This window comes from Collinsella aerofaciens (assembly GCF_039758965.1).
Lineage (GTDB): Bacteria > Actinomycetota > Coriobacteriia > Coriobacteriales > Coriobacteriaceae > Collinsella > Collinsella aerofaciens_BR.
Window position 1 is genome coordinate 1 of the sequence record NZ_JBDMSL010000013.1, and the last position, 57,345, is coordinate 57,345.

The 57,345-nt window shown below is 60.4% G+C and carries 48 protein-coding genes (1 of these 48 only partly in view); 27 read left to right on the forward strand and 21 right to left on the reverse strand.

Features of this window, described 5'->3' with window-relative positions:
* Positions 1 to 208: 208 nt before the first annotated feature.
* Together pdxT and pdxS are read right to left on the reverse strand one after the other, a co-directional pair.
* Entirely contained in the window at positions 209 to 796 is a 588-nt protein-coding gene (gene pdxT / locus ABHU32_RS05430; protein ID WP_346979306.1) for a pyridoxal 5'-phosphate synthase glutaminase subunit PdxT, read from the reverse strand.
* Between the two features lie 20 nt (positions 797 to 816).
* The gene (gene pdxS, locus ABHU32_RS05435; RefSeq protein ID WP_195362033.1) at positions 817 to 1,707 is read right to left on the reverse strand and encodes a pyridoxal 5'-phosphate synthase lyase subunit PdxS; all 891 of its coding nucleotides are present in this window, start codon (positions 1,705 to 1,707) and stop codon (positions 817 to 819) included.
* Between the two features lie 145 nt (positions 1,708 to 1,852).
* Between pdxS and pdxR the strand changes: the two genes are divergently transcribed.
* Positions 1,853 to 3,268, forward strand: a complete 1,416-nt coding sequence (gene pdxR, locus ABHU32_RS05440) for a MocR-like pyridoxine biosynthesis transcription factor PdxR (protein WP_346979307.1) — start codon at positions 1,853 to 1,855, stop codon at positions 3,266 to 3,268.
* Between the two features lie 72 nt (positions 3,269 to 3,340).
* Here pdxR and ABHU32_RS05445 read toward each other — a convergent pair whose 3' ends face one another.
* Positions 3,341 to 3,901 (reverse strand): ferritin family protein, encoded by a 561-nt coding sequence (locus ABHU32_RS05445; protein WP_022094328.1) that lies wholly within the window; start codon positions 3,899 to 3,901, stop codon positions 3,341 to 3,343.
* 256 nt (positions 3,902 to 4,157) lie between these two features.
* On the opposite strand from ABHU32_RS05445, the gene ABHU32_RS05450 reads away from it, so the two are divergent.
* The 6 genes from ABHU32_RS05450 to ABHU32_RS05475 all read left to right on the forward strand — a co-directional run bounded on the left by ABHU32_RS05450 (position 4,158) and on the right by ABHU32_RS05475 (position 9,924).
* Entirely contained in the window at positions 4,158 to 5,378 is a 1,221-nt protein-coding gene (locus ABHU32_RS05450) for an iron-containing alcohol dehydrogenase (RefSeq protein ID WP_346979309.1), read from the forward strand.
* A gap of 9 nt (positions 5,379 to 5,387) precedes the next feature.
* The gene (locus ABHU32_RS05455) at positions 5,388 to 6,767 is read left to right on the forward strand and encodes an aldehyde dehydrogenase (protein ID WP_346979310.1); all 1,380 of its coding nucleotides are present in this window, start codon (positions 5,388 to 5,390) and stop codon (positions 6,765 to 6,767) included.
* Between the two features lie 122 nt (positions 6,768 to 6,889).
* Complete coding sequence (locus tag ABHU32_RS05460) at positions 6,890 to 7,216, forward strand: HIRAN domain-containing protein (RefSeq protein WP_035137041.1); 327 nt, start codon at positions 6,890 to 6,892, stop codon at positions 7,214 to 7,216.
* Between the two features lie 18 nt (positions 7,217 to 7,234).
* A complete protein-coding gene (locus tag ABHU32_RS05465; protein WP_035137042.1) occupies positions 7,235 to 7,414 on the forward strand; it encodes a hypothetical protein in 180 nt (59 codons plus the stop codon).
* A 66-nt stretch (positions 7,415 to 7,480) separates the two neighbouring features.
* On the forward strand, positions 7,481 to 8,026 hold the full coding sequence (locus ABHU32_RS05470; protein WP_346979312.1) for a metallophosphoesterase: 546 nt from the start codon (positions 7,481 to 7,483) through the stop codon (positions 8,024 to 8,026).
* 140 nt (positions 8,027 to 8,166) lie between these two features.
* Positions 8,167 to 9,924, forward strand: coding sequence for a DUF2130 domain-containing protein (locus ABHU32_RS05475; protein WP_346979314.1), 1,758 nt, complete (start codon positions 8,167 to 8,169; stop codon positions 9,922 to 9,924).
* Positions 9,925 to 10,004: 80 nt separating this feature from the next.
* Here the strand turns inward: ABHU32_RS05475 and ABHU32_RS05480 are convergent, their stop codons facing one another.
* The 3 genes from ABHU32_RS05480 to ABHU32_RS05490 form a co-directional block, all read right to left on the reverse strand.
* Positions 10,005 to 12,686 carry a DEAD/DEAH box helicase gene (locus ABHU32_RS05480; protein WP_346979316.1) on the reverse strand — a complete coding sequence of 894 codons (2,682 nt, stop codon included), beginning with the start codon at positions 12,684 to 12,686 and terminating at the stop codon, positions 10,005 to 10,007.
* A 309-nt stretch (positions 12,687 to 12,995) separates the two neighbouring features.
* Positions 12,996 to 13,835: a tRNA (guanine(46)-N(7))-methyltransferase TrmB gene (trmB, locus tag ABHU32_RS05485; RefSeq protein ID WP_346979317.1), complete on the reverse strand. Its 840-nt coding sequence runs from the start codon at positions 13,833 to 13,835 to the stop codon at positions 12,996 to 12,998.
* A 118-nt stretch (positions 13,836 to 13,953) separates the two neighbouring features.
* On the reverse strand, positions 13,954 to 14,874 hold the full coding sequence (locus ABHU32_RS05490; RefSeq protein ID WP_342995616.1) for a class I SAM-dependent methyltransferase: 921 nt from the start codon (positions 14,872 to 14,874) through the stop codon (positions 13,954 to 13,956).
* Positions 14,875 to 15,093: 219 nt separating this feature from the next.
* On the opposite strand from ABHU32_RS05490, the gene ABHU32_RS05495 reads away from it, so the two are divergent.
* From ABHU32_RS05495 to ABHU32_RS05510, 4 genes are all read left to right on the forward strand, one after another.
* Positions 15,094 to 15,816 (forward strand): helix-turn-helix domain-containing protein, encoded by a 723-nt coding sequence (locus ABHU32_RS05495; RefSeq protein WP_346979319.1) that lies wholly within the window; start codon positions 15,094 to 15,096, stop codon positions 15,814 to 15,816.
* Positions 15,813 to 16,712, forward strand: a complete 900-nt coding sequence (locus ABHU32_RS05500; RefSeq protein ID WP_346979320.1) for a DUF4097 family beta strand repeat-containing protein — start codon at positions 15,813 to 15,815, stop codon at positions 16,710 to 16,712. The genes ABHU32_RS05495 and ABHU32_RS05500 overlap by 4 nt, the downstream gene beginning before the upstream one ends.
* A gap of 97 nt (positions 16,713 to 16,809) precedes the next feature.
* Entirely contained in the window at positions 16,810 to 18,714 is a 1,905-nt protein-coding gene (locus tag ABHU32_RS05505; RefSeq protein ID WP_346979321.1) for an elongator complex protein 3, read from the forward strand.
* Positions 18,715 to 19,590 carry a spermidine synthase gene (locus ABHU32_RS05510; RefSeq protein ID WP_346979322.1) on the forward strand — a complete coding sequence of 292 codons (876 nt, stop codon included), beginning with the start codon at positions 18,715 to 18,717 and terminating at the stop codon, positions 19,588 to 19,590.
* Positions 19,591 to 19,690: 100 nt separating this feature from the next.
* Here the strand turns inward: ABHU32_RS05510 and ABHU32_RS05515 are convergent, their stop codons facing one another.
* The 9 genes from ABHU32_RS05515 to ABHU32_RS05555 form a co-directional block, all read right to left on the reverse strand.
* Positions 19,691 to 22,135 (reverse strand): DEAD/DEAH box helicase, encoded by a 2,445-nt coding sequence (locus ABHU32_RS05515; protein WP_346979323.1) that lies wholly within the window; start codon positions 22,133 to 22,135, stop codon positions 19,691 to 19,693.
* A gap of 116 nt (positions 22,136 to 22,251) precedes the next feature.
* Positions 22,252 to 23,556, reverse strand: coding sequence for an ATP-binding protein (locus ABHU32_RS05520; RefSeq protein ID WP_346979324.1), 1,305 nt, complete (start codon positions 23,554 to 23,556; stop codon positions 22,252 to 22,254).
* Positions 23,549 to 25,309 carry a TerB N-terminal domain-containing protein gene (locus ABHU32_RS05525; protein WP_346979325.1) on the reverse strand — a complete coding sequence of 587 codons (1,761 nt, stop codon included), beginning with the start codon at positions 25,307 to 25,309 and terminating at the stop codon, positions 23,549 to 23,551. The genes ABHU32_RS05520 and ABHU32_RS05525 overlap by 8 nt, the downstream gene beginning before the upstream one ends.
* 87 nt (positions 25,310 to 25,396) lie before the next feature.
* On the reverse strand, positions 25,397 to 26,113 hold the full coding sequence (locus tag ABHU32_RS05530) for a DUF554 domain-containing protein (protein WP_346979326.1): 717 nt from the start codon (positions 26,111 to 26,113) through the stop codon (positions 25,397 to 25,399).
* A gap of 118 nt (positions 26,114 to 26,231) precedes the next feature.
* Complete coding sequence (locus ABHU32_RS05535) at positions 26,232 to 27,662, reverse strand: hypothetical protein (RefSeq protein WP_346979327.1); 1,431 nt, start codon at positions 27,660 to 27,662, stop codon at positions 26,232 to 26,234.
* Positions 27,663 to 27,680: 18 nt separating this feature from the next.
* Positions 27,681 to 27,962: a hypothetical protein gene (locus ABHU32_RS05540; RefSeq protein WP_055287144.1), complete on the reverse strand. Its 282-nt coding sequence runs from the start codon at positions 27,960 to 27,962 to the stop codon at positions 27,681 to 27,683.
* Entirely contained in the window at positions 27,946 to 28,545 is a 600-nt protein-coding gene (locus ABHU32_RS05545; RefSeq protein ID WP_346979328.1) for a hypothetical protein, read from the reverse strand. The genes ABHU32_RS05540 and ABHU32_RS05545 overlap by 17 nt, the downstream gene beginning before the upstream one ends.
* An 89-nt stretch (positions 28,546 to 28,634) precedes the next feature.
* Complete coding sequence (locus ABHU32_RS05550) at positions 28,635 to 29,144, reverse strand: cell division protein FtsQ/DivIB (protein WP_118373096.1); 510 nt, start codon at positions 29,142 to 29,144, stop codon at positions 28,635 to 28,637.
* The gene (locus ABHU32_RS05555; RefSeq protein WP_346979329.1) at positions 29,141 to 29,437 is read right to left on the reverse strand and encodes a hypothetical protein; all 297 of its coding nucleotides are present in this window, start codon (positions 29,435 to 29,437) and stop codon (positions 29,141 to 29,143) included. The genes ABHU32_RS05550 and ABHU32_RS05555 overlap by 4 nt, the downstream gene beginning before the upstream one ends.
* Before the next feature lie 346 nt (positions 29,438 to 29,783).
* Here ABHU32_RS05555 and ABHU32_RS05560 point away from each other — a divergent pair, with 346 nt between their 5' ends.
* Genes ABHU32_RS05560 through ABHU32_RS05570 form a run of 3 tightly spaced genes read left to right on the forward strand, consistent with a single transcriptional unit; the run spans position 29,784 to position 33,409 of the window.
* Positions 29,784 to 31,385, forward strand: a complete 1,602-nt coding sequence (locus ABHU32_RS05560) for an FAD-binding oxidoreductase (protein WP_346979330.1) — start codon at positions 29,784 to 29,786, stop codon at positions 31,383 to 31,385.
* A gap of 2 nt (positions 31,386 to 31,387) precedes the next feature.
* Positions 31,388 to 32,203, forward strand: coding sequence for an electron transfer flavoprotein subunit beta/FixA family protein (locus ABHU32_RS05565; RefSeq protein ID WP_346979351.1), 816 nt, complete (start codon positions 31,388 to 31,390; stop codon positions 32,201 to 32,203).
* Positions 32,204 to 33,409, forward strand: coding sequence for an FAD-binding protein (locus ABHU32_RS05570; RefSeq protein WP_346979331.1), 1,206 nt, complete (start codon positions 32,204 to 32,206; stop codon positions 33,407 to 33,409).
* Here the strand turns inward: ABHU32_RS05570 and ABHU32_RS05575 are convergent.
* Positions 33,406 to 34,218 carry an HD domain-containing protein gene (locus tag ABHU32_RS05575; protein WP_346979332.1) on the reverse strand — a complete coding sequence of 271 codons (813 nt, stop codon included), beginning with the start codon at positions 34,216 to 34,218 and terminating at the stop codon, positions 33,406 to 33,408. The two genes, ABHU32_RS05570 and ABHU32_RS05575, sit on opposite strands and share 4 nt — an antisense overlap.
* 127 nt (positions 34,219 to 34,345) lie before the next feature.
* Here ABHU32_RS05575 and ABHU32_RS05580 point away from each other — a divergent pair, with 127 nt between their 5' ends.
* The 4 genes from ABHU32_RS05580 to ABHU32_RS05595 all read left to right on the forward strand — a co-directional run bounded on the left by ABHU32_RS05580 (position 34,346) and on the right by ABHU32_RS05595 (position 37,850).
* The gene (locus tag ABHU32_RS05580; protein WP_346979333.1) at positions 34,346 to 35,038 is read left to right on the forward strand and encodes an AzlC family ABC transporter permease; all 693 of its coding nucleotides are present in this window, start codon (positions 34,346 to 34,348) and stop codon (positions 35,036 to 35,038) included.
* Complete coding sequence (locus tag ABHU32_RS05585; protein WP_117821266.1) at positions 35,028 to 35,351, forward strand: AzlD domain-containing protein; 324 nt, start codon at positions 35,028 to 35,030, stop codon at positions 35,349 to 35,351. Before ABHU32_RS05580 ends, ABHU32_RS05585 begins: the two co-directional genes overlap by 11 nt.
* A 143-nt stretch (positions 35,352 to 35,494) precedes the next feature.
* Positions 35,495 to 36,517, forward strand: coding sequence for a 2-keto-3-deoxygluconate permease (locus tag ABHU32_RS05590; protein ID WP_346979334.1), 1,023 nt, complete (start codon positions 35,495 to 35,497; stop codon positions 36,515 to 36,517).
* 190 nt (positions 36,518 to 36,707) lie between these two features.
* Positions 36,708 to 37,850 carry a GGDEF domain-containing protein gene (locus tag ABHU32_RS05595; RefSeq protein WP_346979335.1) on the forward strand — a complete coding sequence of 381 codons (1,143 nt, stop codon included), beginning with the start codon at positions 36,708 to 36,710 and terminating at the stop codon, positions 37,848 to 37,850.
* Positions 37,851 to 38,041: 191 nt separating this feature from the next.
* On the opposite strand, the gene ABHU32_RS05600 is transcribed toward ABHU32_RS05595, so the two are convergent.
* The gene (locus ABHU32_RS05600) at positions 38,042 to 38,977 is read right to left on the reverse strand and encodes a DMT family transporter (RefSeq protein WP_346979336.1); all 936 of its coding nucleotides are present in this window, start codon (positions 38,975 to 38,977) and stop codon (positions 38,042 to 38,044) included.
* A gap of 99 nt (positions 38,978 to 39,076) precedes the next feature.
* On the reverse strand, positions 39,077 to 42,823 hold the full coding sequence (locus ABHU32_RS05605; protein ID WP_346979337.1) for a phosphoribosylformylglycinamidine synthase: 3,747 nt from the start codon (positions 42,821 to 42,823) through the stop codon (positions 39,077 to 39,079).
* A 184-nt stretch (positions 42,824 to 43,007) separates the two neighbouring features.
* On the opposite strand from ABHU32_RS05605, the gene ABHU32_RS05610 reads away from it, so the two are divergent.
* Positions 43,008 to 44,570 carry a cation:proton antiporter domain-containing protein gene (locus ABHU32_RS05610; RefSeq protein WP_346979338.1) on the forward strand — a complete coding sequence of 521 codons (1,563 nt, stop codon included), beginning with the start codon at positions 43,008 to 43,010 and terminating at the stop codon, positions 44,568 to 44,570.
* 467 nt (positions 44,571 to 45,037) lie between these two features.
* Here the strand turns inward: ABHU32_RS05610 and ABHU32_RS05615 are convergent, their stop codons facing one another.
* Together ABHU32_RS05615 and ABHU32_RS05620 are read right to left on the reverse strand one after the other, a co-directional pair.
* On the reverse strand, positions 45,038 to 45,787 hold the full coding sequence (locus ABHU32_RS05615) for an SDR family NAD(P)-dependent oxidoreductase (protein WP_346979339.1): 750 nt from the start codon (positions 45,785 to 45,787) through the stop codon (positions 45,038 to 45,040).
* 220 nt (positions 45,788 to 46,007) lie between these two features.
* Complete coding sequence (locus ABHU32_RS05620; protein ID WP_346979340.1) at positions 46,008 to 47,351, reverse strand: homoserine dehydrogenase; 1,344 nt, start codon at positions 47,349 to 47,351, stop codon at positions 46,008 to 46,010.
* Positions 47,352 to 47,603: 252 nt separating this feature from the next.
* Between ABHU32_RS05620 and ABHU32_RS05625 the strand changes: the two genes are divergently transcribed.
* The 6 genes from ABHU32_RS05625 to ABHU32_RS05650 all read left to right on the forward strand — a co-directional run bounded on the left by ABHU32_RS05625 (position 47,604) and on the right by ABHU32_RS05650 (position 53,901).
* Entirely contained in the window at positions 47,604 to 48,770 is a 1,167-nt protein-coding gene (locus ABHU32_RS05625; RefSeq protein WP_346979341.1) for an ABC transporter substrate-binding protein, read from the forward strand.
* 269 nt (positions 48,771 to 49,039) lie between these two features.
* Positions 49,040 to 50,227 (forward strand): ABC transporter substrate-binding protein, encoded by a 1,188-nt coding sequence (locus tag ABHU32_RS05630; RefSeq protein WP_346979342.1) that lies wholly within the window; start codon positions 49,040 to 49,042, stop codon positions 50,225 to 50,227.
* Positions 50,228 to 50,366: 139 nt separating this feature from the next.
* Positions 50,367 to 51,248, forward strand: a complete 882-nt coding sequence (locus ABHU32_RS05635; protein WP_099432746.1) for a branched-chain amino acid ABC transporter permease — start codon at positions 50,367 to 50,369, stop codon at positions 51,246 to 51,248.
* A gap of 9 nt (positions 51,249 to 51,257) precedes the next feature.
* Positions 51,258 to 52,337, forward strand: coding sequence for a branched-chain amino acid ABC transporter permease (locus tag ABHU32_RS05640; RefSeq protein WP_117821257.1), 1,080 nt, complete (start codon positions 51,258 to 51,260; stop codon positions 52,335 to 52,337).
* Positions 52,327 to 53,187, forward strand: coding sequence for an ABC transporter ATP-binding protein (locus tag ABHU32_RS05645; RefSeq protein ID WP_346979343.1), 861 nt, complete (start codon positions 52,327 to 52,329; stop codon positions 53,185 to 53,187). Before ABHU32_RS05640 ends, ABHU32_RS05645 begins: the two co-directional genes overlap by 11 nt.
* Entirely contained in the window at positions 53,188 to 53,901 is a 714-nt protein-coding gene (locus ABHU32_RS05650) for an ABC transporter ATP-binding protein (RefSeq protein ID WP_006234438.1), read from the forward strand.
* A 232-nt stretch (positions 53,902 to 54,133) separates the two neighbouring features.
* On the opposite strand, the gene ABHU32_RS05655 is transcribed toward ABHU32_RS05650, so the two are convergent.
* Positions 54,134 to 55,717 carry a zinc ribbon domain-containing protein gene (locus tag ABHU32_RS05655; protein WP_346979344.1) on the reverse strand — a complete coding sequence of 528 codons (1,584 nt, stop codon included), beginning with the start codon at positions 55,715 to 55,717 and terminating at the stop codon, positions 54,134 to 54,136.
* A gap of 270 nt (positions 55,718 to 55,987) precedes the next feature.
* Here ABHU32_RS05655 and ABHU32_RS05660 point away from each other — a divergent pair, with 270 nt between their 5' ends.
* Entirely contained in the window at positions 55,988 to 56,665 is a 678-nt protein-coding gene (locus ABHU32_RS05660) for a copper homeostasis protein CutC (RefSeq protein ID WP_346979345.1), read from the forward strand.
* Positions 56,666 to 56,668: 3 nt separating this feature from the next.
* Positions 56,669 to 57,345: the 5' portion of a DUF4931 domain-containing protein gene (locus ABHU32_RS05665; RefSeq protein WP_346979346.1), read on the forward strand. 121 nt of this gene lie beyond the right edge of the window; the window shows 677 of its 798 coding nt (coding positions 1-677); the start codon lies at positions 56,669 to 56,671; its stop codon lies off the right edge, out of view.

Consider the following 57,345-nt stretch of genomic DNA (forward strand, 5'->3'; position numbering starts at 1 on the left):
CGGCCCGTTCTGGGCGCGCCTCAATCGTAGCCCGAGATGGTCCCAGGCTGACAATTTCGACTGTAATGGACGTTCTTGTTTGACTAGTCGTTTAAGAACGTCCCCAACGATTGCATAGCATGAGAGTGGATAATCTCCCGGTTTGAGTCTGCATTCAAGCTCAAAGTGGGAGATTATCCACTCTCATTTTGTTTGTTGATTTCGATGCCTACATTTGTAGAAACATTTCGTGGAGGCGGGTGTCTTCGTCGAGTTCGGGGTGGAAGGTTACGCCGAGCTGGTTGCCCTGACGGGCGGCGACGATACGGCCGTCGACTTTCGTTAAAGCCTTGGCGTCGCCGTGGACCTCGACGATGCGGGGCGCGCGGATAAACGTCAGCGGCACCTCACCGTCGATACCGCCTACCTGCCCCTTGGTGCGAAAGCTGCCGAGCTGCCTGCCGTAGGCATTGCGCTCGACAAGTACATCCATGGTTGCCAAACGCGGCGTGCCCTTATCGTCATGGGCGGCAAGGTCGTGAGCCAGCAGAATTAGGCCGGCGCAGGTGCCCAGGACGGGCATACCTTCAGCGATACGGGCACGAAGCTCCTCGAGCATGTCCAACTCATCAAGCAGCTTCCCTTGAACGGTAGACTCGCCGCCGGGAAGTACCAGACGGTCAAAGTCCTGCTTCAAATCAGCCGCCTGCCTCAGCTCAATACAACGTGCGCCCAGCTCGGATAGCCTTGCCTCGTGCTCGGCAAAAGCGCCTTGGACCGCCAGCACGGCGACCGTCTGGTCTGCGTAATCGCTCATGTGCGATCCTTTCTGCTGGACTAGCGCCCGCGCTCCTCCATGATGATCTCAATTTCGTCGGCGTTGATGCCCACCATGGCCTCGCCCAGGTCCTCCGAAAGCTCAGCGATGAGCTTGGCGTCGGTGAAGTTGGCCACGGCCTTGACGATGGCGGCGGCGCGCTTGGCCGGGTCGCCGCTCTTAAAGATGCCCGAGCCCACAAAGACGCCTTCGGCGCCCAGCTGCATCATCAGCGCGGCGTCGGCGGGGGTCGCTACGCCGCCGGCGGCAAAGTTCACGACGGGAAGCCTGCCCGTGGCATGGACCTCGCGCACCAGCTCGACCGGAACCTGCAGCTGCTTGGCTGCCTCAAAGAGCTCATCATCGCGCAGGGCAACAACGTCGCGGATCTGCTTTTGGATCTTGCGCATGTGGCGCACGGCCTGGACCACGTCGCCCGTGCCCGGCTCGCCCTTGGTGCGGATCATCGTGGCGCCCTCGGCAACACGGCGCAGCGCCTCGCCCAGGTCGCGGGCACCGCAGACAAACGGGACGTCAAACTGGGTCTTGTCGATGTGGTAGACATCGTCGGCGGGGGAGAGAACCTCGGATTCATCGATGTAGTCGATCTCGATGGCTTGAAGGACCTGCGCCTCGACGATGTGACCGATGCGGCACTTGGCCATGACGGGGATGGAGACGGCCTCTTGGATGCCCTTGATCATCTTGGGGTCGCTCATGCGCGACACACCGCCTGCGGCGCGGATGTCGGCCGGGATGCGCTCGAGAGCCATGACGGCGCAGGCGCCTGCCTCCTCGGCGATGCGCGCCTGCTCGGGCGTGGTGACGTCCATGATGACGCCGCCCTTGAGCATCTGCGCGAGTTCGCGGTTGAGTTTGACGCGATCGGCCTTGCTGGTCTGTTCTGCCATGGTTGCTCCCTTGGTTGGCATGTGCATTGCTTGACGGAACATCCTATCGGGGAGCTGGGTATGGCGAAATACTCAGTTTTCGAGATAATAACAAGGTCAGACTAATACCAGATTGAATGACTTAATAAGGTCAGGTGACAAATTCATGCTTGACTACAATTTGGAAAAACGCGGCGAGGCATCGCTCTACGAGTATGTTTACCAGCAAATTCGAGATGATATCGTAGCTGGACGCATTGCGGCGGGGGAGCATTTGCCGTCTAAGCGCGCCTTTGCCAGTCATCTGGGAATCAGTGTCATTACCATCGAGAATGCATATAGCCAGTTACTTGCCGAGGGCTATATTTGCTCAAAGCCGCGGCGTGGCTACTACGCTTGCGAGCTTTCGGATGCACCGGTTTTGCCTTTGGCTGCGGGGGGCATCGACCGAGATACCGTCTCTGTGGGCCCCAGCGCGCATGATGTCAACGGACGGACCGAGCAATTCGCCCCGCTCTCTCCTTCCGCTTTGGAGGCGGCGCGGCTTTGGCAAAGCGCACTGCGGGCGACGTTGACATCCGAAGACGAGCGCGAGATCTTTTCGCCCGCACCGGCACAGGGCACCGCTCGGCTACGACGCGCTATCGCTCACCATCTGCGTGGGACGAGGGGCATGAATATCGATCCCGACAACATCGTTATCGGTGCGGGCGCCCAGCTGCTCGATACCATGTTGGTTCAGTTACTTGGAGCCGACAAGGTGTATGCCGTTGAGGATCCGGGATATTTGCGCCTGACGCGCATCTATCAGGCTATGGGTTGCAACGTTCGGCATATCCCGTTGGATGATGGCGGCGTGGACTTGAGTACTCTGCAGAAAAGTGGGACCGGTGTCCTTCACCTGATGCCGTCCCATCAGTATCCGACCGGCCTGGTGACGCGCATTGCGCGTCGCTATGCGCTGCTGAGCTGGGCCGCAGAGCGACCAGGTCGGTATCTCATCGAAGATGACTTTGATTGTGAGTTTCGCCTTGCCGGGAAGCCGATTCCCGCGCTCGCGTCGATCGATGCCGCCCAGTCGGTTATCTACACCAACACGTTTTCGAAGAGCCTTTCATCGGCGTTGCGTTTGGCGTACATGGTGTTGCCCGATGAGTTAATGGAGCGGTTTAGGCGCAACCTTGGTTTCTACGCCTCGTCGGTGAGCTCTGTTGATCAGGTCGCTTTGGCGCGTTTGCTGGAATCGGGTGATTACGAGCGACATGTGAACCGCGTGCGCGTTCGTGCTCGCGAGGCGCGTGATGGCCTGATGGCGCTTGTGCGGAAGGTATTTCCGGCAGGAGAGGTCTCGATCGAGCATGCAGACGCGGGCCTTTACTGTACCGTTGCCCTGTCCGAGGATGGGGCTGGGGAGAGTTTCGCGAAGGCTCTTGCTGACGCTCGTATTTCCTATGTCAACATCGCCGATTGCCTGTGGACGGGTGATCGGGCTTCGACTAAGAACGCTCCATCTCGCGTCCTTATTCAATACGACGACCTGAGCCCTCAGTCACTCATTGTTCTTCAAGAACGGCTGCAATAAGCCCACGAAAAAGGCCCGAACCAATACGGTCCGGGCCTCATCGAGCTTGAGGTTATGTCTCAGGCGGTTGGCTTAGCCAAAGTAGCGCTTGAGCAGGCCGGCGAAAGCCTTGCCGTGGCGGGCCTCGTCGCGAGCCATCTCGTGCACGGTGTCGTGGATGGCATCGAGGCCGGCGGCCTTGGCACGCTTGGCAAGATCGGTCTTGCCGGCGGTGGCGCCGTTCTCGGCCTCAACGCGCATCTCGAGGTTCTTCTTGGTGGAGTCGGTCACGACCTCGCCCAGGAGCTCGGCGAACTTGGCGGCATGCTCGGCCTCCTCGTGGGCAGCCTTCTCCCAGTACAGGCCTATCTCGGGATAACCCTCGCGATGAGCGACGCGAGCCATGGCCAGGTACATACCGACCTCGGAGCACTCGCCCTCAAAGTTGGCGCGCAGGTCGGCAACGATGTCCTCGGAGACGCCCTCCATCTTGGCGACGCCCACGACGTGCTCGGCAGCCCACTCGAGCTGACCCTCCTCCTGCTTCAGGAAACGAGAACCGGGAACGCCGCACTGGGGGCACTTAAAATCCTCGGGCAGCTGGTCGCCGTCGAACTCTTCCACATAACCGCAAACGGGGCAAACAAACTTCATGATTCGATCCTTTCGATCGATGGCGATTGTGCGCTCGTCCGGTCCCGTAAGGGCCCTCTCCGGACGTGCGTCTTGACGAGTTCTATTATCCATAAATGCAACCAAATGTGAAGCCTATTAGGAATGATTTTTAATAAAACAATTTCGAGATATGAAGATGTTGATTGATTAACGATTGGGAAGCCGTCTGCGATCTTTGCTGAGTACAATCGGGCGAGCAAATGTTGACCTATCAACAAATGAAGGAGTTTCCTTTATGCATCTAGCCCGTCGTGCCTGGTGCCGAACATATCAGACAGTTTTTCGCATTGCATTGCCGATCCTGCCCTATACCGAGCCGCGCATTTTAGAGCATGCCAAGGATGTGCCCGCGGTGCTTCAAAAGCGCTCGATTCAGAAGGTCCTTATCGTGACGGATCCCGGCATTGCCCGTCTGGGGCTCACGGCACCGCTCGAGACGGCGCTCGCATCCAGGGGGATTGGCGTTACGGTCTATGCCGAAACGCGTGCGAACCCCACGGTCTCAAACGTGGAGGAAGCGGCGTTCCTGTATCGAGAGAGCGCCTGTCAGGCCATTATCGGTTTTGGCGGAGGATCAGCCATGGACTGCGCCAAGGGTGTGGGGGCGCGCATTGCGCAGCCAAACAAGCCCATCAACAAGATGCGCGGCCTACTGCGGATTCATCGTCTCCTGCCGCTGCTTATTGCGGTTCCCACTACCGCCGGTACGGGAAGCGAAGTCACGCTTGCGGCGGTAATTACCGATGACGAGACGCACTACAAATACCCCATTAACGACTTTGTGCTCATCCCGCGTTTTGCAGTCCACGACCCCGAGTTTACGTGCGGCTTGCCCGCTTCCATTACGGGGCAGACGGGCATGGACGCCCTGACGCATGCCGTTGAGGCCTTTATCGGGCGAAGCACCACGCCCTATACGCGTAAGATGGCGCGACAGGCGGTGCAGCTTATCCACGACAATTTGCTCGAGGCCTATGAGCATGGTGACGACATGCGCGCTCGTCGCAATATGCTTTCGGCGGCGTATAAGGCGGGTGTTGCCTTTACGCGCTCCTATGTTGGATACGTTCATGCAATCGCACACAGCCTGGGCGGGCGTTACGGGATTCCGCACGGTTTGGCCAACGCGATCATCCTGCCGCACATGCTTCGCGCTTATGGTGACGCCGCCGCCCCCAAGCTTGCCGATCTTGCTCGCATGGCGGGCATTGCGCCGGCTACCGCGCAGGACAGTCTTGCGGCCGAGGCCTTTATCGATTGGGTCGACCGCATGAACGAGGCCCTGGGAATCCCCAAATATGTCTCGGGCATTCGCCGCTCCGACATTCCGCAGATGGCGGCGCATGCCGATGCCGAGGCCAATCCGCTGTACCCCGTTCCGCTTTTGATGGACCGCTCGGAGCTCGAGCATATGTACGAGGTCGTCGCGGGTGGTATGTTTGAGGACGAGAACTAGGAGGGTGCCATGAACACCGAGGAAATTGCGCGCATCGTCGGCGATCAGCGCGCCTACTTTAAGACGCACGCCACGTTTGATGTCGATGTTCGACGTCGCGCGCTCGTGAGTTTACGCGATGCGGTGCGGGCCCACGAGGCCGATATCGCCCATGCGCTCAAGACCGATTTGGGGAAGTCGCATGACGAGGCCTATATGTGCGAGATTGGTACGTCGCTTTCCGAGATTCGACATCAGATCGCTCACGTGGCTCGGTGGAGTCGTCCGCGCCTGCGTCCGTGCGATCTCGCTAACGCCGTGAGCGTGTGCAAAACGCAAGCCGTGCCCTATGGCGTCACACTCATCATGGCACCGTGGAACTACCCGTTTTTGTTGACGCTCGAGCCGCTCGCCGGCGCCCTTGCCGCGGGCAATACCGTGGTCATCAAGCCGAGTGCCTATGCTCCGGCATCGAGCACGGTGCTCAAGCAAATCTGCGAAGAGGCGTTTGACCCCCGTTTGGTGACGGTTGTCGAGGGCGGGCGCGCCGAAAACGAAGCGCTGCTCGATGAGTGCTGGGACAAGATCTTCTTTACCGGTAGCGTTCCGGTCGGCAAACTCGTCATGGAGCGCGCAAGTAAAAACCTTACGCCCGTGACGCTTGAGCTGGGCGGAAAGAGCCCCTGCATCGTGGATGCGACGGCAAACTTGAAGGTTGCGGCGCGGCGTGTCGCCTTTGGTAAATGGCTCAACGTGGGGCAGACCTGCGTGGCGCCCGACTACCTGCTGGTCGATGCGCGCGTGCACGACGAGCTGCTGGACCTCATCAGGGAAGAGGCCCGCCGTATGTTTGGCGAGCATCCGCTCGGTAACGAGGATTATGGGCATATCGTCAACGCCAAGCATTTTGCGCGCGTGCGTGGACTGATCGATCCCGATAAGGTTGTGCTTGGAGGCACGGCGCGCGAGTCATCGCTCAAGATTGAGCCGACGATTTTGGACGGCGTGACCCCCGATGACGCCGTGATGCAGGAGGAGATTTTCGGCCCCATCTTGCCGGTGCTGACGTTTGAGAGCCTAGACGAGGCCGAGACGTTTATTACGGATCGTCCGACGCCGCTGGCTCTGTATATCTTTAGCCAGGATCGCGCAGTTCAGCAGCGCTTTGTGCGTTACGTGCCCTTTGGCGGCGGCTGCGTCAACGACACGATTATGCACTTGGCTACGAGCCATATGGGCTTTGGTGGCATGGGTGCGAGCGGTATGGGGCAGTACCATGGACGCGAGAGCTTCGATACGTTTAGCCACAAGAAGAGCATCGTGAACAAGGCAACGTGGCTGGACGTGCCATTCCGCTATGCTCCTTACGCAAGCTGGAAGCACAAGTTCGTGCGCATGTTTGTGCATTAGAATCAGATGGCGTAGCGACAAACGGTCGAAAGGCGCAGGCAGGATGAATTTGTGTCCGCACGGCCCCGTAAGCTTCTCAGTACGGTTAAGCGCCGATTTATCCGGCTGTTAGAGGAGCTGCTATGTACGAGCCTTCACGTGTTCTTCTGTCATTTCACATTGCAGGATTTCAGTATGCCGATGGCGCCTTGGTCCTGGGCGATCTTAAAGCGGGCGATAAGCTGACGCTGTGTGCCGAGCGCGATAATCCCCATGACCCCGAGGCAGTTGCGATCTACTATGGCAAGACCAAACTTGGCTACGTTCCGGGAAACGAGGTCGGCCCACTGTCCTTGATGATGTATTACGGCCACGAGGACGTATTTGAGGCCCGTGTGCAACAGGTTGCCCCCGAGCGCAGCCCGTGGCATCAGGTGCGCGTTGGGCTCTACGTGGTGGATGCTCGCTAGTCGGCAATGGAGGCTGCCATGTTTGATGACGATGACCTGTTTGATCTGGCAGATGATCCGTTTGAGTGGGATGTGCTACTCGATGACGATGAGCTGGAACAGGACCGTAAGATGCGGCAGGACAAGAAAACTCAGGGTGACGCTTCGAAAAAGCAAGACAAGCGCCGCCGCGGACTGTTCGGCGGGCTCTTTGGATAACCGCCGCATCGCTACGTCTGTATACTTAGCACGAGTTGAACACGTTGCGAAATGAGGGCATAGACGATGATGTGGTTTACCGCCGACCTGCACCTGGGCGATACGAATATCTTGCACGACATGGACCGGCCGTTTGGCTCGGTCGAGGAGATGAACCGCAAGGTCATCGATGCCATCAATGAGTGCGTGGCTGCGGACGACCGCCTCTATATTCTGGGTGACTTTACCTATCGTTTGCCCCTGGCGGAGGCGGTGCGCCTGCGCGAGCGTATCGAATGCCAGAACGTGACGCTCATCCGCGGTAACCATGACGGCGACTGGGAAGATTCCGACGTACCGCAGATTTGGGAAGACGTGCGCGATTACCTGGAGATTGCTCCCGGCTATGCCAAGGGCCATCGTCTGGTTATGAGCCACTACCCCATGCTCAGCTGGAACGGCAAGGCACGTGGCGCCATTATGCTGCATGGGCATATCCACAGCAGGGGTGACCGCGCCAACGCACGCAACCGCGATCGCGAGCGCCCTATCTTTCGCTACGATGTCGGTCTCGATGCCAACGATTACAAGCCCGTAAGCCGAGACCAGATCTTGAGCTTCTTTAGACTGTAGCCCTCAAACCACCACAAAGGGGGGGCAGGTGGCTTTGTGGTGGTTCTGGCGCCGTTGCCATTATGGCGGCGGCGCCTTTTTTGTCCGCGCGGCGCGGTAGAGTGTAGCCGGTTGATATTTGCGTCCATCGAGGAGCTGCTATGAACGAGATCAAGTGCCCGCATTGCGGCGAAGTTTTTAAGGTCGATGCATCCGGCTATGCGGATATCGTCAAGCAGGTGCGCGATGCCGAGTTCTCGCGCGACCTGGATGAGCGTGTGAAGGCAGTCCAGCGTGAGGGTGAGCAGGCGCTGGAGCTTGAGCGCTCGCGTTCGACGGCTGCCTTGCAACAGGCAGAGTCTCAGCGCAATGCCCAGCTTGTCGAGCAGAAGAACACTGCGGATCAGAAACTGGCGCAAGAGGTTGCCAAGCGCGATGCTGAGCTTGCCGAGCTGCGCGCTAAGCTCGAGGGCGCTGCCGCAGAGCGCGAGAGTGCAAGCCAACGCGCGGCGGTTGAGGCACGAGCCAATGCTCAAAAAGAGAATGCCGAACTCCAGCGTGAGATTGATAGCCTGCGTGCGCAGCTTGGGCGCAAAGATGACGAAGCAAAGCTTGCCGAGTCGGCGGCGCGCAACGCTGCTCAAAACGATTTAGCTGCACGCGACGCTCAGATTGCCGAGCTGCAGGCCAGGCTTGCCGCGGCGGACAAGGCCCAGGAGATGGCGCTTGCCGCTGCCGCGGCAGAGTCGCAGCGTGAGCTCGATGCCGCTCGCAGCGAGGCCGAGCGCGCGCTTGCTGACTATCGCGCGAAGGTGCAAGAGAAGTTTTCCGCCGCAAAGGCTCAGTCCGAGCAAGAGGCCGAGGGCCTGCGTGCCCAGCTGCGCGAGCAGGAACTGATGGCAAAAATGAACCTGTCAGAGGCGGTCGCCGCGGCGGAACGAGAGCGCGATGAGGCACGTGCCAAGCTGACGAGCGAGCTGGCGGTGCGCGATTCTCGCGAGGAGCAAGCCAAGGCGGCACACGAGCTCGAGCTTGCGCAGGCCAAGCGCGCGAGCGATGACCTGATTCGCTACAAGGATGAAGAGATTGAGCGCCTTAAGGACATGAAGGTCCGCCTGTCCACCAAGATGGTGGGCGAGTCGCTCGAGCAGCACTGCGAGACCGAGTTTAACCGTCTGCGCATGACGGCGTTTCCTAACGCGTACTTCGAGAAAGATAACGATGCGTCCGAGGGTACCAAGGGCGACTTTATCTTCCGCGAGTGCGACGCGAGCGGCAACGAGGTCATTTCGATTATGTTCGAGATGAAAAACGAGAACGACGAGACTGCGACCAAGCACAAAAACGAGGACTTCTTTAAGAAACTCGATCACGATCGTCGCCAGAAAGGTTGTGAGTACGCGGTGCTCTGCACCCTGCTGGAGCCCGAGAGCGAGCTCTATAACGTAGGGATAGTCGACGTGAGCTATCGCTACGAGAAGATGTACGTGATCCGTCCGCAGTTTTTCATTCCCATGATTACGCTGCTGCGCAACGCCGCCATGGGTTCGCTGCGCTATAAGCAGGAGCTAGCGGAGTACAAGCAGCAGAATATCGACGTCACGAACTTCGAAGCCAAGATGGAAAAGTTCAAGAATGATTTCGGTCGCAACTACGAGATCGCGATCCGCAAGTTCCAAACGGCGATCGATGAGATCGACAAGACGATTAGCCACCTGCAGAAAACCAAGGAGGCGTTGCTGTCCTCCGAGAACAACCTGCGCCTAGCCAACAAGAAGGCGGACGATCTTACCATTCGCAAGCTCACGTGGGGCAACAAGACCATGAAGGCCGCGTTTGACGAGGCGCGCGGGGCTGCGACAGAGACAAACGATGAGCCAGCCGAGGCGGATTCGTATGAGGTCGAGGATGCCGAGTAAGGCATAGCGTATCGCGTAAAAAGCGGGGCCGCTGGCGATGTTGCCAGCGGCCCCGCTTCGTTTCGTTCCATTGCGCCCGGCTAGTCTTCGAGCAGGTCCTCGATAAAGCCGACGCGGTAGTTTTTGAAGATGACCTCGCCGCCGTCTTGCGTGGCGTCCAGATCGACATCGCCCATGATGCCAAAGTCGTGGTCTCCATCCTCGTCGGCAAAGATCTGGTGCACGTGCCATACGTGCGCGGTTTTCTCGTCGGACTCATCGATGGAAAACATTGCCGAGCTGCGGGCATCTCCGTCGGTGAGGATCTCCTCGTGCTGTTCGTGGTAAGCGTCGAGTGCTTTTTGCCAGCGAATCTCGCTCATGCCCCAGTCGTCGTCGAGTTCGCCCAGGTCGCGAACATGCTCGCGGGCGGCAAGGGTCACGCGGCGGAAGAGTGCGTTGCGTACCAGCAGGGTGCAGCCGCGACGGTCAGCCACGACCTCGTCGATGCCCTGCGGCGGTGCGGCGTCGAGTGCTGCCGGGTTGCCGGCGTTCTCCCACTCGTCCACCAGGCTCGAGTCGACCGAGCGTACCACAAAGCCGAGCCATGAGATAATGTCGCGCAGGCGCTCGTCGCGCTTCTCAATGGGCACGGTGCGATCGAGGGAACGGTAAGCCTCGGCTAGGTAGCGCAGCAGAATGCCCTCGGAGCGGGCGATGCCGAGCTTTTGGATATAGCCCTTAAAATCGCTCGCGCTTTCCAGCATATCGCGCAGGACGCTCTTGGGAGAGAGCTGGTAGTCGTTTGCCCAGGGTACTTCCTGGCAGTACTTGTCAAAAGCGGCGTCGAGCAAATCCTCGAGCGGCTTTTCATACGTGACGTCCTGAATGCGCTCCAAGCGCTCCTCATACTCGATGCCGTCGGCTTTCATCTCGGCCATCGCGCGGTCGCGTGCGGCGCGCTCCTGTGCGCGCAGCACCTGCTTGGGATCCTCGAGCGTTGCCTCGACCATTGAGATCAGATCCATGGTATAGGTCTCGCTCTCGGGATCGAGCAGCTCCAATGCGGCAAGTAAGAACGGCGAGAGCGGCTGGTCGAGCGCGAAGTCCTCGGGCAGATCGACCGTCAGCGCATAGTCGATGTCCGGTGCGGCGTCAGTCGGGGCGTCGGGTGCGGGCGGTACCTCGGTGCGAACGACGACACCGGAATCGATGAGTGTGGCGAAGATTTCGTCGGCGCGAACCTCGAGCTTAGCCTTTTCCTCGGGAGTCTGCAGGCTCGTCTCGATGAGGTCGTGTACGCGGGCTCGGGCATCGCCGCCCTGCTCGACCACGCTAATCACCATGGAGTGTGTGATGCGCAGGCGCGGCTTGAGCGTTTCGGGCTGCGTCTCGATCAGGCGCTCAAAGGTCTGCTTGTTCCAGGTGACAAAGCCCTCGGGGGCCTTCTTCTTTTTAATCTTGCGGAGCTTCTTGGGGTCGTCGCCCGCCTTGGCCATGAGTTTGGCGTTCTCGATCTCGTGCTCCGGGGCCTCGGCGATGACCATGCCCTCGGTATCAAAGCCCGAGCGACCGGCGCGACCAGCGATCTGATGGAACTCACGGGCGCGCAGGCGACGCATCTTGTAGCCATCGAACTTGGTGAGCGCGGTGAGCACCACGGTGTGAATGGGTACGTTGATGCCGACGCCGAGCGTATCGGTGCCGCAGATGACGGGCAGCAGGCCCTGCTGCGCCAAGCGCTCGACCAGCAGGCGATAGCGCGGCAACATGCCAGCATGGTGCACGCCGACGCCGCATCCAAGCAGGCGCTTGAGAATCTTGCCAAAGGCCGTCGAGAAGCTCGTGCCTTTGGCAGCTTCCTTAATGGCCTCGCGCTGCTCCTTGCTGGCAATGCCGAAATTGGCGAGCGACTGTGCCGTCGCAAGGGCGGCATCCTGGCTAAAGTGCACGATATAGAGCGGGGCCTCGCCGCGGCGCATGGCGAGCTCGACCGTGCCCTCGAGGGAGGTCGTCACGTAGTCGTAGCTCAGCGGAACAGGACGTGGGGCGTCGACAACCAAGTCGCAAGCAGCGCCGGTGTGTTCCTCGAGTGAGGCGGCGATGGCGGTGACATCGCCGAGCGTGGCGCTCATGAGCATAAACTGCGTGTGGGGCAGGGTGAGCAGCGGCACCTGCCAGGCCCAGCCGCGGTCGGGGTCGGCAAAGTAGTGGAACTCGTCCATGGCCACGCAGCCCACATCGGCGTCCTCGTCCTCGCGCAGCGCATCGTTGGCAAGGATTTCGGCCGTGCAGCAGATGACGGGCGCCTTGGTGTTGATATGCGTGTCGCCGGTGATCATGCCTACGTTATCGCGGCCGAGCACCTGTACCAGGTCGAAAAACTTCTCGCTGACCAGAGCCTTGATAGGAGCCGTGTAGTAGCAGCGTTTGCCCTGCGCCATGCCCATAAAGAGCATGCCCAGCGCGACGAGCGACTTGCCCGATCCGGTCGGCGTGCCCAAAATGACGTGATCGCCGGCGGCCAGGTCCATGAGGGCCTCTTCCTGGTGGTCCCACAGCTCAATACCGCGATCGCTCGTCCATTCAAAGAAGCGTTCGAAGGCCTGATCGGGCGTGAGCCATGGTTCGGGCTCACTGCCGTCCTCGGGCTCCCACCAGGTGGGGGAGAGCGCGCCGAGCGAGCCGAACTCAGCTTCGGTTCCCGTGCCGCCCGAGAATGAGCTGGCGGCGCCGGCGCCGGAGACGGTGCTGGCGGCGGTATCTGTCGTGGTCTGTGCCATGTGGTTGCTTTCTCTCGTGATTGTCCGCCATCCATTATGGCGTAGCGGCGGCACGGGGTGCCAGCGCGCGAGAAAATGCAGGAAATGGGCGTTCTGCTCAGCCGTATGGTGCAGTTGTCAGTTAAGTGAGTAGACTTTTTGCGATATCGCGAGCACATAGCTTTTGCGCAAGGGCTCTACCTGCGGTTTTAGTTTTCGTTATGCGGGCTGTGCTTGGCTATTGCAGAAAAGTCTACTCACTTAGGTTTGAGGGCCGTTCGCAGGCGCCTATTTGCGCTTGTTCGCCGATACCGCGACCATCAGAAGCCCCTAGGACTCCTGCGGTAAGCGCTTCTTGCCTTTGCGGGCGCGGTTTCTAAAGTTCTCGACGGCCTCTTCCATGCCCAGAGGTACATAAGTGAGCTCATCGAGATTGTCGGGCAGGTAGCACGCAAGGCTTTGCTCCTGCATGCGGCCCGCTGCGAGCCGTTCATCGCTGGGCTGCGCGCCGGGTGTGGCGCAAATGCCGTAGACGACGGCACCCATCTCGCGTGTGCGGCACTCGTATTCGGTCTCGGGATGCTCGGGATGGTCGCGGCGGACGTCGTCACTTACCCAAAGCGTGTCGTAGCCTGCCGCGGCAAACTGTCCCAGGGCGTAATCGCGCAACGGCTTGCTGTCGGTGCGCAGCGTGACGGTAGCGCCGGCTGAAAAGAGCGGGCGGTAGAGCATCAGATGGTCAACATGGACGAGCCGTTTTTTGGCGTACTTGGCCTTGGGCTGCGGTGTGGGAAAGTTGATGGTGATGGCATCGAGCTCGCCTGTGGCAAACAGCTGCGGCAGCGATGCGGCGCCTCGGGGCAGGACGAGTGCGTTGGATAGCTCCTGCTCGCAGATTTTCTGTGCGGCATAAGCGATGCAGATGGGCTCCTGGTCCATACCGACAAAGAGCGTGTTTGGCTCGTGGGCCGCGCGCTCTACAAGGTAGGTTCCCTTGCCGCAGCCAAGATCCAGGTGAAGGTGTTCGAAGGGCTTGCTGCCTGCGGGCGCACAGGCCTCGCGCCAATCTCCGGCATATGCCTCGGGGTTCGTCTCAATCGCATCGGCGTAGCGCTCCAAGCGCTCCTCGAGCACAAAGTTCTTAGGCGTGCGAACGTGGACGGCTCCCATGAGGCTCCTTGGTCATAAGTATGGAACGCATAGCTGCGCGTTCCGTCAATGGGTTGAAAAAGGGTGGGCATAGTTTGCCCGAAAGATGCGGTGCGGCTCGGCGGCGAGTCGTCGGTGCCTACAGACGCTTGAGAATCACATAGCGGTTGAGCTCGCCGCTGCGACCGTCGGCATGGAAACGCTCAAGCTCGCGCACGGGGACCTCGCCGCTCTTGTAGAACGTACGGACGCCGCGCACCAGGTCGGTAATCTGCTGATCGTCAAAGTGATGACAATAGCGGTAGGCGTGGCGGTCGTTTTGCCAGCCAATGAGGTGGTCGCCGGCTTCAAACTGCGCGGAATCGTAACCCTCAAACGGCGGGGTGAGCTCGGCGCGGGCTTCGGCTCGAACGGCCTTGCGCGCCATGCGCTCGTCGTTCATAAACTCCCAAAAGCTGATGGCGATGATGCCACCCGGGCGCGTCTGCCGCACCAAGGCGTCGAGTACGCGTACGCGGTACTCGCACGACGGCACGTGGTGCATAAAGCCAAAGCAGACCGAGATGTCGGCGAGCGGGGCGTCGAAAAGCACGTCGGGCGTCTCGGCGGGGTTGAGCTTCATGAGGGCGTCGAGCACGTCGAGCTCCTGGAAGTGCAGGTTGGGAATGCGCAGGGCGTGGCCATGTGCATCGATAGCCAAATCTTGACACGAGTCGACACCATAGAACTCAAACGGGCAGCTGGCATCTGCCGAGGGGTTTGCGCCGTCGACGCCCTTGGCGGCAAGTGCGCCGCCGGCGGCAAAATTCTCGAATCGCATATTGCCGCAGGCAAGATCAAAGACGCGGACGGGATGCTCGATCGTGGCGACGTCGAGCTGCCCGAGCGCGATGTCCATGGTGCGCACCCAGCCGGGCCACGGGGCCTGGCGCGTATCGGAGAAGGAGGCGGAGTGCTCGCGATAGAACGTGTTGTTGAGCTGGATGAGCGATGAGGCGAAATCGCGGTTCACGGCGCGGAACTCCCTCCGTTGGCGGTGCGGAATAAACAGTACGACCATACTACCGTTAACGCCGCAACGGGGACAACCAAGCTACGGGTCATTGCTTTGTTTGGACACATTTCCGCAGCTCATATGCACCCGCAACCGCCGGTTGTCAAAAATCTCACTAGAATAGGTGGCATGCTTTTAGCGGTGGCGGATAGATTTTTAACTGTGCAAGGCGCCTTAAGAACAAAAACGGTCCGGCGGCACGGCTGGCATCACATAGGAGGAACCATGAATGTAGAAACTGCGCAGCGGCTCGCCGACCTTCGCCGCAGCAAAGGCTTTAGCCAAGAAGGGCTGGCGCGAAAGCTGGGGCTGTCGCGCCAGGCGGTCAGTAAATGGGAGCGCGCGGAGAGCTCACCCGATACCGAGAACCTGATCTCGCTCGCCAAGCTTTATGGCGTGAGCCTGGACGAGCTGCTCAATCCGAGCGACGAGATCGAGGACGATATCGAGTTTGAGAACGAGGACCGCGCTCGTCAGCGCGAGGCCGAGGCGGCAGAGCGCGCACGCACCCATGAGGCGGCGGCACGAGCTACCGAGGCGGCAACACAGGCGAGTGATGCTGCGGCCAAGGCAGCGCAAGCGGCAAGCTGGAGTGCGCAGGCTGCCAATGCGGCGACGGCTCAGGCGACGAGTGGCGGCGCAGTTGGCTCGACTCCGGTGAAGGGCCCGTTCCAGTCGTTCCCGTATTGGGCTGTGTGTTGGCTGCTGTTCTTTTTGCTGATGTTCCCGTTTGGTGCCGGCCCCTTTGCCGCGCTGATCTTCTTCACGATTCCCATCTATCACTGGGTGGCGCGTGCGCTCGATGGTGATTGGGCACGCGGGGATATTCAGGTTGGTCCGGCGCCGGTGGCGATCAAGGCCCAGGGGAAGGATGCTTCTGCGGAACCCGATGCTGACGTGGCTACCACGACCACCGCTGAGCCATGTGCCAAAGAGGGTGACGAATGATGAAGCTTTCGCATGAATCCAAGGTACGCCTGGGTGTTGGCATCGGAGCGTTTGTGCTCATTGTTGGGCTTGTCTTTGGCGTTTCGCGGACATTGATTCATTTTGATGGTCCGTGGGATCTCGACGATGTTGTATCCGGCTTGTCTGGTATGGACGATGCGCTTGACGAGGACGATCTTTTGGATAGCGGTAACTATTCCGCTCGGCCTCAGCGGCTTTCGAGTGAAACGTTTGATGCCGACGCGTTCCAATCGCTCGACTTGGACGTGACGTCGGGCACGGTCGAGGTCAAACACGTCTCCGGCGGCCCGGTGCGTGTTATCGAAAGCGGCCGCGTTGCGAAGGGGGCGTCTGCTTCTGATGCGGCTACCCGGAACCTTGCTGAGGTCAAGGGCTCTACGCTCAAGATTAGTCAGTTCGACTACGATGATAAGCGCGCGATTGACCGCACAATTACCATTGAGCTGCCGCGAGATGTTGCGGATAACCTGGTGGGCATTACGGCGAATGTAGGGTCGGGCGACCTGGCGGTCGCGGACATTGCGTGCCATGATCTGGATATAACGTTGAATTCGGGAGACGTTGAGTTTGCGGGCACCGTGACCGACACCCTGAATGCCGAGGTCGGTTCGGGCGACATGACGTTCGAGCTCTACCAGGCGCCCGCGAAGTCGATGGACGTGAGCGTGGGCTCGGGCGACGTGGAGATGACGGTTCCGAACTCTACGGGCTTTAAGGCGAGCCTCACCTTGGGCAGTGGCGACTTCGAGAGCGATTTCCTTCCGCTTGGCTACGATGGAGAGACTATTTTGAATCTTGAATTCGATAACGGTGACAAGTCTGCTACGTATCGATTTGAGATTGGCTCGGGCGACATGTCGTTTGATTCGGAGTGACGGGTGGTTTTAGGAGACCCGTAAACGTAGACACGCTGTTTGATGAAGGCGCCGAAGCCGAGATCGGCTCCGGCGCCTTTGCCTTTACAATGGGGTCATGGAACAGATTATTTTGAACATACTCGATGCCCTGCGTCGCGGTGAGACCGTGGACGACAAGGTGCTCGTTAAATTGATACATGCCGAGGCGCGCCGCGAGGGTGCCGATAAGCGCGACTTGGCAAAGCGCCGCCTGCTGCCGTTTTACCAGCGGGTGCAACGCGAGGAGCCGGCTCGTTGGGCTGGGTGGAATGTCGACGCCGAGCTGGAGCGTCAACTGCTGCAAGTGCTGCGTATGAAGCCGCGCCGCACGGCTTCGGGTGTGGCGACCATCACCGTCATCACCAAGCCGTGGCCGTGCTCGGGCGATTGCCTGTTTTGCCCTAACGACCTGCGCATGCCCAAGAGCTATCTGCACGCTGAGCCGGCGTGTGCCCGTGCGGAGCAAAACTGCTTCGATCCATATCTGCAGGTGAGTGCCCGTTTGACGGCACTTTCGCAGATGGGTCATGCGACCGATAAGATCGAGCTCATAGTGCTCGGCGGTACCTGGAGCGACTATCCACAAGGGTATCAGGCATGGTTTATGTCGGAACTTTTCCGTGCGCTCAATGACGATGCCGTCGCCGGCGTGGCAGCCAACCCCATGCTGGCGCGTCCGGGCATCAGCCGTGCCGAGGCGGGGCGCCTACTCGATGACGCCCCCGCCGATGCCCTGCCGCCGGTGGTAACAGAGCGCCGCGAGCGCTATCGGGCTGCCGGTATTGCGACCGACGAGGCCGAGCTTGCGAGTGGTGTTGCCGACGAGCAGGAGCGTGTGGATGCTGCCGTGGGCGGCTATAACCGCGCGGTGCGTCGTCTGTACGGCCCTGGTACGCCGTGGGGCGAGGTTGCCGAGTGGCAGACGGCAACGATGGAGGAGCTCGAGCGTCAGCAGCGCATCAACGAGACGGCGAAGCATCGCGTGGTGGGACTCGTTATCGAGACGCGCCCCGATGCCGTGACGCCGCAGGCGCTCACGCTCATCCGCCGCCTGGGCTGCACCAAGATTCAGATGGGCATCCAGAGCCTCGACCAGCACCTGCTCGATATCAACGAGCGTCGCATTTCGGTGGCGCAGATCGAGCGGGCGTTTTCGCTTGCGCGCCTGTTTGGCTTTAAGATCCACGCGCATTTTATGCTTAACTTGCTGGGCGCCACGCCGGAGGGGGACAAGCGCGACTACGAGCGCTTTATGACCGAGGGCGCCTTTATGCCCGACGAGGTCAAGGTCTACCCGTGCGCGCTCATCGAGGGCTCGCGTCTGGTGGGCTGCTATGAGCGCGGCGAGTGGCGCCCCTATACCGAGGAAGAGCTGCTCGATGTGTTGGCCGACGACATCGTGGTGACGCCGGCGTTCTGCCGCATCAGCCGCATGATTCGCGACTTTAGCTCCGACGACATCATGGTGGGCAACAAGAAGCCCAACCTGCGTCAGCTCGTCGAAAACCGCTTGGCGGCTCGTGGGGAAGGCGCGACGGTGCGCGAGATCCGCTATCGCGAGATCAGCACGGCGGGTGCCGACTTGGGTGAGCTGTCCCTTGATGAGGTCGCGTACGAGACGCCGGTGACGAGCGAGCGTTTTTTGCAGTGGGTGACACCGCAGGGCAAAATCGCGGGCTTTTTGCGGTTGTCGCTGCCCGACCATTCGTTTGTTGCCGCGCATGCGGACGAGTTGCCGACGATGCCTGATGAGGCGATGATTCGCGAGGTACACGTGTATGGCATGGCGGCGCGCGTGGGGGATCAAGGCCAGGCAGCCCAGCACCATGGATTGGGCCGGTCGCTGGTGGAGCGTGCGTGCCATATTGCTCGGGACGCGGGCTATGCACGTATCAACGTGATTAGCGCGATTGGCACACGCGAGTACTATCGCCATCTTGGATTTTATGACCATGGCCTTTATCTGCAAAAGGAGCTCTAGATGAACAAGCCGAGTGTTCCTGCCGGTGTCGTTGCCGGCGTTGCCCTGGGAGCCGCGGCGCTTGGTGCGGCCGCTGTCGCTGTTCGTGCTGCCTGTCTGCAGGTTGCGCGAACCCGCAATGGGTTGGCGCGTGTGAAGCGCGTGCACGACGAGGGCGGCGACGAAGTCCGCGTATTGGTGCAAGGCGGCGTCTACCAAAGCGCGAGCTATGTTGGCGATCGTTGGGCGGAGCCGGTCTTTGCGTACTATCGTGCATTTGACGATGTGTTTGAGGCCGAGGACGCAATGCGTGACGCTTATGGTCACGGTATCGACCGCATGCTTATGCTGGGCGGCGGCGGGTTTGCCTATCCTAAGTTCGCCCTGATGTCGCACGAGGGCTTGCGCATGGACGTCATCGAGTATGACGGAGAGATTACGCGCCTGGCGCGTCGCTGGTTCTACCTAGACGAGCTGGAGCGCGCAGTGGGCGACCGCTTGCGGGTGATTACCGCTGAGGCACGTTCGTATCTGGGTGTGACGAGCGTGGGCCATCGTCGCTACGACGTCGTTGTGAGCGACTGCTTTGGCGGTGCCGAGCCTGTGCGCGAGCTGGCGACCGTTGAGGCGTTGCGTCTAGTGCGAGGCAGCCTGAACCCCGGGGGTATCTACGTTGCCAATATCGTGAGCGCAAACGAGGGGAGCGATGTGACGTTCCTGCGCGATTGCGCTGCCACTGCACTCGAGGTATTCGCCCACGCCTGGGTGGTCCCATGTGGTGATACAGAGTTCGGCGGCGAGGAGAACTACCTGCTCGTCGCCAGCGACGGCGACTATGTCTTTGCCGAAGCCGTGCCCTTCGATGCTGACTTTCTCGGCACCGTCCTTCACGACTAGCGCGTCTCCCTGCGACCAGTCTGTTTATGACGGGGCTCCTTTAGCCACTCCTTGGTCATGCCAAAGTAGCTCAACAAGCCCCGTGCCAAAAAGACTGGTCTTAGGCGTGGTCGCGCCAGCTGAGGACGCGCTGCTTCATGCCCTCGATGTCGAGCACGCCTTCGGCAAAGCCCTTGCGCACGAGCTCTTCGGGAACAAACTCGTCGTAGCGGTCAAAGTAAGGCACCTCGCCAGGATAGACGAGCTCGATGGGATCGAAGTCTTTCTCGGCCTCGGCGGCGAGTACCTCAAAGAACGTCTCCTCGTCGGCCTTCATCTTAAACTGCATAAAGTACGGACGTGACGGGTCGAGTCCGCGAAGGCCCAGCTCCGCGGCACACTTAATCTTGAGCATGCGTTCGAGCGCCAAAAAGGCGTAGCTGCCCAGCCAGGGGAAGAGCACCCAGGTGTCGCCACCCAGGTTGATGAGTGGCTTGGTCCCCGCGCCCGAAATCTCGGCCGTATGGCGAGCCTGTGCAAGACGTGCCCGTGCGTTGCCCATGAGATACGGATATGCCGCATGCTCGTTGAGCGCCTTGCGCATGCGTTCGAGTACGTGTGTATTGATGTCACCGGGGCAGTCGCCAAAGTAGGCCGGCACACGGCCCTTGACCTGCGTGGCAAAGACGGTATGACGCTTCCAGTCCACTTCCTCGACAATCCAGCAGTGTCCGGCGATGGCGATGCGCTCGCCGGGCGGTGGGGGATTGACGATTGTGCCCAACTCGGCCGATTCGCTGCGAACGGTGAACTCCTCGTTTTCCTGGAACACGGCGTAGAACTTAAAGTTGTTGATGATGCGCTCGCCCGCGAGACCCACAATGAGCCCACCGCCCTCGGTGACCTGGATATGGTCGATCTTGATGAGGTGGCGCAGCAACACGCGATAGTCATCGGCCGAGACGCGATGGAAATAACTGAGTGTGAGCACGCGCTGGGCAAGTTCGGCCGGCGTGAGCTCTCCGGTACTGGCGAGGGTCGACATGGTCTGGTGGTAGAGCAGACTGTAGGGGAGTCGATCGAGCTCGGGCGGCTCGACCCATTTTTCCTCGCGATAGAGTTGTACGAGCGCGATGCCTTGCAGGAGCTTCCACGGAATGGTCTCGGGCATCATCGTGCGCGGCTCGGGTTCTTCCTCGCGCATGACAAACCACATCTCGGGCGGAAGGTCGCGGCGTCCCGTGCGCCCCATGCGCTGCAAAAAGGAACTGACGGTAAACGGCGCGTCAATCTGGAAGGCGCGCTCCAGGCGGCCGATATCGATACCGAGCTCCAGCGTAGAGGTGGTGACGGTTGTCTGCGCCTGCTCCTCGTCGCGCATGAGCTCCTCGGCCGTCTCGCGCAGCGATGCCGAAAGATTGCCGTGATGGATTAGAAAGCGGTCGGGCTCGTGTCGACTTTCGCAGTAGCTGCGCAGCATGGAGCACACGGCCTCTGCCTCCTCGCGCGAGTTGGCAAAGACCAGGCACTTGCGGCCGCGCGTATGATCAAAGATATAGCCCATACCGGGGTCGGCGTTGTCGGGCGCCGTGTCGGTGGGGTTGAGAAGCGCCTGCTCGGTCGCTCGTGGGATGTCGACTTCGCCCTCGGGGGCCGAGGAAGTGCGACTGCCCTTGGGGGCAGCCTTGTCCCGTGCCTGCTCGCGACGTTGGCGGCGTTCCTCCTGTGTGAGTTGCCCGCTATGGCGCATGTCTTGGGTGCTGACGGGCAGTGCCGCGGGTGGTGCCGCCTCAATGCGCTCGCATGCGAGCACCTCAGCTTCCTGCGGACCTGTGCTCGTGAATCCTCGCTGCTGCGCCTGGGGACCCGAGTTGTAGAAGTGCTCCATGGAGATACGCCACACGCGGCGCGGCTCCTCAAAGCGGGGGATGACGCAGTCGCGTCCCGTCCCCTGCGACAGGAAGGCACCCGTGCGTTCCGGGTCCCCGATGGTGGCCGAAAGACCAATGCGGCGGGGCTGCACGCCTGCCATGCGCGAGAGGCGCTCGATAAGACAGAGCGTCTGCCCGCCGCGGTCGCCGCGCATGAGCGAATGAACCTCGTCGATGACGACGTAGCGCAGGTCGCAAAACATGCGCGGGATCGCCATGTGCTTATGGATCAGGAGCGCCTCGAGCGATTCGGGCGTAATCTGAAGGATACCGCTCGGCTTTTTGATGAGCTTAGCCTTGTGTGACTGCGAGACATCGCCATGCCAGTGCCAGACGGGGATATTGGCTTCTTCGCACAGGTCGTTGAGGCGGACGAATTGGTCGTTGATGAGCGCCTTGAGGGGGCCGATGTAGAGGGCGCCCACGCTTGCGGGCGGGTTCTCCCAAAACTCGGTCAGGATGGGAAAGAAGGCTGCCTCGGTTTTGCCGGAAGCCGTGGATGCCGTCAGGAGCACATTGTCCTTCGAGTTAAAGATGGCATCTGCCGCCGCAACCTGGATAGAGCGCAGGCTCTCCCAATCGTGGGAGTAGATAAAGTCCTGGATAAACGGGGCATAGCGGTCAAAGGCGTTCACGAGGCCTCCTTTCAAAAGCGAATTTCTCAACGCGGTGGGCAGTGGCTTGCTGCATTACTGCCTCAACGTTTGCCCAGATGGAACCTACCAAAATAAACCTGTCCCTTTTTGTCAGGTTAGATGGTGAATTCGGCGAAGTTACGGTCGCCGTCTGCGGAGCCGATGTCGCCTGTTGCGGCTGCCGGCGCCAGCGCGTCGCCACCAACGCTTTGCAGTAGCTCCGCCACATTTGCATCGGGGTTCTGACACAGGATATCGAGCAGCTCGATAAAGTCGCGGATGACCTCGCGGGGCGTCAGATGCGTGTCGGCCCCCACGCGGCCAAACTCAATCTTGAGGAAGTCCACCAAGTCGTTCTCGGTAAGCGTGGGCGTCCAGCCAAAGTAGCCGGCATGGATCTGCATGAGCTTTTCGATGAGCACCAGCAGCTCCTCGTAGGTGAGCGGCTGCAGGCGGATGATGGGCGCGAGCATGTCTTTGAGATCATCTCGCGCAAAGCGACCCTGAGCGAGTCGGCTGCGCAGAGCCTCGTAGGAGAACACGCCGCGGCGGCGGTCTTCGATGGAGGTTGGCGTGCCACCCATGATCATGCCCAGGTACTGCGCCTTGCCCTGGAGCGTGTCGTTGTACATGGTCAGGATCTTCTCGTAGTTATATTGGCGTGTGATGGCGTTGGGAATCTTATACAGATTCACGAGCTCGTCGATGAGCACCAGCATGCCCTTGTAGCCGCTGCAGACCAAAAAGCGCGCAATGAGCTTAACGTAGTCGTACCAGTCGTCATCGCTGATGATGGTCGAGGAGCCCAGCTCGGCGCGAGCCTCGCTCTTGGTACGGTATTCGCCGCGGATCCATTTGGTCACGCGGCTCATGGCCTCCTCGTCGCCCTCGGATACGGCCGTGCGATAGCGGCGAAGCATGCGGGTGAAGTCGAAGCCGTGGACCATCTCCTCGAGCGGGGCCAGTTGGGCATTGACGACCGACTCGTCGACGTCGGCACACGAGACAACCCAGCGATCCAGAATAAGGTTGAGCGCGCCGCCCTCGGGGCGCGTCTTGGTCGATATATTGCGGATGAGCTCGCGGTAGGTGGCAAGGCCCTGTCCCTGACCGCCCTGCAGGCGGCGCTCGGGCGACAGGTCGGCATCGGCGACGACGAATCCCTCGCCCATGGCATGCGTTCGGATGGTTTGGAGCAAAAAGCTCTTGCCGGCGCCGTAGCGACCGACCAGGAAGCGGAAGCTCGCCCCACCGTCGGCGATGAGACTCAGATCGGTGAGCAGGGCGCGGATCTCGACCTCGCGCCCTACGGTAATGTAGGGAAGGCCGATGCGCGGGACCACGCCGCCCTTGAGCGAGTTGAGAATGACGGCAGCGACGCGCTTGGGCACGCGGGGTGCTGCGGATGCGGTATCACTCATGGTCTAGGTATCCTCTCACGTCTGCTTCGTAGTCCTCAATAATCTGCGGCCCTGCCGCGCTAAATTCAATTACGGTGTCGCCCACCAGGTCAAAGAGCGTCTCGTTGGTGGTATCGACGAGCATGTCCTCGCTCTGCCCCGATTGCGCTACCGCCGATTCCGCCTGTACTGCGTTGTGCTCGAGCAGCGCGCGGAGATAGGCGTCTGCGGCGGGCGCGAGTTCGTTCGTTGCGTCAGCGGGCGCAGCGGCTGCGAACGTTGACGTTGACGCGAGAAGCGGTGCCACGACACCAAACTGTTCGGTGGATATGGTCGGCTCGTCGGTCAAGTCCTGCCGAATGGGTGCCACGACCGCCTCGACAATCGCGTCGGTTACGGGCTCGGCTTCCGGTTGCCCTGAGTCCGCTGCCTCGGCTTCTGCGGACGCGCCGTCCTCGCGTTCCTCGTCGATCAAAAGCGCTTCGCGCGTTTGCGCAGCGGCGCTCCGAATGTGCCCCAGCTGACTCAGATCGATATCGATCTTGACGGGCTGGTGTGCGGCGTCCCACGAAAGCCATGCCACAATCTCGTCATCGATAATCTTGGCCAGATATTTGGGGACCTTCTCCTCCTTCAGGGGGTGGGTGGGGTCTAGGGCCAGGCGCAGGCGTTGGTCGCAGGCGCGCATCATTTCACCGAGCTTGCTGCTCTTTTGCCTACTACCGTGGATACGCATGCATTCCCAAAAGCCGTTTTGGCAACGGTAGATATGGATAGGATCCAGGCGGTATTCGCAGTCCTCGTGGCGCTCGGGCGCAAAGAATACGGCCGAGGCAAACATGGTGTAGGGCATGGCCGTCTCCTCCCCAAATAAACTCGCCACGATGCCGGTCTTTCGGTGCGTGTCATAGTAACGCGCCATACGGACATACACGGCACATGCCACGTGGCGTAGGTCGCGATGGTTGCTGCGAGCGAGTCTTGAGTTATTGAGGTTATACGTGGAGAGGGCGTTGATGGCGGCCATGAGTCGCTCCTCGCGCACCTCATCGGGCGGAAGGGGGAGCGTGGGCTCGGAGGTTTTGCGACGCTTAGGGGTCTGGCCGGACGGTGCCGGTGCTGGTACAAGGTCTCGTGCCGCGCGCCGCAGCTCGATAAGGGCGTTATCGAACATGACGGTTTTAGAGTCGCGAAGCAGCTTGGGGTCGAGCCCGTGGAACACGGCGTAATCCTGCAGCCACACGCGTGCAAATCGGTCGATGCCGGGCTCGAAGGCGCGATAGACATCCCAAAAAGCCTTGATCTTGTTAAAACCATCGAGCGGGTCATCTACGCCAATGCCGCAAATCAGCTCATAGAGATACAGAAAGGCAAAGGACGTAGACGTTTCCTCGACGGTTCCGCGGCGCACTTGGGCACGCCAGGTAAAGTAGCCGCGCAACTGCCGGTCGCTCATGGCGTTGTAGGTGGGAAAGTACGATTTAAAGGTGCCGTTGTAGGGACAGTCGTCCTCAAAGTCGGCCATCAGCAGGCCCTGGCGGTAGAAAAGCTCGGCTTCCGAAAGCCAACGGCCCGCGCCGCCCTTGGGGTCTTCTTGCCAACGCGATATCTCACGCATCTTGCGGTATTGGTCGGGAAGGAAGTTCTGCATCTGTCGGCCGGTTTTGAGAATCGGCTCGTCTGCGTAGATTTCGTTTGAGAAGCGGGCGGACTGATGGGTCCGGGCCTCGGCCATAATGCGCTCGATGAGCATCTTGATGTCCTGGTCGGCCACCGCTCCTCCTCTCGAACGCAGCTACGGTGACCTCATATCATAGCACAGCATCAAACAGATGTTCGAGATACCGCTGCGTTGATAGATTTAGAACAGGAGGGCGTAGATGACGGCGATGACGACGGAGGGGAGCATATTGGCCGTGCGGAAGGTCTGAGGACGGATGAGGTTGACGCCGACGCAGAAGATGAGCATGGAGCCTACGAGCGAAAGGCTGTTGAGGGCTGTTGTGGTCATGATGGGGGAGAGCGCGCCGGCAAACAACGTGATCGTCCCCTGGAACACGGCTACGGGCAGGGCCGAGAAGATGCAGCCGCGTCCGAGCGACGCCGTCATGGTGCAGACGATGATGCAGTCCAGCGCTCCCTTGAGGGCAAGCGTTGACCAGTCACCGAGCAGACCGTCCTGGATCGATCCCACAATGGCCATGGCGCCGATACACACGGTGAGTGAAGTCGAGACAAAAGCGTTGGTGAACTCGTTATCGCCCTCACTGCCAGTCTTGCGCTTGAGCCATTCACCAAGGTTCTCGATGACGGCTTCCAAGTTGACGGCCTCGCCGATGAGTGAACCGAGCGCAAATGAGACGATGAGCATGGTGGTACCGGTGGTCGCCAGCGCCTTTCCATCGATGATGAGCATCTTTTGCATGGTGCCGCCCAGGCCGATAAACAGGACGCACAGCCCCGATGCTTTCATGAGCGTGTCTTGGATGCGCGGTGTAATGAAGCGGCCGCCCGCTAATCCCAAAAGACCGCCCGCAACTAAAAGCACAACGTTGATGATCGTTCCCAAGCCCGGCATGAGCCCTCCTGTATTGATGCCAACGTGGCAATCGTAGCAGAACGAAATGCGAGGCACATCGCGACTCATCTAATACGTTATATAAGTGGTGTTAGGAATGATGCGCAGTATTTAAGCCTCAGGTGGTTGTCGGGACATAGGGATAGTAGTCAAAGCGCAGCGTCATAAGCCGTTGTGGGGATTCAATAGCCGCGGCAATGATATTGGCATCGCGGGCACGATCAAACCCTTCGAGTTCGATCTGATACGAGACGTCTTGCATAATGTCCAGACGTCGCCAGGCTAGGAGTGTGTCACCATCGAATTCCAAGGTCTTGCCTCCGTCTGGAGCAACGGCGTATAGACGCAGCTTGGCGGTGGTTGCAGGGTCGACAACCGTGACCTTTTTAATTTCGTTTCGAGTATTCTTGGCGCCCAACAAGGTGAGCAGTGTTGGGGCCACGACCTCGCCCGATGGCAAAAAGACGACTTCGATGGATTCAGGAAATGCGATGATAGCCGACTTGCGGACGGGCTGATTGGCGGCGGCAACTTCGATGTTCGCAGCGTCGATGACCTCCGTGTGGTCGAGCGCGGCAAGCACGCAGCAGTTACCTTCATCGATCTCTTGAGGATCAGCAAGCCCCAGACTGTCCGCGAGCTCGGGATCGTTTGGATCGGTAGCGGGCTCATTCGGTGCTTCGAAAGAAGCTGGGACGCTGTTTGTCGGCGACGGCGTGTCGCCCGCACCTGCTTCTTTGTCCGCACTCTCTTCTTGTATGGTTGCGTTGATGGGTTCGTCGTTTGGGGGGAGCGTCTTGGCGTCAAGCGCGGAGGGGAGAATTCCGATGGCTCCGGATCCGTTCCACTCCATTTCGAGAAGCACCGGGTCGGCAAGAATGCGTTGCCTGCTTTGCGCGTGGGCATCGATTTCAATAGGGCCTGCCTCTATCCCTCGTGTAAGGCTGAGTGATCCGGCTGGCTTCTCGAAATGAGCGTCTGTGTCTTTGGTGCTGACGGCGTAGAACAGCAGGGACGCTTCTCCCGCCGCGATGGCATCGGTACCGGCTTTGGTCAGCCGCAACGATGCCGTGAATGAGAGGGTGGGCTGCGCATCGTCTGCATTCGCGGCGGCGCAGCCCAGACATATACCGCCTCCTTTCTCGAAAAACGTACCGTCGAAGGCGACCTTCGCTCCGTTCGCCGAGTCATCGACCGAAGCGATGTCGATGCGCAGCTCTAAATTGCATGGATCGCCATCTGCATCGAGCACAACCGAGCGCCACGTGCAGACGGCGCACCCCGCCTGGGAGCCGTTTGCCTTGTTCGAACGATTGATATCCACGACTATCGAGCCGTCCGTATTACGACGAAGGCATCCCGAGGTTGAGATTGCGGCCTGTGCGATCGAAAAACGCTTGCACGCAATGGCGCTCGACGGATTTGGTGCGGAGCTTAGGGCCGCTGGTAAGGAGTCTGCCATGACAGGAGTCGCCCAAGCGGCGACAGGCGTTCCGGTTGCGAGCGCGCCGCAGAGTGCGACGACGGGCAAAAGGTTCTTCGATGCCATGGGGTCTCCTTAGCTAATTTAGTGCGGCCTGTTCATGTTTTGTTTCTGGCTGTGTTTGATGTGCAGACCGAGGCCGGCGGTTCCCGCGCCTGCTGCTGCGGCGCCTGCTGCCAAGAGCCATCGTTTGTCGCCTGTCTGCGCCAACGGTTCCTCGCGGTCGCTGCGGTCGAGCTCCGAGAGGTCGACCGTCACTTGCGTGGCGGCCTGCGCCTGTTCTTGCTGGGCAAAGGCCATGGCTGGCCCAAACGCTAGGATGCTGACGGCGGCGGCCAGGGCGACGGCCTTATGCCGTGTGCGCACCGGGCTCGACCGTCCAGGTAATCGTTGCAACCTGATCGCCTTCGCCGGTTACGCGGAAGATGTCGCGCGTGACGCGGGCGACGTTTCCGCTTGTCTTGAGCTTAATTTTGTCCGCGCCGCCGGCAATGCCCTGGTAGCCCATGTCGAAGGCTGCATTCTTGGAAAGATCGAGGCCCGTTCCTTGCATTGCGGCGCTGGCGTTCTGGAGTGCGCCGTCGGGGCCGACCTTAAAGTCGATGGAGTTCTGCGCGGTTCCGGCCTTGGCGTCGGCGGCAATGGTCCAGGTGTTCATGGCGTCGATCTTCATGTTGGTGACATGGATGCCGTAGGCCGAATGATTGTCGATGGTGGTCGCGTCTTCTGAGGGGCCCTGAAGCGTGCCGTCGGCCTTGGCGACGAAGGGAATAACCGTCGGAACTTTGAACTCAACGTTGTCGATCTCGGTCCTGACCATTACCTTCGTGGTTCCAACGCGCCCGGCCGCCATAGCTGGCGTCGGGGCGGCGCCCATTGCGAGTGCGAGCGCGAGCCCTGCGCCCACGACGAGCGCTCTGGCTCCGTTCATGTTCCTGGTGATGTTCATGGTCGTTCCTTTCTATTCGCCGCGGGCCGTCCCCGCGATGATTGGACGAATGCTGGTGAATTGCGTGCGGTGCTGCGTCGGCCGGAAAGCTAGTTCTCGGCTTGCTCAACCCGTACCTTGACACGTGTCGGATTGCCGTGGGTGTCGTAGGTCTTGGCATCGAGTGCCTGAATCTCGATATATGCCTCGCCTTCTTGGATGTCGCCGGCGGGGCAGGTCTCAACCGTCTTGCCGGCTTCGACCACACCGGACTCATAGATGGTCTCGTCGTTTTGAATCACGCGGAAGCGCTGGGGAAACTTGTTGTCTTGGACGTTTTGCACGTTGACGCGCAACTTGCCGCCTTCCTGCAACTGTGCGACCGGCGCGACCGAGATCGTCATCATGTTGTCGCGGACGATGGCGTCGAGCTCATCCTGGATTTCTTGGCGCGATTTACCCTCTGCCGTCGTGACCGAGGCGCCCGCTTCGGGCACGGGCTGCGACTGCCAGGCGTATAGCCCTACGGCGATGAGGGCGCAGACGATAGCCAGGCAGACAACGACGAGTTTCTTGCGACGCCCCAGTCCTGCAAGGCGGGGCGGCTTCTTCGCACTCATGCGGCGTCCTTGGTGGTGTAGACGCGCGCGAACGTGGACGGGTCCGCTCCAAAGAGCATGTGAAGCATCAGGCGGCGCGAGTAGATGAGCTCGTCGAAGTTGTGAGGGAGCTCGATGTTGTGGATATGCGCGATGTGGTGGGCGAGCGCCAAGAACGACTCGGGGTCGCAGATAACATCGGTGGTGACGTGGTAGACCGCCGTATCGGGGAACGCCTCTTCGTCGAAAGGCAGGAAATAGGGATCGTCGTCGACCTCGATGGCGACGCCGTACTGGGGCCAGTAATATGCCATGGGAACCTCCCTGCTTCTGGGGCCAAAACTTCCATTGGTTTTGGCTGTTGATGCCGACCGTATCAGCCACTACTTGACCAATTTCTGACCAAATGCTTGACGGATTGACATCTCCGCAGGTAAAAGATGGTAAAAATTACTTCAACTTTTTTCGAGCGACAATTGCGTGATCGCTGGCGGTAAAGCGACATGTGTCAAAAGCATCGTCTGCCGAGGAAACCTTGCCGCTCGCCGAATTGCACGAACGTAAAAATCGCCAATTATGGAGACGGTCTCGAACACGTCGACGAAACGATGCGGTAACATCTCCCTGCAAACACTGTAGTTAGCTAAAGGGGGAGTTCGCGTGTCGGCAACCATCAAACCCTTCACCGACGAGTTCGAAGAGTATGGCCGCGATGAGTCTCGCACATCGGGCGAGGCCTCGAGCATCTCGTTTCCGACAACGGAGGACGAGGTCCGCGCCATTTTGAAAAAGCTCCATGCCGAGCGTGTCCCGGTGACGGTTCAGGGCGCCCGGACCGGTCTTGCCGCCGGTGCCGTGCCTCATGGCGGTCACATTCTCAATACTTCCCGCATGAATCGCTACCTAGGCATTCGCCGCGATGAGCAGGGCCGCTTTCTTTTGCGTGTGGCGCCCGGCGTCGTGCTGTCTGAGCTGCGCAAGCAACTGGGCAAGAAAGTGCTGCCGACTGCCGGCTGGGACCAGACATCGCTTGAGGCCTACGAGGAGTTCCAGGAAGCTCCCGAGCAATTCTTTCCTACCGATCCCACCGAGGCATCTGCCTGCCTGGGCGGTATGGCGGCATGCAACGCTTCCGGCGCCCGTAGCTACGCTTACGGCCCCATGCGCCCTCACGTCACGGGCCTTCATGTCGTGCTGGCCGATGGCGACCTGCTCGAGCTTCACCGTGGCGAGGTTTTTGCACAGGGTCGCCGCCTTTCGCTCGTCACGGTGCAGGGCCGCACGCTCGAGCTCGACCTTCCCGACTACACCATGCCCAAGACCAAAAATGCTTCGGGCTATTTCGTTGCTGACGATATGGATGCCATCGATCTGTTTATCGGTGCGTGTGGCACACTTGGCGTCATCACCGAGCTCGAGATTGCCCTGCAGGCGGCGCCTGCGGTCGTTTGGGGCGTGAGCTGCTTCTTTGACAGCGAAGATAAGGCCGTGTCCTTCACCGATTCCGTGCGTCCCGTCCTGTCCCACGCGGCTGCCATCGAGTATTTCGATGCGGGCGCCCTGGATATCCTGCGTCGTCAGTGTGAACAGTCGACCGCGTTCGCCTCGCTGCCGGCGCTCGACAAAGACGCCAAGGTCTGTGTCTACGTGGAGCTCGACTGCAACGACGAAGCCCAGGCGACTGAGGAGCTGTATCACTTGGGGTGGGTACTAGAGCTTGCGGGCGGCAGCGACGATGCGACATGGGTCGCGCGCACCGAGGTCGATCGCGAGTGTCAGCGATTCTTCCGCCATGCGGTGCCCGAGAGCGTCAACATGCTCATCGACGAGCGTCGCCGCACGGATCCCACCATCACCAAACTGGGCTCGGACATGTCGGTGCCCAACGCACACTTGGCCGATGTCATCGCCCTTTATCGCCGCACGCTGGCCGAAAGCGGGCTTGAATCTGCCGCCTGGGGGCACATCGGTAACAACCATCTGCATGTGAACATTCTGCCGCGCGATGCGCAGGATTACCGCCGCGGCGGAGAACTCTTTGCCCAGTGGGCTTCCGAGGTCACGGCCATGGGTGGCGCCGTCTCCGCCGAACACGGCGTCGGCAAGATCAAGGCGGGCTTCTTGGAGACGATGTACGGTCACGAGGCCATGGTCGAGTCGGCGCGGCTCAAGCTCCAGCTCGATCCTGCCGGGCAGCTGGGTCGCGGTAACCTGTTTTCGGAGAAGCTCTTGGATGAGCTCGTCCAGAAAGGGGGCGCGTGAAGATGAGCGATTTCCATATGGTGGTGTGCGTCAAGGCGGTGCCGGGAAGCACCGAGGTCAAGATGGACCCCAAGACCAATACGATTGTGCGCGATGGCAAGCAGGCGGTCATTAACCCGTTCGATGCGAGCGCTTTGGAATGCGCACTGGCGCTGAAGGATGACTTTATCGGCTTTGGCATGGACGTGCGCGTAACGGTGGTGTCGATGGGCATCCCCGCGACCGAATCGCTATTGCGCGACTGCATCGCCCGCGGTGCCGATGACGCGCTGCTGCTGACCGACCGCGCCTTTGCAGGTGCCGATACCCTGGCAACCACCTATGCCCTCAAGTGCGGCATCGAGGCACTCGACGAGGACTTCGACCTGCTCATCTGCGGCAAGATGGCGGTGGACGGCGATACGGCCCAGATTGGTCCCGAGCTTGCCGGTGCCTTTGAGATTCCCTGCGTGACCGACGTGAGCTGCGTGCAGAGCGCGGGCTTTACGACCTGCGGCTCGCTGGCGCTTGTTCACGGCTGCGATGCCGGCGAGGAGACGGTGTGCCTGGAGATGCCGTGCGCGATGACGACCGCCAAGGAGATTGGCCAACTGCGTATGCCGAGCATTGCCGGTATTCGTGCAGCCGAGGAGGCGGACGTGCGTGTGGTCAACGCTGCCGACGTGAACGCCGACCCCGCGCGCTGCGGCCTTGCCGGCTCGCCGACACAGGTCGTGCGATCGTTTGTGCCCGACCGCGACCAGACGTGCGAGGCCGTTGAAGGAACGGCGTCCGAGCAGGCGGCAAAACTTGCCAAGATTATCGAGGGGATGGCATAGATGAGCGGACTGATTATCGATAGCGAAGCCTGTATAGGCTGCGGTCGCTGCGTTCGCGCCTGTGCCTCGGGCGGCATCGTAGTGGAAGGCGAGCGGCCCAACCGTTGCGCCCGCGTAACCGACGGCTGCGTCCTATGCGGTGGGTGCGTCGACGCCTGCCCCGTCAACGCTGTCTCGATCGAGCGTGACGAGGCCGCCGGCGCGGTTGACCTCGATGCGTATCGAGATATCTGGGTATTCGTTCAGACCGACGAGCACGATACGGTGACTCCCGTTGCCTATGAGCTCATGGGCAAGGGCCGCGAGCTTGCCGATGCTCGCGGCTGCCGTCTGGTGGCATTGGCCGGCATGAGCCCCGAGAGCTCTCTCGGTGACCTGGAGCATCTGGTTTGCGCCGGTGCAGACGAGGTCCTGGTCTGTCGCGACGAGCGTCTGCGCCAGAACGATGCGGAGGTTTACGCCCGGCTGATCTGCGATTTGGTGGCAGAGCGCAAGCCCGAGGCCATTCTGTACGGTGCGACCGCCTTTGGCCGCGAACTGGCACCCGGCGTTGCCGTGCGTTTGCAGACGGGCCTTACGGCTGACTGCACCGTACTTTCGATGGATACGGAGACGGGGCTGCTGCAACAGACGCGTCCGGCGTTTGGCGGCAACCTGATGGCCACCATCGTCTGCCCCAATCATCGTCCTCAGATGGCAACGGTGCGTCCCGGCATCTTTAAGGCGTCCGACTTTGACTACGGCCGCTCCGGCACGATCACCCAGATATCGCTTGCGGATGATGCTAAGGCTCGTGTCGAGATCTCGATTCCCGCCGAGGAGTGGGGGCAGCAGGCATCAATTGCCGATGCCGAGCGCCTGGTCGTGGTGGGTCGCGGCATTGGTTCCAAGAAAAACCTGCCGCTGATGCGAAGGCTCGCCGAGGCTCTGGGAGCCGAGCTTGGCTGCACGCGACCTGTCGTGGAGGCCGGCTGGTTGGAGTATCGCCATCAGATTGGCCAGACGGGCGTATCGGTTTCGCCCAAGCTTCTCGTGAGTATCGGTGTTTCGGGCGCCATTCAGCATCTTGCCGGCATCGGTGGGGCGGAGTGCATTATCGCCATCAACGAGGACCCGGATGCCCCCATCTTTGGTGCTGCCCAGTATAAGGTTGTCGGCGATGCCGTCGAGGTCGCCGAGGGGCTGCTGGCCCAGCTTGAGCGCTAGACGCGCGTCAGCCAGTCGCGTATCTCGTTCTTTAGGCGCTCCCAGGTCGCTTGCGTGGCGGGATCGGTAAAGGGGCGCGTAATGCCAAAGGGCGCATCGAGCAGGCGGTAGATATCGCCCTGCTCGCGCGCCAGCGCGCGGCTCGCTGGATAGACGAGCTCGAACATAAAGCAGATGAGTCCCACCAAGTAGTCCGCGGGCTCATCGCGCTCATCGCGCGTGACGCAGCGGCGCTCGTCAAAGGCAGCGAGAGCCGGTGTCGAGAATCGGCTGGCGAGAAATGTGTCCTCATCAACCTTGAGGATAGTGTCGACGGTGCTGTCGGCGATGGTGCGCATAATGTCGATTTTGTCGCCATCGCGCACGATATCGCAGAAGCGCCGTGTACGCTCGTCGAGTTGTGCCGGCAGGCGAAAGTCGCTGTGATAGGCGATGCTCGCGCGGATGAGCTCGTCGTACTCGTCGGTCTCGATAAAATCTCGGATGCTTGTTGTGGCGGGCGCGTCGTCGGGGCTCTCGCCAAAGAGGACCTCGACGCCCAACGCTGCGTGGCTCATACTCTCGGCGTCCTTAAAGGTGTCCCAGCGCCGCAACTGTTCAAAGCGTCCCATATCGTGTAACAGGCCGCAAAGCCAGGCCAGGTCAATATCCTCTGTCGACCAGCCCTGCTCGCGCGCCACGGCATCGCATGCCTCGGCAACGTGGTACGTATGCTCGATTTTGAGCGCGATACGTGGATTGGCGGCATCGTAAGCGTCGGTATAGCGTTTGAAGGCCGCGGTCGCCCGGCCCCGATCGATAGCTGTCATAATGACTTCCTAAAAAGCTGTGTCTTTCGATCCGGTGGCAATTGTAGGTGAACTCGGTTGCCACCGGGCGATGATTCTGCCGCGTCGTTGAATGCGGCTCGGAAATCTTGTCGGGACGAGGAACGCTATGGTGCTCAAAATCGTTAAAACCGTTTGGCCGGTGATGCTTACCTATGTTGCGATAGGCGCGCCGTGCAGAATGATTATGGCGCAGACGGGAATGGAGCCCTGGATGGTTTTTGCTCTGAGCAGCACGTTTGTGACGGGTAGCGGCCAGTTTATGGTCTGCAACCTGTGGCTGGCAGGTGTGCCTGCGGCATCGATTGTCGCAAGTGTGGCCGCAATCTCCTCGCGCTTTGCACTTTATTCGGCATCAATCGCGCCCCATCTGAGGGGTGCCTCGAAGCGTCAGACGCTGGCCGTTGCCGCGACGCTTACCGAGGAGGCATACGGCATCTCGCTTGCCAAGTTGGTTGAAGGGGAGGATTGGGGTCCGCACGAGTCCTTTGTGCTCAACGCGATCCTCATCGCGACATGGGGCGTTTCGTGTACGACGGGCGCCATCGTCGGCGCCGTTGTCGATGTTCCAACCACTATTGCGGGTTTTGTCTGCACCTCGCTCTTTATCTGCCTGCTCTTTTCGCAGCGACTGTCGCGCGGCAATGTCGTGGCTGCCGTTATGGCTGCGGTGTCTGTCGCCATATGCAAGTTCTTGGGGTGGACGAATATCGCCGTGCCGGCAAGCGTGCTCGTCGGTGTTGCCGCGGCGCTTGCGCGCGATACTCTCGCCGAAGGAAGGGGTGCTCGCGATGCCCGTTAATGAGTTTTTGGTCCTGTGGTTGTCGTCTTGGGCGGCCATCGCGTTTTTCCGCATTGCCCCGGCGTTTGCTTTGCGCGGGAGAACGCTGTCGCCCCGCGTTACCGAGGCCTTGGGTTATATTCCGCCCGCCGCCTTTGCGGCGCTGGTCGCTAACGATTTGATAAGCCCTGGCGCTTTCGACGCTGGCTTGTGGCAGGGCTTGATTCCCTGGATTGCGGCTGCCGGTGTCGTGGCGGTGGCAATCAAGACAAAGTCGATGTTGTGGTGCTGCGTCTCGGGCATCGTGTTCTATATCGTTTTGAGCCTTGTATAAAAGCAAGGGCGCGTTTAGCGTCCCGGCCCAACGAATCGAATTTCTCACCGAGCCGGTCTGCTTCTTCTGGTACCATGGTCAAACTTTACTGTAGCAAAGCGTGACGTGGGCTTTTGTTCTGCGTCAGCGGAAATGGGGGTTTCATGGCACAGGAAGCGACCGCCAACGAGCAAAAGAAATTCAAGGTACCGCGTATCCCGGGCGACATCATGATCTATCCCATGATTGTCGGCCTTTTGCTCAACACTTTCTGTCCTCAGGTCTTTGAGATCGGTGGCTTCTTTACGGCTGCCTGCCGCGGCGGCTCCAATACCATCGTCGCTGCGATCCTGCTCTTCGTGGGTGCCGGCATCAGCTTTAAGTCCACGCCGGGCGCTATCAAGACCGGCATCGTCGTACTGATCCCCAAGCTTGTTGTTGCGGCCGCCCTTGGCTTGGGTGTGGCATATTTCTTTAACGATAACTTCCTGGGCCTGAGCTCCGTGTCTATCATCGGCGGCATCACGTTTTGCAACATGGCGCTCTATACGGGCATCATGGGCGAGTTCGGTGATGAGTCCGAGCAGGGCGCCGTCGGTATCCTGTTCTTTACGGCCGGCCCCGCCGTCACCATGATCATCCTCGGTGTCTCGGGTCTCGCTAACATCCCCGTCGGCACCATCATCGGATCCATCCTGCCGCTTGTTATCGGCATGGTTCTGGGCAACCTCTTCCCGTTCATCAAGAACCTGCTAGTCCCCGGCGCCAATCCCGCGATCGCTGTTATCGGATTTCAGCTCGGTGCGTCCATGAGCCTTTCGAGCTTTATCACCGGCGGTATTTCGGGCATCCTGCTGGGTCTCATCACGCTCTTTATCGTCGGCCCCATCACCTTTGCGTTCGAGCGCCTGTGCGGTGGTAACGGCAAGGCGGCCGTTGCCTGCTCCACTATCGCCGGCACGGCCATGACCACGCCGGTCGCCCTCGCCGAGGTCGCACCGCGTTATGCCGAGCTTGCGCCCACCGCGTACGCTCAGATCGCTACCGCCGTTATCATCACGGCAATCATGGCTCCGATTCTGACCGGCTGGGTCGACAAGAAGTTTTGCCAGGGCAAGGAAGACCTGTCGCCTGTCGGTGTCGAGGCTATCGAGGAGGCCGTCGCGACCGACATCGACGGCGAGTAATCGTCGACGCGAGTCAATCAAGCCGGCGTGTGCAATTCGCGCCGTTTGAGCGCCCGAACGAAAGCTGTCTTGCAGTGACGTTCGAGCGCTCTGCTATTATTCCCTTTACCCCTGTGGAGTAAGGGGTGTTTATTGCCTAGATTCTAATTGGGCGATTCTGACCACTTGGATATTGAAGGGATGGCGTCTAGTGGTTAAGGCACTCAAGATTGAGATATTCCTGCTATGCATGATTGTTCTTATCGGGCTTGCCGCACGAAGCCGCCACTCCTTGTTCTCGAGTACCCAGCAGTTATTGTTTAGTACGCTCGGCTACACCTCTGCCGCGTACATGTTATTCGATATAATCTGGACGCTTTCGGACGGTGTGGGCGGCACGCTGGGCATTGCTGCCAACTGGATTTCCAACGCGGTTTCGTTTTCGCTCTTTGCCGCCGCGTGCCTCATTTGGTTTATCTATTCCGAGACGGTGCAGGGTTCTCGCCTTTTGACCGCGCGCTATAGGATGGCGTTTGTAACGCTGCCTGCGGTGCTGGTAGTCGTACTGGCGTTTACTAGCTACTGGACGCATGCCCTGTTCTATATCGATGCGCAGGGCGCGTATCGTCGCGGTTTTGTCTATATGATCCAGCCCATCGTCAGCTACTGCTACGTTATATATACGTCCCTGCATGCGTTTATACAATCTTGCAAGGTCGAGAGCCTACAAAAGAAGGCCATCTATCAAACCTTGGCATTTTTCGCCATTCCGGCCTTGGTGGCCGGTGTCTTTCAGGTCTTTTATTCGGGTCCCTGCCTTAGTGTCGGCATCATGTTAAGTATGTTGCAGCTCTACATTGTTTGTCAGGAGCAGCTGATCTCGACCGACCCGTTGACTGGCCTCAACAATCGCAACCGTTTTGAGACCTATATGCTGTCGCTCTTCTCAAATGTGGATCAGGCCAAAGATGTGTATCTGCTTATGATGGACGCCGACGGCTTTAAGCAGATTAACGACCGGTATGGACATGTGGAGGGCGACCATGCTCTCCAGGTCATATCTGCTACGCTCAAAGAGGTCTGCTCGGCGTCTGGTGGCTTTATCGCACGTTATGGCGGCGATGAGTTCGTGGTGCTCCAGAAGGCAGCGGCGGAACAGGACATCATAGACCTGTGTTCGGCGATTAACGACGAGCTCGCTCGTGCCGAGGTGCCGTATCTGTTGCGGATGTCCATCGGCTACGCACGGGTTGGTGATGGCGTCGATACCTGGCAAGACTTGCTTCGCGCTGCCGACGCGGAACTCTACCGCGTCAAGGCCGAGAAAAAGAAAGCCGGCGCCCAGATACGCTAGAAAAAAGGGGCGCACGACCGTTGCGATGGTCGTGCGCCCTTTTTGCGTTTGCGGGGGCCACCGGCCATAATGCCCAGGCGCGGTGCGGCAAGACGAGCGTCTGCCGCTGCGGCTCGGTACGAAATCAACGAGAATCAGTGTGCTCCATTGAGCTAAAGTGTGCGAACGCCCTCTCTAAAAAGGTGAGCTCGCTAGGCTTTTTTGGGTTTGTTGACGATGATGATGCCGCCGCAGACCAACAGCGGGGCAACGATGACGGTAATGGGGCTCGTGCCAGCGCCCTCGCCGAGTAGCAGCGCGCTCAGCAGCACACCAAAGACGGGGTTCATAAACCCAAAGACCGAGACGCGGCTGACGGGGTTGACGGCAAGCAGGCGCGACCACAGCGAGTAGGCGACCGCGGAGATAAGCGCCATGTAGATGATGAGCGCGATGGCGGGGGCAATCGCCGTGGGGGAGAGCGCGCCACCCATCAAAAAGCCGATGGCGGTGAGGACCAGGCCGCCGACCAAGAACTGCCACCCGGCAAGCAAGACGCCGTCGTGCTCACGCGAGAAGATACCGATCAGGCAGGTCGAAAGGGCACCCGCGACGGTGGAGGCTAGGATAAAACCCTCGCCGTCGAGCGTAAAGCCAAAGGTGCCGTCCGCGCCCGAAAGGTTGACGAGCGCGACGCCGGTAAAGCCCAGTACGCAGCCGAGCACTTTGGCCGCATTGAGCTTCTCGGTGTGAAATGCCAGGGCGGCAAAGAGGATTGCGAGGAAGTTGGCGCTGGCCTCGATGATGGAGCTCGACATGGCGCTGGCGCGCGAGAGGCCCAGGTAGAAAAAGAAGTACTGCCCGATAGTCTGGAAGAGCGACAAGATGCAGATGGGCTTGATATCGCGCGCTTGCGGAACGAGCGGTCGGCGCTGGGCCACGCTCATGCCAACAATGACCAGCATGCCGGCAAGGGTGAAGCGCAGGCCCGCGAAGAGCAGCTGCGAGGCGCTGTCGTGCGCGGGAATACCAAAGAGGCCGTAGCCGATCTTGATGCAGGGGAAGGCGGAGCCCCAGAGCGCGCAGCAAACGAGACAGCCCAGGATGAGTCCGGGCAGGGTGGCGAGATACGGCTTGCGGCTTTCCATGATGTCCTTTCTACATGCGCGAAGCAAAAAAGAACCCGCCACCGGATGTGTCGGTGGCGGGTGATGTTACCCGAAGGGATTGTACCCGATGGGAAAGGTTTAGGCGAAGTAGGCTACGCCGCTCTCAAAGATCGGCATGAACTTGTCGCCGGGGACATGCTCGGGCACGTTGCGGTACAGGTTGTCGCCGCGACGCTCGGCATGGCCCATCTTGCCCAGGACGCGGCCGTCGGGGCTCGTGATGCCCTCGATGGCGAGTGCGGAGCCGTTGGGGTTGACGGAAAGATCCATGCTGGGCTTGCCGTCCTCGCCCACGTACTGCGTGGCGACCTGGCCGTTGGCGATAAGCTGGGCGAGCACCTCGTCGTTGGCGACAAAGCGGCCCTCGCCGTGGCTGATGGCGACGGTGTAGGGGTCGTCGAGGCTGCACTGCGACAGCCACGGGGACAGGTTGGACGAGATGCGGGTGCGCACCAGGCGGCTCTGATGGCGACCGATGGTGTTGAACGTCAGCGTGGGCGCATCGGGCGTGGCGTCGACGATGTCACCGTAGGGCACCAGGCCGAGCTTGACCAGAGCCTGGAAGCCGTTGCAGATGCCCAGCATCAGGCCGTCGCGGGCCTTGAGCAGGTCGCGGACTGCCTCGGTGACCTCGGGAGCGCGGAAGAACGCCGTGATGAACTTGGCGGAGCCGTCGGGCTCGTCACCGCCTGAGAAGCCGCCGGGGATCATGACGATCTGGCTTGCGCGGATGCGGCGGGCAAGTTCGTGGGTGCTCTCGGCGACGGCCTCGGGCGTGAGATTGTTGATCACGAAGGTGTCGGCCTCGGCACCGGCGGCACGGAAGGCGCGGGCGCTGTCGTACTCGCAGTTGTTGCCGGGGAACACGGGGATGATCACGCGCGGGCGGGCGATCTTGGCGCCGCCGTACACGTGGATGTCCTTGGCGCGGAAGTCGATGGTCTCGACCTCGGGGGTCTCGCCGGCGCTGCGGTAGGCGAAGACGCCCTCGATGCCGTTCTCCCAGGCCTCCTGGAGCTCGGCGAGCTCGATGACCTCGGAGCCGGTGTCGATGACATAGCCCTCGACGGTGGTACCCAGGGGCTCGACGACAACGCCATCGGCGACCTTGGGCAGCTCGGCGTCCTCGGCAAGCTCGACGATAAAGCTGCCATAGAGCGGAGTGAAGAGGCTCTCCACGTCCACGTCCTCGGCAAGCTCGATGCCGATCTGGTTGCCGACGCACATCTTAAAGAGGCTCTCGGCGCCGCAGCCGTAGCCGGGCGTGGAGACGGCCAGGGCATCGCCGGTAGCAGTGAGCGCCTCGACGGCGTCAAACGCGGCGAGCAGCTGCTGGGCGTCGGGACGGTAGTCCTCGCCGTAGGTGGCGGGGGCGATGCGGACGACGCGGTGCGTCAGGCCCTTGAACTCAGGGGAGACGGCGCGCGCCGCGCGGCCCACGGCCACAGCGAAGCTGATCAGAGTCGGCGGAACGTTGAGCTCGCCGGCCTCGTCCTCAAACGAGCCGCTCATGGAGTCCTTGCCACCGATGGCGCCAGCACCCAGGTCGACTTGGGCCATGAGAGCGCCCAGGACGGCTGCCGTGGGCTTGCCCCAGCGCTCGGCCTCGGTGCGCAGACGCTCGAAGTACTCCTGGAAGGAGAGATAGGCGCGCTTGTGCTCAAAGCCGGCAGCCACGAGCTTGGCGATGGACTCGACCACGGACAGGTAGGCGCCAGCAAACTGGTCGGCTTCCATCAGGTAGGGGTTGAAGCCCCATGCCATGGCGCTTGCCGTGGTGGTCTCGCCGTCCACGGGGAACTTGGCGACCATGGCCGAGCTCGGGGTGAGCTGCGTCTTGCCGCCAAAGGGCATAAGCACGGTTGCGGCACCGATGGTGGAGTCGAAGCGCTCGGAAAGGCCCTTGTTGGAGGCAACGTTGAGGTCGGTGACAAGCGAGGTCATGCGCTCGGCAAGCGTGGTGCCGGCCCAGCTGGGCTGCCACACGCTGCGGGCGCACACGTGGGCGACCTGGTGCTTGGGCGCGCCGTTGGAGTTGAGGAACTCGCGGGATAGGTCGACGATGGCGACACCGTTCCAGGCCATACGCATGCGCGGCTCGGCGGTAACCTCGGCGATAACGGTCGCCTCCAGGTTCTCCTCGGCGGCGTAGCCCATGAACTCCTCGACGTCACCGTCGGCGACGGCGCAGGCCATACGCTCCTGGGACTCGGAGATGGCGAGCTCGGTGCCGTCCAGGCCGTCGTACTTCTTGGTCACGGTGTCCAGGTCGACATACAGGCCGTCGGCAAGTTCGCCTACGGCGACCGAGACGCCGCCGGCGCCAAAGTCGTTGCAGCGCTTGATCAGGCGGCAGGCGTCGCCGCGGCGGAAGAGGCGCTGCAGCTTGCGCTCGACCGGGGCGTTGCCCTTCTGGACCTCGGCGCCCGAGGTCTCGATGGACTCTGTGTTTTGAGTCTTGGAGGAGCCGGTGGCGCCGCCGATGCCGTCACGGCCGGTGCGGCCGCCCAGCAGGATGATCTTGTCGGTGGGGGCGGGGCACTCGCGACGCACGTGGTTTGCCGGGGTAGCGCCCACGACGGCGCCGACCTCCATGCGCTTGGCAACGTAGCCGGGGTGATAGAGCTCGTTGACCTGGCCGGTGGCAAGGCCGATCTGGTTGCCGTAGCTGGAGTAGCCGGCGGCAGCGGTGGTTACGAGCTTGCGCTGCGGCAGCTTGCCCTCGAGCGTCTCGGACACGGGGACGGTGGGGTCGCCGGCGCCGGTGACACGCATGGCCTGGTACACGTAGCTGCGGCCCGAGAGCGGGTCGCGGATGGCGCCGCCCACGCAGGTGGCGGCACCGCCGAAGGGCTCGATCTCGGTCGGGTGGTTGTGGGTCTCGTTCTTAAACAGGAACAGCCAGTCCTGGTCCTCGCCGTCGACATCGACCTTCACCTTGACGGTGCAGGCGTTGATCTCCTCGGACTCGTCGACATCGGTCATGACGCCGGTCTTCTTAAGGTACTTGGCGCCGATGGTGCCCATGTCCATGAGGCAGACGGGCTTGGCGTCGCGGCCGAGTTCGTGGCGCATCTCCATGTAGCGGTCGAAGGCCTGCTGCACCACGGCGTCGTCGATCGTCACATCGTCCAGGACGGTGCCGAAGGTGGTGTGGCGGCAGTGGTCGGACCAGTAGGTGTCGATCACGCGGATCTCGGTGATGGTGGGGTCGCGATCCTCATCGCGGAAGTACTGCTGGCAGAAGGCGATGTCCGCCTCGTCCATGGCAAGACCGCGCTCGGAGATAAAGGCGGCAAGGCCGGCCTCATCGAGCTCGCGGAAGCCGTCGAGCACCTCGACGGGCTGGGGCTCGGGGGTCTCCATGTACAGCGTCTCGGGCAGGTCGAGCGAGGCGATGCGGGCCTCGACGGGGTTCACCACGTAGTGCTTGATGGCCTCGATGGCGGCTTCGTCCAGAGCGCCCGAGATTATATAGACCTTGGCGGAGCGCACGGCGGGGCGCTCGCCCTGGCTGATGAGCTGCACGCACTCGCTGGCGGAGTCGGCGCGCTGGTCAAACTGGCCAGGCAGGAATTCGACGGCAAAGACGGCGCCATCGCTTGCGGGGAGCTCGTCGTAGGTCACATCGACCTGGGGCTCGCTAAAGACGGTCGGCACGCAGGAGCGGAAAAGCTCCTCGTCGATGCCCTCGACGTCGTAGCGGTTGATGATCCTCAGGGCCTCGATGCCCTTGATGCCGAGAATTTCGGTCAGCTCGCCCTTGAGCTGCTGAGCCTCGACGTCGAACCCGGGTTTCTTCTCCACGTAGATACGAGAGACCATTGGTTCCTGCCTTCCTGATCGGTTGGGCGTACGGTACGGTATGCGGCAGCGGTCGGTTTGCGGGGTCTGCCCTGCGGTCGCCTTGAGCCACATGTTTGTAAACCTCACTATGATACGACAGCTCGCGGCGCGTTGAGGACGGCGAGGGTGCTACAGTGAAGCGCAAACAAGAGAAAGGCATCACATGGCATTCGTTTCACTCGCCATCATCGCGCTCGTGGCCTTTGCAAGCCCCTTCATCGCCTCGGCGATTCCCGGAAAACCCGTTCCCGAGACGGTCTTTTTGCTCGTGTTCGGCGCGGTGCTGGGACCCCATATGCTCGGCATTATCCATGTAGATGCCGAGGTCTCGCTTGTGTCCGAGCTGGGCCTGGCCTTTTTGTTCCTGCTTGCCGGCTTTGAGATCGACCCCAAGAGCATCACGGGCGTCGAGGGGCGCTACGGCTTGGCGACGTGGGTCGTCACGTTTGGTATCGCCTGGCTTGCCGTGCGCTTTACCCCGTGGTTCTCGGTCAGTCATTTCGACGGTATCGCCGTGACGCTTGCCCTCACTTCGACGGCGCTCGGCACGCTCGTGCCCATCATGCGTGAACGTTCGCTCACCGGCACGCGCGTGGGCGACTCGATTCTCGCGTATGGCACCTGGGGCGAGCTCGGTCCCGTGCTCGCCATGTCGGTGTTGCTGTCTGCCCGCACCGGCATCCAAACGCTCGTAATCCTTGGCTTGTTTGCGGTGGTCTGCGTGCTGCTGGCCGTGGTCCCAAGCCGCTCCAAGCGCGTCGGCAGCCGCTTCTTTGCGTTTGTCGAGGAACGCGCCGATACCACGTCGCAGACCTTCGTGCGCCTGACCGTGCTTATCCTGGTTACGCTCGTGGCGTTCTCGGCCATCTTTGACCTCGACATCGTGTTGGGTTCTTTTGCTGCCGGCTTTGTCCTGCGTTATATCATCCCTGAGGGCAACCATACGCTCGAGACCAAGCTCGACGGTCTGGCCTACGGCTTTTTGATTCCGGTGTTCTTTACCGTATCGGGCGCAAAGATCGACCTGACGGCCGTGGCGTCGCGCCCGGGCTTGCTCGCGGGTTTTATCGTGGCGTTGCTGATTATTCGTGCCGTGCCCATTCTCATCTCTATGGGCATTTGTCCCGCGACGCGCGATGTGTCGGCGTATGGTCGCATTACCGTGGCCCTGTACTGCACCACGGCGCTGCCGATCATCGTTGCCGTGACGAGCGTTGCCGTCAACGCGGGCGCGCTGTCGCAAGATATTGCGTCGGTCATGGTTGCTGCCGGCGCCATCACGGTGTTCTTGATGCCGCTGCTCGCACAACTCTTCTACCGCGTGGTCGACGCCGCACCGGTCGCTGCCGTGGCAGAGGTTGCCGAGCATCCATCCGATGCGCTCGACATCCTGCGCGCCCATCACGATTTGGCGAGCCTGCTTGCACGCGAGCACGAGCTGCTGACCTCGCATGGTCACGGTCGCGTATTCGAGGGCCTGCCTACGCTCGATACGATTGCCGAGCGTCTTTCCGCCGAGGCAGCGAGCGGCCACATCGATGCCCGCATCGTGGACGCGGCGCATCTTCTTGCCGATAAGACCTATGGAGACGAGGTCGACCCGTCCAAGCTGACTCCGCGTGAGCGCCGCCGCCTGGAGCGCGCCAAGCTCGCCGTGCACGAATACCGCCGCCGCATGCTGGAGCTCTACGCACGCGACGAAGCCCAGGACGACGACGGTAAGTAGTCGATAGTCTCTCGGGGAAACCGCGTCCCACTTTGAAGGCTCGGAACGGGATGTGGTTTCGGCATCGGCCCCCATCGGGAAGCCACATCCCAGAATGGACGCTCAGAGCGGGATGCAGTTTCCGCTTTGGACCCCTGCCGGAAAGCACGTCCCAGTCTGAAGGTTCAAAATGGGATGTGGTTTCCGAAACAGGGGCCGTTGGGAAGCTGTGTCCCGGAATGGGCGCCCGGAGTGGGATACCGTTTCCGCAGGAGGCCCATTGCGGAAACGGTATCCCAGAATCGACGTTCAGAACGGGGTGCAGTTTCCGCAAGGAGGTCCTGGGGAAACCGTGCCCCGTTCTGAGCTGAAATACCGGGACGCAGCTTCCCCTGCAAACAGAACAAGGCGCGCTGTCTGCGGTTGATGCATGCAGCGCGCCTTTTGCGTTGGGCCTCGTTGAGGTTCGAAGTCGTGGCTTGCGACCTTTAGGAGCGGGCGGCTCCGTCGACGGGGAGGATGGCGCCCGTGACATAGGAGGACATGTCGCTTGCCAAGAAGACAAAGGCGTTGGCGACATCCTCGGGCTCGCCCATGCGACCCAGCGGAATGGTGGCGATGATGGGCTTGATGACCTCTTCGGGCAGGTTGGCGACCATATCGGTCTTGGTTACGCCTGGGGCGACGGCGTTGACGCGAATACCCATGGGGGCGAGCTCGCGCGAGAGCGACTGGACCATGCCATTGACGGCAAACTTGGACGTGGGGTAACCGACACCGGAGGGCTGGCCGTACTTGGCGACCATCGAGCTTGTGGTAGTGATGGTGCCGCCGTGGCCGGCCTCGGTCATGATCTTGGCGGCAGCCTGGTGACCATTAAAGACGGCGACGACATTGAGATCCATGACCTTTGCAAACTCCTCGGCCGTGTAATCCAAAAGGGGCGAGCGCTGGGAGATGCCGGCGTTGTTGACGACTGTATCCAAGCCGCCCATGTCGGCTGCGGCCTGCGTAAAGGCCTCGGTCACGGCCTCGAGTGAGGTGAGGTCGCAGGAACGGCCCCAGACCTTGGCGTCGGGATAGGCGGCCGCCAGCTTCTCAACGGCCGCGTCGGCAGTCTCCTGGCGCGAGCCAAAGACAGTGACGGCAGCGCCTTCCTCGATAAAACGGCGGGCGATCGCATAGCCGATGCCGCGCGTGCCTCCGGTGATGATTGCTTTCTTGCCCTCGAGCAACATGGTGCTTCCTCTCATCGCGGGCGGACATACACGGCACAGCATAGCGGCGGCAAAATACAGCTGCCGTCGCATATCGGCAAACGGTATCCACGGTTGTTGACGAACGGTCAAGTTGTTCAAACGTTAGTCGACCACTTCGTGCAAAAGATGTAACTAAAAGGGGCTCCCATCCAATCGGATAGGAGCCCCTCATGCGTTATTTGATTTGCCGAGAATCGGGCTAGTTTGCCATGACGCCTTCGGTCCAGGCCTCGACGTTCTCGATGCGCAGGACGTTGGCGACCTCGGCCACGCAGTCGACGCTGACAAGCTCGGCGGCGGCAGCCTGGACGTCCTTCTCGAGCGCGCGGTGCGTCAGGAAGATGACCGAGCAGGCATCGCTGACACCCGATTTGCCGTCCTCGACCTGGTTGATGAGCGAGATCGAGATGTTGTGCTTGGCAAAGATGTCGACCGTCTCGGACAGGGCGCCCACGCGGTCGGCGACCTTCAGGCGCACATAGTACTTGGTCTGGAGCTCGTCCATGGGCTTAAAGGCGAGGTTGTGACCATAGGGCTCAATCTCGGGCAGCGGAGCCACACCGCGGCTGATCTGCTCGGAGAGCGACAGGATATCGCCCACGACGGCGCTCGCAGTGGGGAAGGAGCCTGCGCCGGCACCGTAGAACATGGTCTCGCCCACGGCGTCGCCTACCACGTAGACAGCGTTCATGGCGCCGTTGACCTTGGCAAGCATGTGGTCGGCGGGAATCAGCGTGGGGTGCACGCGGACGTCGACGCCGGCGTCGGTGTTGCGGGCGATGCCGAGCAGCTTAATGGTGTAGCCGAGCTCGCGGGCCTGGGCGATGTCCTCGGCGCCGATGGTACGGATACCCTGCTGGTACACATCGTCGGTGGTCACGCGGGTGCCAAAGCCGATGGAGGCGAGGATGGCCGTCTTGCTGGCGGCGTCGAAGCCGTCGACGTCGGCGGACGGGTCGGCCTCGGCATAGCCCTTGGCCTGCGCGTCGGCAAGCACGTCGGCGTAATCGGCGCCCTCGGCGTCCATGCGCGACAGGATATAGTTGGTGGTACCGTTGAGAATGCCGGCGATGGTCAGGATCTTGTTGCCCACCAGGTCGTGCTCGAGCGTGCTTACGATGGGGATGCCGCCGCCGCAACTGGCCTCGCACTTGATCTGCACGCCGCACGCACGGGCCTTCTCGGCAAGCGTCTCGACATGACGGCCCAGCAGGGCCTTGTTGGCAGAGACGACGTGCTTGCCGTTCTCGAAGGCGGTGGTAAAGATCTCGGTTGCGGGGTGCTCGCCGCCGATCAGCTCGACGACGATGTCGACGGCGGGGTCGGTGACGACATCGTGCCAGTCACTCGTAAAGGCCTCACGCTCAATACCGGCTGCCTCGGCCTGCTCCCAAGCAAGCGCGCAGGCGCGGGTCAGCTTAAGGTCGATGCCGTAGGCTGCCAGATACTCATCGTGGTGGCTCTTGATCAGACGGGCCACGCCGCCGCCGACGGTTCCCAGACCGATCAGGCCGACGTTCACGGTGCGCAGGGGTTCGCTCATAGATAGCTCCTTCGTGCATCTTATAGATGGATTAACCGATTACAGGTTGAGTGCATTCTAGCGTGAACCGAGAGCACGTGCTCGCCAGGCAACAGGAGTCGCACAAAACGGCACCCCCGAAACGCTGCGGAAACATTGGAAACATGCTCGCTACAAACGGAACTCCGTAACAAACTGTCAACGTTTGCACCATAAGGTTTGCCCCGTACCGCAAGACGGCCGCACCGCGGCCAGCGAAAAAAGGGGGACACCATGTTCAACAACAACAGCACGCTCAGCCGTAGGAACTTTCTCGCCGGCGCCGCGGCGCTCGGCACCGCCGCCGCACTCGCTGGTTGCTCGTCGGGTGGCTCGGACGGTGGCTCCGCCGATGACGGCAAGACCTTCAAGATCGGTGTCATCGGCCCTCTGACCGGCGCCGCGGCAACCTATGGCGTTTCGGCCGAGAAGGGTGCCAAGCTCGCCGCCAAGGATTTCTCGACCAAGGACCTCAAACTCTCGCTTAAGTCCGAGGACGACGTCGCCGATGGCGAGAAGGCCATCAACGCCTTCAATACCCTGTGCGACTGGGGCATGCAGGCGCTCGTCGGCCCCGTCACGACTGGTGCCGCTGTCGCCGTCTCGGGCGAGATCGCCGACGATATGCTCATGGTCACGCCTTCGGCCTCGTCGCTCGACGTCACCAAGGATAAGACCACGGTCTTCCAGGTTTGCTTCACCGATCCCACCATGGGCGCCAGCGCCGCGAAGTTCTTGGCCGAGAAGTACGCGGATGCCAAGATCGCCCTGTTCTACAACTCCGGCGATACGTATAGCTCGGGCGTTGCCGACGCCTTTGCCGAGCAGGCCAAGGCGTCCAAGCTCGATATCGTCGATACCGAGACCTTTAAGGACGACTCTTCCACGAGCTTTACCAACCAACTCACCAAGGCCAAGGAGGCCGGCGCCACGCTTATCTTTGCCCCGATCTATTACACGCCGGCGTCCGTTTTGCTCAAGAACGCCAAGGACATGGGCTACGACATGACGCTCATGGGTACCGACGGCATGGATGGCTTGCTCTCTGTGGAAGGCTTCGATACCTCTCTTGCCGAGGGGGTGCTGCTCATGACCCCGTTCTCTGCCGACGATGAGAAGAACGCCGACTTCGTCAAGGCCTATAAGGTTGCCTACGACGAGACGCCTAACCAGTTTGCCGCCGACGCCTACGATTGTGTCCACGCCATCGCCGAGGCCATCGACAAGGCGGGCATCGATATTACGGCCGATGGTGCTGACATTGCCGACGATCTTGCCAAGGCCATGCGCAAGGTCAAGATTGAGGGCCTGACGGGTGAGCTCACGTGGAACGACGAGGGCCAGGTCGAAAAGCCCGCTACGGCCTATGTGATTCAGGATGGCAAGTACATCGCCGCCTAAGTGCATATAACGACACCGGTGGGGCCGTTTTATTCAGGGCAAGGACGCCTGTAACAGAACGGAAACATTACTTTCACACAATAAAGTGGCTAAACTGCATAAACCGACAGGAATACGCAGAATTATGGATAAATGGGCAAAACAAAAGAAAAGTTGAAATAATCGCCACTTTTCTCAACTAAAGCGTCTACTATTTTGCGAACGCCGAACACGGCGAAGGATGGCCTGTCGGGTAACCGAAACCCGACGAGATTTGAGAGGAGAGCCGCATGTCGAGCCTCACCGGTAAGTCATTGAACCCTGTTATGAATCGCAGGAGCGTTATCGCGAGCGCAGCAGGTCTGGGGGCGATGTCCATTCTAGCTGGCTGCTCCTCCAACGGCGGCGACAGCGGTTCCGCTTCGAGCGACGCTTCGTTTAAGATCGGCACCATCGGCCCGCTGACCGGCGCCAACGCGTCCTACGGCAAGTCCGTTACCCAGGGTGTCGAGCTTGGCTGCAAGGATTTCTCGACCAAGGAGCTGCCGCTTGCCAGCAAGGCCGAGGACGACCAGGCCGATGGCGAGAAGGCCGTCAACGCCTTCAACACCCTGCTCGACTGGGGCATGCAAGCCCTCGTCGGCCCGACCACCACGGGTGCGTCGGTTGCCGTTGCCGCCGAGTGCGGTAACGACCCCAAGACGTTCATGATCACCCCGTCCGCGTCCTCCGAGGACGTTACCGACGGCAAGGATTGCGTCTTCCAGGTTTGCTTCACCGACCCCAACCAGGGTGTCAACGCTGCCAAGTTCCTGGCCCAGAAGTATCCGGACGAGAAGTTCGTGCTGTTCTATAACTCCGGCGACGCCTATTCTTCGGGCATCGCAGATTCCTTTAAGGCCCAGGCCGCTGAGTCCAAGCTCGAGATTGTTGACGAGGAGACCTTTAAGGACGACTCCGCCACGAGCTTTACCAACCAGCTGACTAAGGCCAAGCAGGCCGGCGCCACCATGATCTTTGCGCCGATCTACTACACGCCGGCGTCCGTCCTGCTCAAGAACGCCAAGGACATGGGCTACGACGTCAAGATGATGGGCTGCGACGGCATGGACGGCATCCTGGGCGTTGAGGGCTTCGATACCTCTCTTGCCGAGGGTCTGCTGCTCATGACCCCGTTCTCCGCCGACGACGAGAAGAACGCCGACTTCGTTAACGCTTACAAGGATAAGTACGGCGATACCCCCGACCAGTTTGCCGCCGACGCCTACGACGGCGTGCACGCGGTGGCCGAGGCCGTCAAGGAGGCCGGTCTTGGTGTCGACGCCGACCCGACCGAGGCCGCCGAGAAGCTGTCCAAGGCTATGCTCAAGATTACCGTTGACGGTCTGACCGGCAAGCTCACCTGGAACGATAAGGGCCAGGTCCAGAAGGAGCCCACGGCTTACGTCATCACCGACGGCAAGTACGTACAGGCCTAATTGGCCGCCTTACATAGAGCGGTTTTGATCCCAAGCAGGGGAGGTTTTGGCCTTCCCTGCTTGCTTGGTATCTAGGGACGATGTAACGTCCCTGTTTCATACATCAACTGGAAACCTATTCGAAAGGGGGATGTGGAACATGACGGTCTTTATCCAATACCTGGTCAACGGCCTGTCCATGGGCAGCGTCTACGCCATCATCGCGTTGGGCTACACCATGGTCTACGGTATCGCCAAGATGCTGAACTTCGCTCACGGCGACGTCATCATGGTCGGTGCCTATGTCTCGTTCTGTGCCACGTCGTATCTCGGCCTCCCGGGCTGGGCATCTGTAGTTCTCTCTTGTGTGGTCTGTACCGTTCTCGGTGTTCTCATCGAGGGTCTGGCATACAAGCCGCTGCGTCAGGCGGGCCCGCTGGCCGTTCTGATCACGGCTATCGGCGTGTCCTACTTCCTGCAGAATGCCGCGCAGCTTCTGTGGGGCGCCACGCCCAAGAACTTCACTTCGCTCGTCACCTTCCAGGTGCCGGAGTTCTTGGCCAAGTTCAACGTAAGCGCCGTCTCGCTCGTCACCATCGTCGCCTGCCTGGTCATCATGGCCGGCCTGATGTTCTTTACAGGTAAGACCAAGATGGGCAAAGCCATGCGCGCCGTGTCCGAGGACAAGGCCGCCGCTCAGCTCATGGGCATCAACGTCAACCGCACCATCTCGATGACGTTCGCCATCGGCTCTGCCCTTGCCGCCATTGCCGGTGTGCTCCTGTGCTCCTACTCGCCGGTGCTGCAGCCCACCACGGGTGCCATGCCTGGCATCAAGGCCTTCGACGCCGCCGTCTTCGGTGGCATCGGTTCCATCCCCGGCGCCTTTGTCGGTGGCATTCTCATCGGCATCATCGAGGCGATGGCGCAGGCCTACATTTCCACGAGTCTTGCCAACTCCATCGTCTTTGGTGTTCTGATCATCGTCCTGCTCGTCAAGCCTGCCGGCCTCTTGGGCAAGTACGTCCCCGAGAAGGTGTAGGTGAGCGGTATGAAGTTTCTTAAAGACAAGCAGACGCGTCACGACTTTGTTACGTACGCCATGTGCCTTGTGGCGTTCGCCATCGTGTTCTTTATGCAGTCTAACCACATGATTCCGCGCATGATCGCCGGTCAGCTGGTTCCCATCACGGCCTATATCGTCATGGCCATCTCCCTTAACCTCGTCGTCGGCATCGCGGGCGACCTGTCGCTGGGCCACGCGGGCTTTATGAGCGTCGGCGCCTACACGGGCATCGTCACCGCGGTCGCCCTCGAGAGCGCCGTTCCCTCCGATCCGGTGCGTCTGATCATCAGCATTGTGGTCGGCGCCATCGCTGCTGCTATCCTGGGCTTCTTGATTGGTATCCCGGTCCTGCGCCTGAGCGGCGACTATCTGGCTATCGTGACCCTGGCTTTTGGCGAGATCATCAAAGAGATCGTCACTTGCCTTATCGTGGGTGTCGACTCGCGCGGCCTGCACGTGATCTTTAACATCACGGGCAACTCTACGATCGACGACCTGCACCTGCTCGAGGACGGCACCGCCATCATCAAGGGAGCCCAGGGCGCCTCGGGCGTGTCGACGTACTCGACCTTCCTCGCCGGTGCCATCCTGGTCATGGTCGCACTCGTGATCGTGCTCAACCTGGTTCGCAGCCGTACCGGCCGTGCCATTATGGCCGTGCGCGATAACAAGATTGCAGCCGAGTCCGTAGGCATCTCCGTCACCGAGTACCGCATGATCGCCTTCGTGGTTTCCGCTGCCCTCGCCGGTGCTGCCGGAGCCCTCTTCGGCGGTAACTTCTCGCAGCTCTCCGCCACCAAGTTCGACTTCAACACGTCCATTCTCATCCTGGTGTTCGTGGTCCTGGGCGGTCTGGGCAATATGCGCGGCTCCGTCATCGCGGCGGCGTTGCTCACGGTGCTTCCCGAGCTGCTCCGTCAGTTCTCGGACTACCGCATGCTCATCTACGCCATCGTGTTGATCCTGGTCATGATCTTTACCAACAACCCGCAGCTCAAGGCGTTCTTCGGTCGCGTCAAGGACCGCTTTGCTTCCAAGAAGGAGGTGGCAGCCGATGCCCAGTAAATTTGAGTTCAAGAAGGGCAAGATGGTCCCGTATCCTTCTGGCGCCATCGTTCCCGACCGCGACCTGGGCGAGCGCCCTGCACTCGAGTGCATCCACCTGGGCATTGAGTTCGGTGGCCTTAAGGCAGTCGACGACTTTAGCCTGACTATCGGCAAGACCGAGATCGCCGGTCTGATCGGTCCCAACGGCGCCGGTAAGACCACGGTCTTCAACCTGCTCACCAAGGTGTACCAGCCCACGCACGGCACCATCCTGCTCGACGGCGAGGACACCTCGGGCAAGTCGGTCTACCAGGTCAACCGCATGGGTATTGCCCGTACCTTCCAGAACATTCGCCTGTTCAACACCATGACGGTGGAGGACAACGTCAAGGTCGGTCTGCACAACCAGGAGCGCTATTCCGGTTTTGAGGGCGTGCTGCGCCTGCCGACGTATTGGAAGCACGAGAAGGCTGCTCACGAGCGCGCCATGGAGCTGCTGTCCATCTTTGATATGGAGCATCTGGCAAACGAGCAGGCTGGCTCGCTGCCTTACGGCGCCCAGCGTCGTCTGGAGATCGTCCGCGCGCTTGCCACCAACCCCAAACTGCTGCTGCTCGACGAGCCTGCCGCCGGCATGAATCCGTCCGAGACCGCCGAGCTCATGGAGAACATCGTCAAGATTCGCGACACCTTTGGCATTGCCATCATGCTTATCGAGCATGATATGTCGCTCGTCATGAATATTTGCGAGGGAATCTGCGTGCTGAACTTTGGTAAGGTCATCGCCAAGGGCACGGCCGAGGAGATCCAGAACAACGACGCTGTTATCGAGGCGTATCTGGGCAAGCAGGATAGGGGGGAGAACTAAATGGCAGAGCCGATGCTTTCCGTCTACAACATCAACGTCTGGTACGGCGCCATCCACGCCATCAAGGACATCTCCTTTAACGTCAACGAGGGCGAGATCGTGGCTCTGATCGGTGCCAACGGCGCCGGCAAGTCCACAACGCTCAAGACCGTCTCGGGCCTGCTGCGCTCCAAGACCGGCTCCATCAAGTTTATGGGCGAGGACATTACCCATACGCCTGCCGACAAGCTGGTGGGCAAGGGCCTGGCTCAGGTCCCCGAGGGCCGTCGCGCCTTTCTGCAGATGACGGTCGAGGAGAACCTGGAGATGGGCGCCTACACGCAGCCCAAGTCCACGGTTGCTCCGGGCCTTGAGCGTGTCTACGAGCAGTTCCCGCGCCTTAAGGAACGCCGTCGCCAGGTCGCCGGCACCCTTTCGGGCGGCGAGCAGCAGATGCTCGTTATGGGTCGCGCCCTTATGAGCAACCCCAAGCTGCTCATGCTCGACGAGCCTTCCATGGGCCTGGCGCCGATTCTGATTGAGCAGATCTTCCAAATTGTCGAGGACCTGCACAAGGCCGGCACCACGGTGCTTCTGGTTGAGCAGAACGCGCAGATGGCGCTCTCGATCGCTACGCGCGGCTACGTGCTCGAGACCGGCAAGATCACCATGACTGGCACGGGCCAAGAGCTCCTGCACGACGACAACGTCCGCAAGGCCTATCTTGGTGGTTAATCCATTCAACAAAGGGGCGCTGACTATCCCGGTCAGCGCCCCTTTTAAGTTGCGGTGAAATAGGGACTAATTGGGGGTTCCAGACGCCAAAACAGTCCCTATTCCACCGCAACTTCATTGGGGCGTGCGACGATGACCGTCCCAAATTAGCGCCCCTGCACCAAGCCAAGGCCCCGTTCTGGATTGTTTCGGAACGGGGCCTTGGTGATTGGGGTCTATTGGGTTTTGTTCGCTAGTCTACCTTTTGTCCGCATGTGGGGCAGAACTGGGCTTCGGGTACGAGCGGGGTTCCGCAGTGACGGCAGAAGCGGGCGGGCTCGGTCGGGTTTGCTGGCATTCCCGGTGCGGCGGGCGCTACGGCGTTCTGCTGGGTGCGCTTCTGACGACGACTTTGCTTGCGCTGGGGCTTGGGCGTTGCGGCTGCCATGCCGTTTGCTGTCTTCGTGCGCTTCTTGCGGATGCAAAGGACAACGATCGCGCCACCGATGATGAGGACGATCGCCACGCCGCCGCCAATAACAAACGGCAGGTGAGTTTGGACAAAGTAGAGAACATCATCGGGTAGTGAATGGGGGATATTGGACTTGTAGATGTTTACGTGAAGCGTTGATGAGTCTTCATCGTAATAATTAGTCCAAATCTCGCGATCGCCATTCATGAAAGTAGGGCTGCACCAATGAGAATCAAACTCGCTCTTGGCCCCGGTTTTTGCATCGACTAGGCATGCCGAAGACTTGTCATCGTCTGAGTACGTCCCAAGCATGATTCCGCCATCATGCGAGATGTCGCCGAGATATCCATCGCCGAAGGGAAAAGCAATTGAGCTGATGATCTTGTCACTTTTCAGGTCATAAATACTAAGATTCGCATCCTCTTCATTGAGGTAGTAATCCCCGTCATCCTCTTCAAAAAGATCGTTCGATTCCTTCTTTGTATAGAGGGCATAAAACTCCGCCGAAGGGTATGAATAAGGCCAATCGGGTGCGTGGTCGTCATCGTTGAAAACAACGCTCATATTTCCATCGCGGTCCGCTTTTATTAATGCGGTGTCGCTCTGAAGATAAATATCGTCCGAGTAAGAGCTGGTGACGATATGGTCGATATCCGAAGACCTATCATCTTTTTTCACGTTAACCGTTTTCAATTCCGTTGACCCTGTATCGCAATTGAAAACCCTAAGCGCGACAACGCCGTCTTTGGTATTGTCCTGTAGGGCATACAGACGGCTCATGTCTTTTGAGTAGCAGTACGAAGAGTCATCTTTATTTGATTGATATGTCTGGATCAGTTTGTCGGATTTTAGATCATAGATTTCGACCTTTTTGGGCTCGTATTCATAATCATAATGTTCCACGGCGGCTCTTTTACCGTCATTGGAGACGGTTTCGCCGGTGTGGGCATATTTCGCCGAAGTGATGGGATGGACTGTTTGACTTTGGTTGTCTGGCGAGAATACGACCAAATTATTGCCGTCTACCCAACAGAGTAGATCGTTGGGTGCAAGGCATACTGAATTAAGGCTTTTATCTGGGATGGCAACGGGGCTTGTGCTGCCGTCTTTAAAATTGATGAGAGATGCGCTTATTAAGTTGTACTCATCATCGAAATCGTACAAATAGCCGAACTTTGTATTGCCGCTCGTGGCTGTATGCGAGTATTCGCTGCTGACCTTAAAGCTGTACGACTTCTCCAGCTCAGGCGTCGGTACGCTACCGCCGGCTAATGCTGCAGGAGGGGCTGCGAGCGGAGACAGGGCTGCGATCAGGCCGATGGCGACTGCTGCGATCCTTCCGCTCTTTTGGATGCTCTTAAACATGGCAATCCTTTCCTATGGATACGAATGTCGATACTGCCATGGTTGCCTAAGATTCGCGAATCATGTTGCGCAACATTCACCATCGGCAACTTTTTTCGGCCAGCCGTAATGGTTGGTTTTCCTCCGTCCCCGAGGGGTCATTTGAGTTGCGGTGAAATAGGGACTGAATACGGGCTCCAGAGGCCAAAACAGTCCCTATTCCACCGCAACTTCATGGGGATGTGTGACAATGCCCGTCGGAAAACGTCAGCTGTCTTTGGGGGTTCAACTATGCTGTACGAGTTTTGTGCCGAGAACTTTGAGCGAGTGCCGGCGGCCATCGAGGCCGGTGCGGGGCGCATTGAGCTGTGTGACAACCTCGCCGTCGGTGGCACCACGCCTTCCGCTGGCGTTATCAGCGCTGCGGTCGGCTACGCTCACGAGCATGACGCGCGAGTGATGTGCATGATTCGTCCGCGCGGTGGCGACTTTCATTACAACCAGGACGAGCTGCGCATGATGGAGATGGACCTGGGCCTTGCCGTGAGCGCCGGCGTCGATGGCCTGGTCTTTGGATGCTGCAAGCCCTGTGCCGGCGGATGGGCGCTCGACGAGCTCACCCTCGGCGCCCTTGTGATGGCTGCGGGCTGCGCGACCGAGGAGTGCAAGCGCGAGTCCCTTGACATCACCTTCCACATGGCATTGGACCAGCTCTCGCCCGAAGCTCAGCTCGACGCCATTGATACGCTCGCCGACTGCGGCGTCACGCGCATCCTGACGCACGGTGGTGCTGCTGGTACGCCGATCGAGGATAATTTCGATTACCTGGCTCGTTTAATCGAGTATGCGGGCGATCGTTTGACCATCCTTCCCGGCGGCGGCATCACTACGGCAAATCGCGATGCGGTCGCGGCGGCGCTAGGCGTCTCCGAGCTCCATGGCACCAAGATCGTGCCGCTGGAGGTATAACCCGTGGCGCTGGTATTTGACGTTCAGCAGGCGAGCGGCAAGCCCGACGATAATCGTCGCCCTGGCACCGCGTGTCCCTTTTGCGACACGGAGGGGCTCGCCAACATCATCCAGTGCGACGGTGACTGCATCTGGCTCGAGAATAAGTTCAAGACCTTGCGGGCCACCCGTCAGACCGTATTGATCGAGTCGGCCAATCACGACGCCGACCTGGTGACCTATGAACCGGATGAGCTGCATCATGTGATGCGGTTTGCCCTGGGCTGTTGGCAGCAGATGATCGATTCCCAACAGTACCGCAGTGTGCTCATGTACAAGAACAAAGGCCCGCTTTCGGGCGGCAGCCTCGTCCACCCACACATGCAGATTGTGGGTTTGGAGCAGGAAGACGGCTATGCTTCGCTGACTTCCGCCAATTTCGAAGGCATCAATGTCTGGCAGCAGGGGAGAATCTCGGTCAATATCTCAACCGAGCCGATCATGGGATTCTTTGAGGTCAACGTTTCGGCTCCACAGGGAATCGCCGCCAGCGACGACGCCCGCGACCAAGCCGAAGCGGACCTGTTTGCCGATGCGATTCAGGTGGCCCTGCGCTATATCCTGCACGAGCACCATGGCGGTCGCGCGGAGTCGTACAACTTGTTCTTCTACCACATGGACGGCCGGACCATTGCCAAGGC

Excerpts from the sequence above, each read along its gene's own strand:
- pdxT (WP_346979306.1), bottom strand. The coding sequence starts at position 796 with ATGAGCGATTACGCAGACCAGACGGTCGCCGTGCTGGCGGTCCAAGGC.
- pdxS (WP_195362033.1), bottom strand. The coding sequence starts at position 1,707 with ATGGCAGAACAGACCAGCAAGGCCGATCGCGTCAAACTCAACCGCGAA.
- pdxR (WP_346979307.1), top strand. The coding sequence starts at position 1,853 with ATGCTTGACTACAATTTGGAAAAACGCGGCGAGGCATCGCTCTACGAG.
- ABHU32_RS05445 (WP_022094328.1), bottom strand. The coding sequence starts at position 3,901 with ATGAAGTTTGTTTGCCCCGTTTGCGGTTATGTGGAAGAGTTCGACGGC.
- ABHU32_RS05450 (WP_346979309.1), top strand. The coding sequence starts at position 4,158 with ATGCATCTAGCCCGTCGTGCCTGGTGCCGAACATATCAGACAGTTTTT.
- ABHU32_RS05455 (WP_346979310.1), top strand. The coding sequence starts at position 5,388 with ATGAACACCGAGGAAATTGCGCGCATCGTCGGCGATCAGCGCGCCTAC.
- ABHU32_RS05460 (WP_035137041.1), top strand. The coding sequence starts at position 6,890 with ATGTACGAGCCTTCACGTGTTCTTCTGTCATTTCACATTGCAGGATTT.
- ABHU32_RS05465 (WP_035137042.1), top strand. The coding sequence starts at position 7,235 with ATGTTTGATGACGATGACCTGTTTGATCTGGCAGATGATCCGTTTGAG.
- ABHU32_RS05470 (WP_346979312.1), top strand. The coding sequence starts at position 7,481 with ATGATGTGGTTTACCGCCGACCTGCACCTGGGCGATACGAATATCTTG.
- ABHU32_RS05475 (WP_346979314.1), top strand. The coding sequence starts at position 8,167 with ATGAACGAGATCAAGTGCCCGCATTGCGGCGAAGTTTTTAAGGTCGAT.
- ABHU32_RS05480 (WP_346979316.1), bottom strand. The coding sequence starts at position 12,686 with ATGGCACAGACCACGACAGATACCGCCGCCAGCACCGTCTCCGGCGCC.
- trmB (WP_346979317.1), bottom strand. The coding sequence starts at position 13,835 with ATGGGAGCCGTCCACGTTCGCACGCCTAAGAACTTTGTGCTCGAGGAG.
- ABHU32_RS05490 (WP_342995616.1), bottom strand. The coding sequence starts at position 14,874 with ATGGTCGTACTGTTTATTCCGCACCGCCAACGGAGGGAGTTCCGCGCC.
- ABHU32_RS05495 (WP_346979319.1), top strand. The coding sequence starts at position 15,094 with ATGAATGTAGAAACTGCGCAGCGGCTCGCCGACCTTCGCCGCAGCAAA.
- ABHU32_RS05500 (WP_346979320.1), top strand. The coding sequence starts at position 15,813 with ATGATGAAGCTTTCGCATGAATCCAAGGTACGCCTGGGTGTTGGCATC.
- ABHU32_RS05505 (WP_346979321.1), top strand. The coding sequence starts at position 16,810 with ATGGAACAGATTATTTTGAACATACTCGATGCCCTGCGTCGCGGTGAG.
- ABHU32_RS05510 (WP_346979322.1), top strand. The coding sequence starts at position 18,715 with ATGAACAAGCCGAGTGTTCCTGCCGGTGTCGTTGCCGGCGTTGCCCTG.
- ABHU32_RS05520 (WP_346979324.1), bottom strand. The coding sequence starts at position 23,556 with ATGAGTGATACCGCATCCGCAGCACCCCGCGTGCCCAAGCGCGTCGCT.
- ABHU32_RS05530 (WP_346979326.1), bottom strand. The coding sequence starts at position 26,113 with ATGCCGGGCTTGGGAACGATCATCAACGTTGTGCTTTTAGTTGCGGGC.
- ABHU32_RS05535 (WP_346979327.1), bottom strand. The coding sequence starts at position 27,662 with ATGGCATCGAAGAACCTTTTGCCCGTCGTCGCACTCTGCGGCGCGCTC.
- ABHU32_RS05545 (WP_346979328.1), bottom strand. The coding sequence starts at position 28,545 with ATGAACATCACCAGGAACATGAACGGAGCCAGAGCGCTCGTCGTGGGC.
- ABHU32_RS05550 (WP_118373096.1), bottom strand. The coding sequence starts at position 29,144 with ATGAGTGCGAAGAAGCCGCCCCGCCTTGCAGGACTGGGGCGTCGCAAG.
- ABHU32_RS05555 (WP_346979329.1), bottom strand. The coding sequence starts at position 29,437 with ATGGCATATTACTGGCCCCAGTACGGCGTCGCCATCGAGGTCGACGAC.
- ABHU32_RS05565 (WP_346979351.1), top strand. The coding sequence starts at position 31,388 with ATGAGCGATTTCCATATGGTGGTGTGCGTCAAGGCGGTGCCGGGAAGC.
- ABHU32_RS05570 (WP_346979331.1), top strand. The coding sequence starts at position 32,204 with ATGAGCGGACTGATTATCGATAGCGAAGCCTGTATAGGCTGCGGTCGC.
- ABHU32_RS05575 (WP_346979332.1), bottom strand. The coding sequence starts at position 34,218 with ATGACAGCTATCGATCGGGGCCGGGCGACCGCGGCCTTCAAACGCTAT.
- ABHU32_RS05580 (WP_346979333.1), top strand. The coding sequence starts at position 34,346 with ATGGTGCTCAAAATCGTTAAAACCGTTTGGCCGGTGATGCTTACCTAT.
- ABHU32_RS05585 (WP_117821266.1), top strand. The coding sequence starts at position 35,028 with ATGCCCGTTAATGAGTTTTTGGTCCTGTGGTTGTCGTCTTGGGCGGCC.
- ABHU32_RS05590 (WP_346979334.1), top strand. The coding sequence starts at position 35,495 with ATGGCACAGGAAGCGACCGCCAACGAGCAAAAGAAATTCAAGGTACCG.
- ABHU32_RS05600 (WP_346979336.1), bottom strand. The coding sequence starts at position 38,977 with ATGGAAAGCCGCAAGCCGTATCTCGCCACCCTGCCCGGACTCATCCTG.
- ABHU32_RS05605 (WP_346979337.1), bottom strand. The coding sequence starts at position 42,823 with ATGGTCTCTCGTATCTACGTGGAGAAGAAACCCGGGTTCGACGTCGAG.
- ABHU32_RS05610 (WP_346979338.1), top strand. The coding sequence starts at position 43,008 with ATGGCATTCGTTTCACTCGCCATCATCGCGCTCGTGGCCTTTGCAAGC.
- ABHU32_RS05615 (WP_346979339.1), bottom strand. The coding sequence starts at position 45,787 with ATGTTGCTCGAGGGCAAGAAAGCAATCATCACCGGAGGCACGCGCGGC.
- ABHU32_RS05620 (WP_346979340.1), bottom strand. The coding sequence starts at position 47,351 with ATGAGCGAACCCCTGCGCACCGTGAACGTCGGCCTGATCGGTCTGGGA.
- ABHU32_RS05625 (WP_346979341.1), top strand. The coding sequence starts at position 47,604 with ATGTTCAACAACAACAGCACGCTCAGCCGTAGGAACTTTCTCGCCGGC.
- ABHU32_RS05630 (WP_346979342.1), top strand. The coding sequence starts at position 49,040 with ATGTCGAGCCTCACCGGTAAGTCATTGAACCCTGTTATGAATCGCAGG.
- ABHU32_RS05635 (WP_099432746.1), top strand. The coding sequence starts at position 50,367 with ATGACGGTCTTTATCCAATACCTGGTCAACGGCCTGTCCATGGGCAGC.
- ABHU32_RS05640 (WP_117821257.1), top strand. The coding sequence starts at position 51,258 with ATGAAGTTTCTTAAAGACAAGCAGACGCGTCACGACTTTGTTACGTAC.
- ABHU32_RS05645 (WP_346979343.1), top strand. The coding sequence starts at position 52,327 with ATGCCCAGTAAATTTGAGTTCAAGAAGGGCAAGATGGTCCCGTATCCT.
- ABHU32_RS05650 (WP_006234438.1), top strand. The coding sequence starts at position 53,188 with ATGGCAGAGCCGATGCTTTCCGTCTACAACATCAACGTCTGGTACGGC.
- ABHU32_RS05655 (WP_346979344.1), bottom strand. The coding sequence starts at position 55,717 with ATGTTTAAGAGCATCCAAAAGAGCGGAAGGATCGCAGCAGTCGCCATC.
- ABHU32_RS05660 (WP_346979345.1), top strand. The coding sequence starts at position 55,988 with ATGCTGTACGAGTTTTGTGCCGAGAACTTTGAGCGAGTGCCGGCGGCC.